Below are 54,379 nucleotides of genomic sequence, written 5' to 3' on the forward strand. Positions count from 1 at the left end.
GTTCGAATTCATCGGTTGCGCCCGGCTCAGCCTTAATATACACAACGACATAATAACCGTCTTTCAGGTCATCAATCTCATAAGCCAGACGGCGTTTGCCCATCTCATCGACTTTTTCAATCTCTGCTCCCTGATTGGTCAGGACGTTGTTGTAACGCTCAACCATTTCCTTGATTCCGTTCTCATCAACGCTTGGAGCAATGATGTAAAGTACTTCATAGTTACGCATGTGCGTCACCTCCTTTTGGTCTTACGGCTCTCTCTTTCCAAAAGAGCAAGGAGCAAAATCGTTATAGATATTTCACTCACAACATATAATTGTAGCAGAACAGGAAGTAGATGACAATAACCAAAAAAGAGCCTGTCTTCTTTTCCGGGAAATCGGTGTGCAGCGCAGGTTCGATGCACATTGGCGGCTGTTTTATGGAAAAGTGACCCTTGGCATAGTCCTGGGGTCCACTTATTAGCAGCGAATCCAAAAAGTGGTGATTAGAAAACGGGTAAGGTGTACAATCAGGAATCTTTGCCTTCATTGAGGAGGTGAGAGACATTTGACATACAGAAATGTCCACAATGTTTATTTTACAGACACTTTGTGCCGTCTGCATCACGAAAATGTCCCGAATCCATAGGTTATGGACATTTTCCAGCCGAAATTGTCCATAACCTAACCCGCTGCATACAAAAAACCGGACTGCACAACAGAGCCCGGTTCCTTTTTTTATTACACATTAAAACGGAAATGGATAACGTCACCGTCTTTTACGACGTATTCTTTTCCTTCAAGCCGGACGTTGCCTGCTTCTTTGGCGGCGTTCATGGATCCGGCTTCCATCAAATCATCGTAACTGACTACTTCGGCCCGGATAAAGCCGCGTTCAAAGTCACTGTGAATCACGCCGGCCGCCTGCGGTGCCTTCATGCCGCTGCGGATGGTCCAGGCTCTGACTTCCGGCTCGCCTGCGGTGAAGTACGTTTCCAGACCAAGCAGCGAGTATGCCGCACGGATGAGCTGATCCAGTCCGGCTTCTTCAATGCCAAGATCATCCAGAAACTCCTGCCGGTCCTCGCCTTCCAGTTCCGCAATTTCGGATTCGATTTTAGCACAGACGGTAATAACCCCGGATCCTTCGTTGGCTGCATAATCTTTCACCGCCTGCACGTACTCGTTGTCTCCTTCGCCTAATAAATCTTCTTCACTGACATTGGCGGCATACAATACAGGCTTCATTGTGAGCAGCTGAAAACCGTGTATCAGCTGCAGCTCATCCTCTGTCCATTCGAGACTTCTGGCTGGTTTTTCCTGTTCAAACGCATCATTTAGTTTCTGAAGAACTTCATACTCCGCTACTGCATCTTTATCTTTGGATTTTACCAGTTTCGCCACTTTGTCCATCCGTTTCTGAACCGTTTCAAGGTCGGCCAGTATAAGTTCAAGATTAATCACTTCAATATCACGGATTGGGTCCACACTGCCGGAAACGTGGGTGATATCACCGTCGTTGAAACAGCGGACCACGTGCGAGATGGCATCTACCTGGCGGATGTGGGAAAGAAACTTATTCCCCAGTCCTTCCCCTTTACTTGCTCCCTCCACAATTCCTGCGATATCGGTAAATTCAAAAGCCGTCGGAATGGTTTTTTTCGGCTGGACAAGTTCTGACAGCCTGTTCAAACGCGGATCCGGCACTTCCACAATACCTACGTTCGGGTCTATCGTACAGAAGGGATAGTTGGCCGATTCCGCGCCGGCCTGTGTAATTGCATTAAATAACGTGGACTTCCCGACGTTGGGAAGTCCAACAATACCTGTTGTTAACGCCATATTTGTGTCACTTCCTTTAGGCATCCGAGTACTGGATGGATATGCTTCGTTTTCACCCTGTCCAATTATAGAGACAAGCCCGGTGAAAAACAAGATATGCTTACTGTTCTGCGTGTTCGATCACTTTCTTCATTTTTTTGCGGAACTCCCGCCGCGGAAGCATGACACTGTGGCCACACCCCTGACATTTAATGCGGATATCGGCCCCCACACGAATAATTTTCCATCTATTCTCGCCGCACGGATGAGGTTTCTTCATTTCCACCACATCATGTAAGGCAAAAGGCATATCAACCAATGGCTGCACCTCATTTCTACCAACCGGTACTCCAATGTATTATATGTAATATCCTATCCTATCTTTTAAAAAGAAACAATCCTCCCGATCATTCCATTTATATATTTCCCGGGAAATAAAAGCATGCTCCCCCCTTTTCTCACAACCTTTTACTTAGGAAAAAAGGATGAATCAGTACAACAACGAGTAAATATAAATTTAAAATGCCGTAAACAGGGTATAGAAGGGAAACGAGTCTTGAAAAACCCAGCTCCGTAACCGGCAGCATGACAAGAAGAAGCAGAACGGCCAGCAGCCAGGATGGCATGTCCAATATGGAGCGGAGCCTGGTGGATAATCCATGCAGCCCTGAAGCGGCTGTTGTAAAGATCGCTGTCCATAACAAAACCGCCATGAATGCTGTAACGGAATGCGGATAAGATTCAAGCAGAGCAAACAACGGAATCTCATACAGCATGATATCTTCCGCCGCTGCGAGAAGGGACTCATTATATAAAAAGGACACACAGCCGAGAATACTGCCACTTCCGATACTGGCAATCCAGATTTCCCCCCGGTGCTTGATCTGGGTGCCGGTTGTCGAAAGAACCGCCACAAGAGGAAGCAGATTCAGGGATGTAAATGTGAGAGAGGCAGCCCAGTTCCGCTGCGACATCCAGTTTGAAAAACTAAAATCAGCATTCATTCTGAAATAGACAGTGAGGGCCAGAATCAAGCTGATGATAAGAACAGGCATAAGAAGACTATTAAGACCAGTCAGCCCATTCACACCACGAATGGATACAATAAATAGCAGCACACACATGAAAAGGATTCCTGCGGTAAACGGAACATGAAAGTACTCCAGCGCCGCACCGCCTCCTGCAATCATGATTCCTGTTGTCGTAAACAGGTACACAATGATAAGCACATCATATCCTTTTGAGAAGCGTGGACCCATTAATCTGGCCAGCACGACAGAATAATTTTCCGTCTGTTCCTGATAGCTGATTGTCAGTACGACAAAACAGCTTATCGAAAACAGCAGGCTGAAAATAAGGATAGCCAGTCCACTTTCATGGCCGAAAAACTGCCAGATTTCTCTTCCGGATGCATAACCCGCTCCAATTGTCGTACCTATAATGAGAAACATCCATTTCAGCCCATCAACGACCATCAGCGCATTTCTCCCTTGTCCCGATTTTTTCATCGCAGTGTCTCATGTATAGAAAACATGCTGAATTCCTATACTGAAACTACTATGAAAAAGGAGAGGCTAATATGCTTGGGAAAAAACCTGTTCATGCTTCCAATCCGTACCGTTATCATGTACATTCCGAGGAAGCTGCCGCCTCTGCCCGCCTGGCTGTGCAGCTGTCTGAACAGCTGCAGCACGTACCGACCCACCGCGAGCTCATCATTGTATGTATAGGAACAGACCGGTCCACCGGTGATTCTCTCGGACCGCTTGTCGGCTCCTCTCTGGAAAAGAAATGGCTGCACCGGTTTGCCGTGTACGGAACATTGGAACATCCTGTCCATGCCGTGAATCTGGAAGAAACCATGGAGGACATCCGGAAGAAACAACGCCATCCGTATATTATCGGGGTGGATGCGTGCCTAGGCAAATTGAAGAACGTCGGCATTATCAATTTCACGGAAGGTCCCGTCATACCAGGAGCAGCGATGAAGAAAAAACTTCCGGAAGTCGGGGACATGCACCTGACCGGTATTGTAAACGTAAGCGGCATGATGGAATATTTCGTTCTGCAGAACACACGGCTTCATCTCGTCATGAAAATGTCGGACTGCATATCAGAGGCGTTCATCCGGGCAGACCGTAAACTGAAAGGACATTCGGCCGATCCGGTGTTTCAACGTTCGATGAACCCCTACACCCGCCGTAACGGCTCTTCTGCTTCTGAGAGCGCTCTATCTCTTCAGGATCCTAAGTAAAACAGGCACGTCCCTTAAAAAGAAAACGGGAGCTGTATCAAATGGTACGGCTCTTTTTTTCGAAAGAGAATGCAGCGGAGTTGTTTAAAGCGGCTCGTTCAGCCTCGGAGGAACCGGGCTGTGGACACTACCTTCGAAAAATAAAGGAAAAGTGTCTAAGCATCACCGTTTAGTAGACACTACATCGCTGAAATCAGATATTAGTGTCCACCGGCTGAACTCCATGTACACTAATCGATGGCAGGGGAGTCGTAATGTCCACCGGCGCCCCTCGCGCGGACACTGCGTATGCTGCCCGGTAATGCCGTGTCCACAGAACCGCTCCGCCCCGGACCAACTGCCTGCCGGCTCCAAGTGCCACTGCTGTACTCCAGAGGGAAAGCGAAGTATTTTGACGAAGCAGTGTAGGATGCAAAATAAAAATTCCGAACGAGTAGCTTAAGCATCGTTCGGAATTTTTCATTCACTTTAGAGTTTTGTCCCGGCTTATGCATCATACGGTGGAAAGTCTGTTATTCGTTTTCAAAGATTTCCAGAATGCGCTGTAAATCATCTTCGTTTACAAATTCAATTTCTATTTTCCCTTTTTTTCGTCCTTGTTTGATCGCTACCGGAGTGCCGAAGTAGGAGCGGAGTTCTTCTTCTTTCGCCTGCAGAAAGACAGAAGGTTTTGTTTTTTCGGTTTCTTTTTGCTTTGCTGCAGAGGACGTGGATGTGTCGTTCAGCTGCTGCACCAGTTCCTCCGTCTGACGGACGTTCAAGGATTCGTTTTCAATTCTACCCACAATATCAGCCGCCTGCTTTTTATCACGCAGACCAAGCAGCGTGCGGCCGTGTCCCATCGATAATGTCTTTTCCGCCAGTTTCTGCTGCACGTCGGCGGGAAGCTGAAGCAGCCGGAGATGGTTGGCAATATGCGGGCGGCTTTTCCCCAGTCGTTTAGAAAGTTCATCCTGCGTAACACCAAGATATTTCATCAGCTTTTCGTATGCTTTCGCTTCTTCCACCGGGTTGAGATTCTCGCGCTGCAGATTTTCAATCAGCGCAACTTCCATTAATTGTTCATCGCTCAAGTCCTTCACTACAGCCGGGATTTTCTCGATGCCGGCCGTTTTAGCCGCGCGGTAACGGCGTTCTCCAGCTACGATTTCATAGCCTTTGATGCTTTTACGGACAATGAGCGGCTGCAAAATGCCGTGTTCCACGATGGAAGCTTTTAATTCCTCTATCGCTTCACTCGTAAATGTTTTTCGGGGCTGATAGGGATTGGGCCTCAGTTCCTTCACCTTAATTTCTTCGACCTGACTGCCTTCATCGGGAATTAAAGCATTTAATCCCCTGCCTAATCTTCTAGCCATCAGCCGTCACTTCCTTTGCTAAGTCTAAATATACCTGGGCACCTTTTGACTTGGCATCATAAAGCATAATTGGAAGACCATAACTGGGAGCTTCTCCCAGTCTTACATTTCTTGGTATAATCGTTTCGAACACTTTCTCCTGGAAGTATTTCTTCACTTCCTCAATCACCTGGATACCGAGATTGGTCCGTGCATCAAACATGGTAAGCAGTACTCCCTCTATCCCCAAATCCGTATTCAGATGTTTCTGCACGAGACGTATCGTATTGAGAAGCTGGCTGAGTCCTTCCAGTGCATAGTATTCGCATTGTACCGGTATAAGCACCGAATCCGAAGCCGTCAAAGCGTTAATCGTCAGCAGTCCGAGGGACGGTGGACAATCTATAATCATATAATCATAATTGTCTTCCATCTCCGACAGCGCTTTTTTTAAACGTATTTCCCGGGAAATGGTGGATACAAGTTCGATTTCAGCGCCGGAAAGCTGGATGGTGGATGGTATAACATCCAGATTCTCAACACTTGAGGGGCGGATAACCTGTTTTGCAGCGGCATCTTCAACAAGCAGGTTGTAGACGCACTCATCAACGTCTCCTTTTTCAACGCCTGCGCCACTGGTAGCATTGCCCTGTGGATCTATGTCTACAAGAAGGACTTTCTTTCCTATGTGTGCAAGGCAGGCACTGATATTCACAGCCGTCGTCGTTTTACCGACACCGCCTTTCTGGTTTGCAACTGCAACGACTTTTGCCATCGATACACCTACTTTCTTCCACTTGCTGGTGTGAAAACATTCCACCTTTTTATGTTGTATAAGTGGTCGTACATCTCCAGTACACGGAGGGAAGAGAACGGCCGCTGCTTCCCGGATTCGTACAGAATCAGGAGATATCTGCGGGGAAACAAAGGATGAAGTCATGCCTGGGGCGGCCGGGCTATTTTTTGGGGATCCGAATGGTAATCTGATAGAATTCGTCCTGATCTTCTTCTTCTGTATCGATACCCATTCCGCTGTTCTCCACCATCTCCACCGATTCACGGATGGTATTCACCGCAATTCTCGTATCTTTGGAGAAGTGCCGGCGGGCAGGCTTTGGTTTTTTAGTCTGCTTCGGTTCGGCATTGTCTTTAATCATCTGCTCGGTCTGCTTTACATTCAACTCCCGCTGCACAACCATCTCCAGAATATGATTCTGCACCGCTTCTTCTTTCACCTGAAGCAGGGCGCGGGCGTGTCTTTCGGTGATCTGCTTGTTTTTCAGCGCCTGCTGGGTTTCTTTGCTCAGGTGAAGAAGCCTCATTTTATTCGCGACCGTCGATTGTCCTTTTCCGAGACGCTGCGCCAGACTTTCCTGGGTAAGACCATGCAGTTCCAGCAGTTCAGCATAGGCGGAAGCTTCTTCAATCGCGGTTAATTCTTCCCTCTGCAGATTTTCAATCAATGCGACCGAAGCGGTTTCGGTATCGTTGAAATTTTTAACAATTGCCGGAACTTCCTTCATTCCCAAAGATAAAACCGCGCGCCACCGCCGTTCACCAGCGATAATTTCAAAATGTTCTTCCTTTTCCCGCACGGTTATCGGCTGCAGCAGGCCGTGGGTACGAATGGACTGGGCAAGCTCCGCAATTTTTTCCTCTTGGAAAATGGTTCGCGGTTGAAATGGATTGGCTGTGATTTTTTCAACAGGAATATGCCTGATTTCATCCGGATTGGCTTCTTTGTCCCCTTCTTGTTGATCCCCCAGACCAAACCATTTTTGAAGCGACTGCTTCATTGCCTCACACCACCTTACTAAAAGCTGAAATCTATGATGAATCTTTCAAACAGCAGGGTCTTTTTCATCTATCTTCTGTTTTTATTTTACCATGCCTGTAACCAATGTCTACCATTGCCTTTCCCTTAAAGGATTGGTTTCTTCGAAGGCGTTCCTGCTTTCCGCGGATATTTCTCCGCGACGGCATCCACTTTTTCCATCTCCAGAATATAGCGGGAACTTTCTTCATTCGGCAGTGTGAAAGCAGCAGCTTCCTTCCATCGTCCGCCGAGTGCCCGGCAGGCTTTCCCTGCCTGTTCTTTTTCCGTCAGCCCTTCCGCTCCTTTTAACGCAAGGAAACGGCCTCCCTGCTTCACAAACGGAAGACACAGCTCTGTCAGCACCGGCATCTTAGCCACTGCACGGGAGATAGCCGTGTCGTACTGCTCCCGGTGCAGCGCTTCCCGCGCTTTATCTTCGGCCCGTCCGTGCAGCACCTGAACCTGTTGCAGCTGCAGTTCATCAATCAGTTCTTCCAAAAAAGAAATCCGTTTCTTCAGAGAATCGATAATGACGATATGTAGATGCGGGTGGATAATTTTGAGGGGAAGGCTTGGGAAACCTGCTCCCGCTCCAATATCCACGAGCTTTTGATCGTGTTGAAAATCATAGTAAAAGGCAGGCGTCAGTGAATCATAAAAGTGTTTTTCGTACACATCCGCTTTTTCAGTCAGCGATGTTAAGTTCACTTTCTGATTCCACTCTATCAACTTATGATAGTAAGCATCAAACTGGTTCAGCTGCTCATCTGTCAGATACATTCCTTCGTCTTGCAGCCATTTTGAAAATACATCTCTGGTCATCGTTGTGCCTCCATTTTCCTTCCTATGAAAGCAGCTCCAGGGTATGGTCCGGTCCTAAACACCCTGGAGCTGTCCTTTTTGTACGCAGCCGCATCGAAAAGGCTGCATGTGAACGTTTGTCAGATCGAACGCCCGTCCCGGCTGCCTGTGCTTTTCTTACGCTTCGGCTGTTTTGGCCAATTTGCCCTGCTCGATGTAGACAAGCAGGATGGAAATGTCGGATGGGTTCACCCCGGACACTCTGGAAGCCTGCCCGACAGATACCGGTTTGACTTCGGATAATTTCTGAACCGCTTCGGTTGCGAGTCCTGAAATACGGGTGTAATCCGTGTTCTGCGGGATTTTTTTCTCTTCCATCTTGTTCATGCGCTCTACCTGTTCAAGCTGTTTGGCGATATAGCCTTCATACTTAGTCTGGATTTCCACCTGTTCCGCCTCATCAGGGGACAAAGCGTCACCGCCTGGTGCGAAAGGTGCCACGTCATCATATCCGAGCTCCGGACGTTTCAGAAGGTGGGCTGCCGATACCGCTTCTTTCATCGGAGAGGATTCTTTGCCCTCGAGCATCTGCTGGATCTCATCCGACGGCTTCAGGATGGTGTTTTCGAGCCGTTTTTTTTCTTTGGCAATAACTTCTTTCTTTCTGCAGAAGCGCGCATAACGGTCTTCCTTGATCATTCCGATCTCGTGTCCGATTTCAGTTAGACGCAGATCGGCATTGTCATGGCGGAGAAGCAGCCGGTATTCCGCGCGGGATGTGAGCAGGCGGTACGGTTCGTCCGTACCTTTCGTAACCAGATCATCGATTAGAACACCGATGTAGGCATCGGAACGGTTCAGAATAACGCCTTCCTTATTTTGTGCTTTGCGCGCTGCGTTGATACCTGCCATAATACCCTGCCCGGCTGCTTCTTCGTAGCCGGAGGTGCCGTTGATCTGGCCGGCGGTGAAGAGATTTTCCACTTTCTTCGTTTCAAGAGTCGGCCAGAGCTGGGTCGGTACTACAGCATCATATTCAATCGCATATCCCGGGCGCATCATCCGCACGTTCTCAAGACCGGGAATGGTTTTGAGCATATTAAACTGGACATCTTCCGGCATACTGGTAGAAAGACCCTGCACATAAACTTCTGACGTGTTTCTGCCTTCCGGTTCCAGAAAAATCTGGTGCTTCGGTTTATCGTGAAAACGGACGATTTTATCTTCAATGGAAGGACAATAGCGTGGTCCGGTTCCTTCCACCATTCCCGAATACATCGGCGAACGCGTCAGATTGTCATTAATAAGAGAATGGGTATCGGCCCCTGTGTAGGTCAGCCAGCATGGAAGCTGATCCGTAATATAGTCGACCGTTTCATAGGAAAAGGCTCTCGGCTTTTCATCGCCGGGCTGTATCTCTGTTTTGTCATAATCAATGCTTCCGCTGTTTACCCGCGGCGGCGTCCCGGTCTTGAAACGCTCCATCTCAAACCCGAGTTCCTTCAGGCTGTGCGACAGGCTGATCGAAGGCTGCATGTTGTTTGGGCCGCTTTCGTAGGCAAGATCCCCGAGAATAATTTTACCGCGCAGGTACGTGCCTGTCGTAACGACGGTCGTTTGTGCATAGTAAGAGGCACCGGTGTTGGTGACAACCCCTTTGCAGACGCCGTCTTCGACAATCAGCTCTTCTACGAGCCCCTGACGGAGAACGAGGTTTTCCTCTTCTTCCAGCGTTTTTTTCATTTCCTGCTGATAGAGGAATTTATCAGCCTGTGCTCTCAAAGCCCGCACTGCCGGACCTTTTCTGGTGTTCAGCATCCGCATTTGAATATGCGTTTTATCAATATTTCTTGCCATTTCTCCGCCGAGGGCATCAATTTCACGAACAACAATGCCTTTAGCCGGACCTCCGACAGATGGATTACACGGCATGAACGCTACAGAATCAAGATTCAGGGTCAACATCAGTGTCTTTGACCCCATCCGGGCCGCTGCCAGACCGGCTTCGACTCCGGCATGACCGGCACCAATCACTATGACATCGTATTCGCCGCCTTCATATGGCATATACAGTACCTCCTTTTTTTATTTTCCAAGACAAAATTGGGAAAACAACTGGTCAATCAGGCTTTCATGGACATTTTCTCCGATAATTTCGCCCAGCTGCTCCCAGGCTCTCGTAATATCAATCTGAATCATGTCGACCGGCACTTCCATTTCCGCTGCCCCCATCGCGTCGTTGATGGACTGCTTCGCCTGATTTAACAGACCGATATGACGGGCGTTGGAGAGATAACTCAAATCAGCGGCTTCTACGCCTTCATCGAAAAAGAGTTCCGAAATCGATGTTTCGAGTTCATCAATTCCCTCATCCTGAAGCAGGGAAGTCGTGATGACGGGACGTCCGTCCGCAAGTCCCCGGATACGGGATTCGTCAATACGCCGCGCCAGGTCAGTCTTATTTAAAAGAATGACAGCATTCATACCCTGAATCGCTTCAAACAAGGCTTCATCTTCCTGCGTCAGCTCCTCGGAACTGTTGACAACAAGTAGAATCAGTTCCGCTTCATTCAATGCCTGACGGGACCGTTCCACGCCGATTTTTTCCACAATATCCTCGGTTTCGCGTATGCCCGCCGTATCGATCAACTTCAGCGGAACCCCGCGGACATTCACGTATTCTTCAAGCATATCGCGGGTCGTTCCGGGAACTTCGGTAACAATAGCTTTATTTTCATGAACGAGACTGTTCATGAGGGAAGATTTTCCGACGTTGGGGCGCCCAATAATAGCCGTGGACAATCCTTCCCGCAGAATCTTGCCCTGTTTTGCGGTCGTAAGAAGGTTGTCTATCTCATCGCGGACGGCACCGGCCCGTTCAGTGAGCGTATCCAGTGTCATAGTCTCCGCATCGTCGTATTCGGGATAATCAATATTGACTTCCACATTGGCCACCGTCTCGAGCAGCTGCTGACGGAGACGCCGGATGCGCCCGGCAAGACGGCCCTCCACTTGTTTCATGGCTATATTCATGGCCCTGTCTGTTTTCGCGCGGATTAGATCCATCACCGCTTCCGCCTGGGATAAATCAATCCGCCCGTTCAAAAACGCCCGCTTCGTAAATTCGCCCGGTTCCGCCAGACGGGCGCCCTGGCTGAGAACAAGGTCGAGCACTTTATTCACGGATACTACACCGCCGTGGCAGTTAATCTCCATAATATCTTCGCGGGTGAATGTTTTAGGGGCACGGAGGACAGAGACCATTACTTCTTCAACAATTTCTTCTGTTTCCGGGTCCACCACGTTTCCGTAATGAATGGTGTGGGAATCGACCGAAGATAATGATGCTTTCCCCCTGTATAGCTTTTCCGCGATAGCCGCCGCTTCGGTGCCGCTGATACGTACAATGGCTATGGCACCTTCGCCGGACGGTGTGGAAATCGCTGCAATGGTATCGCCTTCCATCCTCCTGTCTCCCTCCTTCTCTCTATTTATCATGAAAAGGGCATCTTGTGACCCTTTTTCGAACAGGATTATTTTACGTTTCCCTAACAAATTAGAATATCATACAGCTGGTTAAAAAGAAAGAAAGAAGTTGTTCACATGTGGACAAGTAATATTGCTCTTTTTCGTTTACCTATTTCTCCCCCTGTGAACAACTTTTTCGTTTGAGCGGAAATAATTCGAAAGAAAGCGGGAGGCTCGATATAGGACCTGCTTTTCTGCACAAAAAAACACCTGCCGGGATGGCAGATGCCTTTTTAAAATAAGCTTTCGGTTGTGTCGAAGGTCAGGCCGGAGCAATAACAATATAACGGCGGGGTTCTGTACCGCTGGAATACGTTTTTATACGCTGATTGGACTGGAGGGCGGCGTGGATGATTTTGCGCTCCTGCGGCGGCATCGGTTCAAGCACCACCTGCCCGCCGGTTCGTTCTGCTTTAGAAGCAAGTTTCTCCGCCAGATCTTCCAGCGTTTCCCGGCGGCGCTGCCGGTAATTTTCGGCATCAAGCGTGATAGTCATCTGTTTTTTTGCATACCGATTGGCAGCAAGCTGGGCAAGGTACTGCAGGGAATCAAGCGTCTTACCGTGTTTCCCGATGATGACACCGGGTTCTTCTCCGTAGAGATGAAAAACGGCTTCTCTGTCCCTGCTTTCTGCTTTTACCACCTGAATCTCCACACCCATGTCTTCCAGGACCCTGCTCAGAAAACGCTGGGCTTCTTCGGCGGGATCCGGCTTATAACGCGCTTCTATTAAAGCGGGCCGGCTGCCGATCAGACCGAGAAAACCTTTTTTTGGTTCTTCGACCACGTTATAGTCAATATTGTCCTTTGTTTTGGCATGGAGCTGTGTTACTGCAAAAGCTACTGCTTCTTCGATGGTTTTTCCCGAAACCTTAACGGACTTCACTTTTTATTTGCTCCCCCCGATTTCGCTTCCATTTTCTCCTGCCGTTTCTTTCTGGCTCCTGGTCCGGTGATGAAATACGTCTGCACCACCATGAAAATATTCCCGACGACCCAGTACAAAGCAAGTGCAGATGGGAAAAAGAAGGCAAAAGCGGTAATCATGAACGGCATCATATACATGAGAATCTTCATCTGCGGGTTATCCGAGACCATCATCATTTTCTGCTGAATGAAGGTCGTCGTTCCGGCAATGATCGGCAGAATATAATCCGGCTGTCCAAGCTGGAACCATAGAAACGTGTGCTCTTCAATGGCTTCGGTTCTCATAATCGCGTGATAGAACGCAATGAGAATCGGCATTTGAATAAAAATCGGCAGACATCCGGCAAGAGGATTGATTTTATGCTTCTGGAACAGTTCCATCGTCTCCTGCTGCAGTTTCTGCTGCGTCTGCTGGTCCTTGGCACTGTACTTTTCTCTCAACTTCTGCATTTCCGGCTGGATTTCCTGCATAGCGGCCGAACTTTTCGTCTGTTTTATCATAAGCGGCAGAATGAGAACCCGGATAAAGATCGTAACAATGATAATGGAGAGTCCGTAATCATCACCGGTCATCTCCGCAATTTTAATAATCAGCCAGGAAAGTGGATAAACAAAAAACGAATTCCAGATTCCTTCACTTTCTGCTGTGATGGGCTCATTTATATTCATACAGCCTGACATGAACAGCATCACAACAACCAGCACCGCCGCTAAGCTTAGTTTCTTAGACACATGAGTTTCCTCCTTGGAAAAAATTAAAACCTTGTCTTTATTCATGGAATTAAAATAAATGATAACGCTGACACTTGACGAAACAAGCCACTCTATATTCTAGCGGAGAAGCAGAAAAAAAAAAAGGAATCATTTATGATTGTCACGCTTTCTCAACACTCCGGCTACATTCATGACATGTTTCAGACTCTTTTTGATCTGGGCATAGTTCATATCCGCCACCGGTTTTCTGGCGATAATGATATAATCCCTGCCGCCCTCTATCTGACTATCGATGTCCCGGAGCACTTCCCGCAGCAGCCGTTTAATTCTGTTTCTCGTTACAGCATTGCCCATTTTCCTGCTTACAGTCAGTCCCGTCCGGTAATAGTCATTTCTGTTGTTCTCCATGACATAAATTACAAACTGGCGGTTGGCTGATGATCTCCCTTTTTCAAAAATACGGCTGAATTCGTGATTCTTTTTAATCCGATATGCCTTTTTCACCCGGCACTCCTCCATTTGTTTCTGCGGTATGTATCTCAAGCCGCCGCGAAATGCCAGGCAGCTTTTTGGCAGCGGGTATAAACGACAGAAAAACAAAAGTTTTTTATTTCCGAAAAAAGACCACTGTAGAATCAGTGGTCTTAAGCGGAAATAACTTTTCTTCCTTTGCGGCGGCGGTTCTTCAGTACCTGCCGTCCTTTTTTCGTACTCATCCGTTCCCGGAATCCATGTACTTTTTTACGCTTCCTATTGTTTGGCGAAAATGTAGGCTTACCCATTCTATTTGTACACCTCCTTCGAGGAATATCTCAATTAAGGACATTCCCGTAAATTATATAGAGGAACACTTTTTATTGTCAACCTTCTATTTCACGCCGGCTTTTTTCCTGCTGAATAATCCCGGAGGATGTTTCCTTGTGGATATCTTCTCCAAGCGAACAGTTTGATTTTCGACATAGTTATCTACAAGTTACGCACATAATCTTGTGGTGTGGATAAATTGTGTGCACAAGGTATTGATGCTGTGGATAACCATTTGAAAAGGCGTTGTCACTGGTTTTCATTTTTGGTATGATAAATATGTTTTTACTCTGGATAAGTGAAAAGAAAAGTCCTTCTTTTCCACAGATGTGCATAAGTGTGTGGATAAAAATTCACACCCCGTGGATGCAGCTGTCCACAACGATGTGCACGCTGTGTACATGCTGTTTTTCTACCATATTATTGTTTTTCGACAGCTGTCCACAGTTTTTTCAGGGGAGCCTGTCTTGTTCCCCTGCTGCATACACAATATACATGTGTTATCAAGCAAGGCTTCCATCCGTTTGCACCAGGAGTTGGAGGCCTTTCTTTACCCTTTATCCCGGCAGCAGCCTCAAAAAAGGAGGGACGTACATAGTGGAGAATATTACAGATTTATGGAATCAAACACTTTCTGTCATTCAGAAAAAAGTCAGCAAACCCAGTTATGAAACCTGGCTGAAATCAACGAAAGCAGCAGAACTTCAGGAAGATATGATCATCGTCACCGCTCCGAACGAATTTGCCAGAGATTGGCTGGAGAACCGCTACTCCAGGCTGATTTCCGATACCCTGCAGGATATAACCGGAGCAGAACTGCAGGTGAAATTTGTCATTCCGGACAGCGGAGAAGAAGACCATTTTTCGGTGGAAGACGAAATGAAAAAAATGCCGGCTCCCGCGGAGAACCAGCAGGATGAAATTCCCAAAAGTATGCTGAACGACAAGTATTCGTTTAATACCTTCGTGATTGGTTCAGGCAACCGGTTCGCCCATGCCGCTTCTCTTGCTGTCGCGGAAGCTCCGGCGAAAGCCTATAACCCGCTTTTCATTTACGGCGGTGTCGGACTCGGAAAAACCCATCTGATGCACGCCATCGGCCATTACGTGATTGATCATAACCCTGACGCACGGGTTGTTTATCTTTCCTCTGAAAAATTCACGAATGAGTTCATCAACTCGATCCGCGACAACAAAGCGGTTAATTTCCGCAACAAATACCGAAGCGTGGACGTGCTTTTAATTGATGATATACAGTTTTTAGCCGGAAAAGAACAAACGCAGGAAGAATTCTTTCATACGTTTAATGCCCTGCATGAAGAAAGCAAGCAGATTGTCATTTCGAGCGACCGGCCGCCAAAGGAAATTCCAACGCTTGAAGACCGGCTGCGCTCAAGATTTGAATGGGGACTGATCACAGATATCACCCCGCCTGACCTGGAAACAAGAATTGCTATTCTGCGTAAAAAAGCAAAAGCCGAAAAGCTGGATATTCCAAACGAAGTCATGCTCTATATCGCCAATCAGATTGACACAAACATCCGGGAGCTGGAGGGGGCTCTTATAAGAGTTGTTGCATACTCCTCTTTAATTAATCAGGATATGAACGCAGATCTTGCAGCAGAGGCATTGAAAGACATCATACCAAATGCTAAACCGAAAAAAGTCAGTATTGCCGATATTCAAAAAACAACAGCTGAGCAGTTCAGCGTCCAGCTCCAGGAGCTGAAGGCAAAAAAACGCACAAAAACCATTGCTTTTGCAAGGCAGGTCGCTATGTATTTATCCAGGGAAATGACGGAAGCCTCTCTGCCGAAAATCGGAGAAGAATTTGGCGGAAGGGACCATACAACGGTTATTCACGCTCATGAAAAGATAGCTTCGATGATGGACACAGATACCGAACTCCAAAAAACGGTACAGGAAGTTATCGACAGGATACAAACATAATGTGCAAAATCCCTTGAAGTTATCAACACCCTTTTCCACATGTGTATAACCGCGGATCCGCAGGCATTCATCATGTTATCCACAGAATACACAGCTCCTACGGCTGTTACGACTGTTTTATTAATAAATATAATATATATAAGGGAGATGTCGTATGCATTTTGTCATTCACCGGGAAACCTTCGTGCAGGGTGTACAGCATGTAAATAAAGCTGTCTCTACAAGAACGACAATTCCTATTTTGACAGGAATAAAAATAGATGCATCCGAAGAGGGCGTTACGTTAACAGGCAGTGATTCCGATATTTCCATCGAATCATTTATTCCTAAAGCGGATGAAGAAAAAGACTATATTGATATTAAAGAAACAGGAAGCATTGTACTGCAGGCCCGTTTCTTCGCGGATATTGTAAAAAAGCTGCCGGGCGAGGAAATTGAACTGCTTGTTCAGGATCAATTTGCTGCCACACTGCGTTCAGGTTCCGTCGTATTCAATCTGAACGGGCTGGATCCGGAAGAGTATCCTCGTCTTCCAAACCTGGAAGAAAACCAAACATTCTCGCTTCCGCAGAATCTCTTGAAAGACATGATTCGGCAGACTGTATTTGCCGTGTCCACTCAGGAAACACGCCCGGTATTAACAGGTGTAAACCTGGAAAACGAACAGGACCAGTTAAGCTGTACTGCAACAGACAGCCATCGTCTTGCGATGAGAAAAGCGGGGATTGAGTCGGAGGGAGAGCCGCTCAATATTTCCAATGTTGTTATCCCGGGAAAAAGCATGAGTGAACTGAGGCAGATTCTTGAGGATACAGATGAAAGAGTGGATATTGTTGTCACAGAAAGCCAGGTTTTATTTAAATTCCGACACTTATTGTTTTTCTCAAGACTGCTGGATGGAAAATATCCGGTTACCAGCAACATGATTCCAGATTATTCGAAGACGACGATGGAGGTGCCGACCAAAGATCTGCTGCATTCACTGGAGCGCGCACTGCTTCTTTCCAAAGAGGCCAAAAACAACGTCATCAACTTTAAGACACTGGAAGGCCGCGATATTGAAATCAGTTCCGTGTCGGCAGAAGTAGGGAAAGTAACAGAACGTATCACCTGCCATTCTGTAGAAGGAGAGGAGCTCAGGATTTCGTTTAACGGAAAGAACATTATGGATGCATTGAAAGTTATTGACAGTGAAGTCGTGCACATTATGTTCACCGGAGCCATGAGCCCGTTTGTCATCCGCCCGTCGGATCACGACCAGATGCTGCATCTGTTTTCCCCGGTACGGACCTACTGAACAACTTGAACTTTTTTAGGAAGGGAAACGGATGTTTCTCTTCTTTTTTTCCTACTTGGCGTTATCGCTATAGTTTAGTAAAATGGGGAATGAAACCTTATGTCGTTCGTAATTACAGTTAGTCGGAACAGCCGGTCTGTAGAATAAAGCAGGAACGCCGCCAGAGGCAGGAGGAAAAGAAATGCACCAGACAATCATGATTGATACGGAATATATTACATTGGGGCAGCTGCTTCAGGAAGCCGGGGTCATTGATTCCGGCGGTATGGCCAAATTGTTTCTGTCCGACTTTGAAGTGTTTGTCAATGACGAACCGGATCAAAGAAGGGGACGGAAATTGTACCATGGAGACGAAATCGATATTGAAGAAGTTGGGAAGATATCTATTTCTTCCAATCGTTCGTAGAGGGATATCGTGCATATTAAAGAACTCCGCCTGAAGCAGTTTCGCAACTATAAGGACGTCACATTGAACGTTGAAGATAAAGTGAACGTCATCCTCGGCGAAAACGCCCAGGGAAAAACCAACGCGTTGGAGGCTGTATATGTTCTGGCATTTGCCAAGTCCCACCGTACGTCCAAAGACAGGGAGCTGATTGAGTGGGATCAGGACTTTGCCAGAATAGAAGCAGAGATGGAAAGGAAAACCGGATCATTATCGCTTGAGGTCATTGTTTCCGGGAGAGGAAAAAAAACAAAAGTCAATGGACTGGAACATCAGAAATTAAGCGGCTACGTCGGTACATGCAATGTCGTGATGTTCGCGCCGGAAGATTTGAACCTTGTAAAAGGTGGTCCCTCCATGCGGCGGCGTTTCATAGATATGGAAATCGGCCAGATCAGCCCCGTTTATCTTCATGATTTAATGTTGTATCAACAGATTTTGAAACAACGTAACCAGCTGCTTAAGAATATGTTCCCCGTCCCGGACCAGGAGCAGGAAATGATGCTGGACGTACTCACGGAACAGCTTTCCCAGGCGGCGGCGAAGGTGATCAGCAGACGGTTTTCCTTTCTGCGCCTCCTTCAGGAGTGGGCAGGGGAGATTCACGGGCAGATCACAAAGAAGCAGGAACACCTGAAAGTCGGGTACGCTCCTACCACCGAGGTATCAGAAGACATGAACTTGTCGAAGATAGAAGAGCAGGTCCGAAAAAAATTCGAAGAAAACCGGCAGAATGAGATCCGGCGGGGTCTTTCACTAAGCGGACCCCACCGCGATGAGCTTATGATGCGTATCAACGGACGCGATGTGCAGACGTACGGCTCCCAGGGACAGCAGCGCACTGCCGCCCTGTCGCTCAAACTGGCGGAGATTGAACTTATACACGATAATATCGGGGAATACCCGATATTATTATTGGATGACGTTCTTTCCGAACTGGACCACAACAGGCAGTCTCATCTTCTTCATACGATTCAGGGAAAGGTTCAGACATTTGTAACAACGACCAGCGTGGACGGTATTGAACACGAAACCTTAAAACAGGCTTCGACATTTACTGCCGAAGCCGGAACGCTGAAGCAGATGAAATGAGGTGGAACGGATGTTTATTCATTTAGGCGGAGATACGGTGATCCGTTCGAAAGACGTTATCACGATCGTCGATCAGGATACACATGATTCCTCCAGTATAACCCAGCAGTTTCTATCATCCCGGAAGGAAGAGGATGTTGAGAGGATTTCGGCAGAACAAACGAAATCTGTCGTTGTGACGACGGAAAAAATATATTTGTCTCCTATTTCCACCCTTACACTCAAACGGCGGGCCCAGGCCATTTCTGAATACGATGATTATACCGAAGATCAGGAAGATACAACCCAAACCTGACATACAAAACAGCAGGAACAGATTAACAAAACCAACCGGACGTGCAGAAAACTTGGAACTCGTGATGGAAGCGAAGGTGAATAAATTGTCAGTAGATCAATATTCGTACGATGAAAGTCAGATACAGGTACTGGAAGGTCTGGAAGCGGTAAGAAAACGTCCGGGAATGTATATCGGCACAACGAGCAGCCGCGGACTGCACCACCTCGTCTGGGAGATCATCGACAACAGCATTGATGAAGCCATGGGAGGATACTGCGACCACATATTTATTACGGTGGAACAAGACAACAGTATTACCGTTCAGGACAACGGACGCGGTATTCCTGTCGGTATTCAGGAAAAAATGGGAAGACCGGCTGTGGAAGTCATCATGACCATCCTGCATGCCGGCGGTAAATTCGGAGGCGGCGGCTATAAAGTTTCCGGAGGACTGCATGGGGTCGGAGCTTCGGTAGTGAACGCTTTGTCCGAAATGCTTGAGGTGGAAATCCACCGCGACGGGGAAGTCTATTATCAAAATTATGAACGGGGCGTTCCGAAACAGGACGTACAGAAGATCGGCACGACCGAAAAACACGGAACGAAAATCCATTTCCGTCCGGATCCGCTCATTTTTGAAGAAAGCATTGAATTTGAATATGATATTCTTTCCACCCGGCTGCGGGAGCTTGCTTTTCTGAACAAAGGACTCCGCATCACGTTTAACGACAAGCGCGATGAACAGGTAGAAGAAGTAGAGTATTATTATGAGGGCGGCATCGCTTCTTTTGTGGAATACCTGAACCGTCAGAAAGAAGCGCTGCATGACGAACCGGTATACATCGAAGGTGAAAAAGACGGGGTGCAGGTGGAAATTGCGTTTCAGTATAATACGAGTTTCACAAGCAGTATGTACTCGTTTGCCAATAATATCAACACCCATGAAGGCGGAACGCACGAATCCGGTTTTAAAACCGGCCTGACCCGTGTGATCAATGACTATGCAAGAAAATACAATTTATTCAATGAAAATGATCCGAACCTGATCGGCGACGATGTCCGGGAAGGACTGACGGCGATCATCTCCACGAAAATCCCGGATCCACAGTTTGAAGGGCAGACGAAAACCAAACTTGGTAACAGTGATGTCCGTACGGTTACAGACTCTCTGTTTTCCGAGCACTTCTCCAGGTTCATGTCTGAAAACCCGGAAACCGCAAAGCAGATTGTGGAAAAAGGATTGATGGCTTCCAGAGCCCGGGACGCGGCAAAGAAAGCAAGAGAGTTGACCCGCCGGAAAAATGCGCTGGAAGTGAGTTCGCTGCCGGGTAAACTGGCGGACTGTTCTTCCAATGATGCATCCATCAGCGAAATTTACATCGTGGAGGGAGACTCCGCAGGCGGTTCCGCCAAACAGGGAAGAGACCGGCATTTTCAGGCTATTCTGCCGCTGCGGGGAAAAATTATCAACGTAGAAAAAGCACGGCTGGATAAGATTCTTGCCAATAATGAAATCCGTTCAATTATCACAGCACTTGGCACCGGCATCGGGGACGAATTCGATATTTCCAAAGCGCGTTACCACCGGGTGATTATCATGACGGATGCGGACGTGGACGGCGCCCATATCCGTACGCTCTTGCTGACGTTTTTCTACCGCTATATGAGGCCGCTGATTGAGAGTGGATATATCTATATTGCGCAGCCGCCTTTATATAAAATCACACAGGGGAAAACGGTCCGTTACGCGTACGTGGAAAATGAACTGGAACAGGTTCTCGCAGGACTTCCGGAACAGCCGAAACCGGGATATCAACGCTATAAGGGACTGGGCGAGATGAATCCGTCCCAGCTATGGGAGACGACGATGAATCCGGAGGCGCGGTCTGTCCTTCAAGTCCAGCTTGAAGATGCAATGAAAGCGGATGAAATCTTTGAAACATTGATGGGAGACCGGGTGGAACCAAGACGGGATTTCATTCAGGAAAACGCGCACTATGTAGAAAACCTGGATGTATAGCGGGCTGTTTCACCTGGATAAAAGGGACGCTGTTTTTTCTGTCTCTTTCGCAGGTACGATAGGGATGGATCAGAATTGGGAGGTTTAAGGTATGGCAGATCATGAGGAATCGAACGTAACAGAAATAAATATAGGCCAGGAAATGCGTACCTCATTTCTGGATTATGCGATGAGTGTCATCGTCAGCCGGGCGCTGCCTGATGTGCGGGACGGCATGAAGCCGGTGCACCGCCGTATCCTTTTTGCGATGAATGAGCTCGGCATGACACCGGATAAACCCTACCGCAAATCTGCGCGTATTGTCGGGGATGTCATTGGTAAATATCATCCCCACGGGGATTCGGCGGTATACGAAACGATGGTGCGGATGGCGCAGGATTTCAGCTACCGGAACATGCTTGTGGACGGTCACGGCAATTTTGGTTCCGTTGACGGAGATGCCGCGGCGGCCATGCGTTATACGGAAGCGAAAATGTCCAAAATTTCGCTTGAAATGGTACGGGACATCAACAAAGATACCATCGACTATCAAGACAACTATGACGGTAATGAACAAGAGCCGATTGTTCTGCCTTCCCGCTTCCCGAACCTGCTGGTAAACGGTGCAGCAGGTATTGCTGTAGGAATGGCGACCAACATCCCGCCTCATCAACTGGGGGAAGTCATTGACGGGGTGCTTGCTCTGAGCAGGGACCCTGAAATGACGGTTCCTGACTTGATGGAGTACATTCCGGGTCCTGACTTTCCGACAGCTGCTGCCATTGTAGGCAGATCCGGCATCAGGCGTGCCTATCAGACAGGACGCGGGTCTATTACGATCCGGGCAAATGCCTATATCGAAGAACACGCAAGCGGCAAAGAAGCTGTTATTGTGGATCAGCTTCCTTACCAGGTGAACAAAGCCCGTCTTATCGAAAAGATCGCAGAGCTTGTCCGTGAGAAGAAAATAGAGGGCATTACGGATCTGCGTGATGAATCCGACCGCAACGGCATGCGCATCGTAATCGAAGTGAAAAAGGACGCCAACGCGAACGTCCTGCTGAACAATTTATATAAACAGACAGCTCTGCAGACCAGTTACGGTATCAATATGCTGGCTCTTGTGGACGGACGCCCGCAGGTACTTAACCTAAAGCAGTGCCTCAGCCACTATCTCGAACACCAGAAAGTGGTCATCAAGCGCCGTACAGCGTTCGAACTGAAAAAAGCAGAAGCAAGAGCCCATATTCTGGAAGGACTCCGTACCGCGCTGGATTATCTTGATGCCGTTATTGACTTGATACGGAATTCCCAGACTACCGATATTGCAAGAACCGGACTAATTGAACGGTTCTCCCTTACACATGAGCAGGCCCAGGCGATTCTTGAAATGCGCCTGCAGCGGCTGACCGGGCTGGAACGGGACAAAATCGAACAGGAATACAGCGATTTGATGGAACGGATTAAAGAACTTCGTGAGATTCTGGCCAGTGAAGAACGGGTTCTTGAAATTATCCGGGAAGAACTGACCGAGGTGAAAGAAAAGTATAATGACGAGCGTCGGACGCTTATCACAGCCGGCGAGAATCAAATCGAAGATGAGGACCTGATTCCACGGCAGAATGTGGTCATCACCATCTCTCACCATGGTTACCTCAAACGGATGCCGATTGATACCTACCGCAGCCAGCGCCGCGGCGGCCGAGGAGTACAGGGAATGGGAACCAATGACGATGACTTTGTGGAACATCTGTTTACGACCAGTTCCCACCAGACCATTCTGTTCTTTACGAACAAAGGAAAAGCCTACCGGCTGAAAGCCTACGAAATTCCGGAGCTGCAGCGGACTGCCAAAGGGATACCGGTCATCAACCTTCTTCAAGTGGAAAAAAATGAATACATCAGCACCGTTATTCCGGTGGAAGCATTCTCTGATGATGCGTATCTGTTCTTTTTGACAAAACAGGGCATTGCCAAACGTACCAAGCTGTCGGCCTACTCCAACATCCGTAAAGGCGGTCTGTTTGCGATCAACATCAAGGAAGATGATGAGTTGTACGGTGTTCGTCTGACACATGGAGAGGAGCACCTCATCATCGGAACAAAAAACGGCACTGCCATTCATTTTAACGAAGAGGATGTCCGTTTTATGGGCCGCTCCGCTACCGGTGTGAAAGCTATTTCGCTTACGCCGGGTGATGAAGTGGTAGGAATGGACATTGCGGCAGAAGGAAAAGAAGTGCTGGTGGTGACGGATAAAGGTTTTGGAAAACGCACGCCGATCAGCGATTTCAAAGTGCAGCAGCGCGGTGGAAAAGGGATTAAAGCCTGTAACTTAACGGAACGTAACGGATCGATCGTTTCCATGCGCTGTATATCGGATGATCATGATATTATGATTATGACGGTTCATGGAGTTCTTATCCGGATGGAAGCGCGCGAAATTTCCAGACTCGGCCGCTATGCTCAAGGTGTGACATTAATCCGCCTTTCCGAAGGGGAAGTGGTTTCGACGGTGGCGCCAGTGGAAACGCCGGAGGATGAGCTCGTAATGGAAGACGGGAAAGAACAGCTTCCGGCAGAGGAGAGCGAAGAAACAGAGACAGAATCCTATGGAAATGACGATGAGGAACAGGATGACACGCCGACGGAAGAATAAAGTGTCAGACTGAGATGTGAAGAGCAGTCAATTCAGCAGCCGGAGTGGGGGAGAGGGCATGAAAGTGAAACCGAAGTATCTGAAGGAAGGTTGTATTCTTCGTGAGGATGTTTTTGCAGTTACGTCTCGTCCTATTATCAGAAAGAAGACCGTCCTGTCCCATGAACACCTGAATGTACTGAAAGCCTTTATGATCACACATGTATTTGTAGAGAACAGATTGGTCGACGGTACCCCCTTCATGCCGGAAGAACAGGAAGATGACGAGGAGGAAATGACACAACATCCACCTGAAACATTTCTGGATGTCTATTTAAAAGCCGTGCAGGCCTACAAGAGTCTGTTTCAAAAGTGGGCAGGAGGCGCCCGCGTTGAAATGGACAAAGTCCGGTCCCTTCTCGCTTCTCCTGCGGAAAAACTGTTTGAATCTCCGAATCAGATTTTTTCGCTCCATCATTACAGCACGAAAGATGACTATCTGTATCATCATGCCGTTTCTACCGCTCTATTATCCATGTTTCTGGCTAAAAGAATGGGTCTTTCCAAAAAGGAATGGCTGCAGGCGGGCATCGCGGGAGCTATGTGCGACGCTGGTATGGCACGGATTCCGGGCGGTATTCTGCAGAACAAGGGTCATTTGATGGAATGGGAATACGAAGAAGTGAAAAACCATCCGTATTATTCGTATCATATGCTGAAAGAAACAAAGGCTGTAAACACCCAGATTCTTCTCAGTGTTTTGCAGCATCATGAACGGGAAGACGGAAGCGGTTATCCGCTTCAAATGAAAACAGACAACATTCATACGTTAAGTAAAATCGTCAGTACGGCCGATGTTTACCATGCCATGACAAGTGAACGGTACTACCGGAAGAAGCGCTCCCCCTATAAAGTCATCGATGAAATGTTCCGGGAGGAGTTCGGCCGGCTGGATCCGTACGTTCTTCAGTTATTGACGGAGGCTCTTATTACATTTTCCCTTGGAAGCAATGTCAGACTTAGTGACGGAGATACTGCCACTATTATCTACATTGATGAAAAATCGCCTGCTGAGCCTATGGTTCGTTCCGACACTCACCAAGATATTATTCAGCTTCAGGGGAATAAGGGACCGTTTATCGAAGAGATCCTCCAGAACTGAAAAATGCCTTGAACTGCCGGGGGACATCGGTGAGTGCCCAGTCCAGATAGTAGTGTATGAACGAGTAATCTTCTCCCACGCGCTGTGTACAGAGATCCCCCCACCATTCTCCTTCATAACGGCAGAGCATACTTAAATCGTACAACAGAAGGTAATGAATGGAAAGCGGAGCCAGGTTGGATACATCAAAACAGGAAGGCGGCATGTAATAGCTGTTTCCCCGGCGGATAAGCCGGGAAGCAGCATCGTCAGGCAGCCGTTTTATTGAAAAAAGGACAGTACCTGCTGTTCTTTTTTTTATACCTTCCACTTCTATACCAAGCTGTTCAAGCTGATTACGGATCAGGGAAAGTGACTGCTCTTTTTCGGAAGAAACATGCTCCACCGTAATACTGGAAGAAAACAGCTGCACGCGTGGAAGTGCTTCTTCCCCGAAGATATCCAGATACAAATGAACCATCGCATCCCATTTGAAAAAAAGGTGGTTGATTTTCCATTTTTCCCCCGCTGCATGTTTCATGTGAAACATATATAACGAAAAATGCGGGAAAAACCCCTGTTTCTGGATTTTTACTTCATCTTCAAGAAACGTAAACTGTTTTTTCTTCTTTTTTCTCGTCGTCACCCCGTGGGTCAGCATATCCGCAGCTGCTGGATAATGAGGATCCTCGGTAAGTAGGAGACCTTTCAAAAGATGGGTGAGACCGTAAAACAAAAGGAGAGGACGTGTCAGCAGGGAAACCTCTGCTCCTTCTGTCCAGTACGTTCGTCCGAGAAGCCATTCATAGTGAAACACCGGAGTATTCCGGTAACTCCACCGCAGCGCATCTCGGGCGGAAGCACCGCGGACGAGGTACTCTTTTTCCAGTTTTCGCTGCAGTACATTCTGTGATTCAAATGCGGCATAATAAGAAAAATGTGCAGAAGAATCCGTTGGCTTCATGGTTAGACACCTTTCTGTCCTGTAAAATAAATCAGAAAGTTTAAACTTATTTATAATTCTCGTTATCAGGAAAAAAACATGATAAGATATTAGAAAATCTCAGAGTTGGTTTTAGCATGTGCTTGTTAGAGGCTGGTTATGAATCATTCTTTTTCCTGGGCACGAGAATAAAGAAGGTACAGAAAGGTGGAGTGTTACAATGCGTGAAGATAAGTTTGCCAAAGAGGGGTTAACGTTTGATGATGTCCTTTTGATGCCGGACCGTTCGGATATTCATCCGCGTGATGTGTCGCTGAAAACGACGTTGTCGGATAAACTGAACCTCAATATACCGATTGTAAGCGCCGGAATGGATACGGTGACAGAAGCACCGCTTGCGATAGCAATCGCCCGCGAAGGCGGACTCGGGGTCATTCATAAGAACATGTCCATTGAAGAACAGGCGGAAATGGTGGATCAGGTGAAACGGTCGGAAAGCGGCGTCATTACCGATCCTTTCTTTTTAACACCGGAACGAAAAGTATACGATGCGGAGTATCTGATGGGGAAATACCGGATTTCCGGCGTGCCGATCGTCAATGAAGAACAGAAGCTGGTCGGTATTCTGACAAACCGGGACCTTCGTTTCATCGAAGATTATTCCATTGAAATCCGGGATGTCATGACGAGCTCCAACCTTGTAACAGCGCCTGTCGGAACGACTCTTGAACAAGCTGAAAAGATTATGCAGGAGCATCGTATCGAAAAACTTCCTCTTCTTGATAATGATGAGGTACTGCGGGGACTTATTACGATCAAAGACATCGAGAAGGTCATTGAATTCCCTCAGTCGGCAAAAGACAAACAGGGAAGACTGCTTGCCGGAGCTGCTGTCGGTGTGACAGGGGACGCGATGATTCGTATCGATACACTTGTGAAAGCGGAAGTGGATGCGCTTGTCCTTGATACGGCACATGGACACTCCAAAGGTGTACTGGATAAGGTGAGGGAAATTCGTGACACGTATCCGGATGTGACACTGATCGCCGGGAATGTGGCCACGCCGGAAGGAACCCGTGAGCTCATTGAAGCTGGAGCGGATGTCGTAAAAGTCGGTATCGGACCGGGATCCATCTGTACGACAAGAGTGGTGGCCGGTGTCGGTGTCCCTCAGATCACCGCTGTCTTTGACTGCGCGGAAGAAGCAGCACGGCACGATGTACCAATTATTGCCGACGGCGGCATCAAATATTCGGGGGATATTGTGAAAGCCCTCGCCGCAGGAGGTCACGCTGTCATGCTCGGCAGTGTTCTGGCCGGAGTGAAAGAAAGTCCGGGAGACACAGTGATTTATCAAGGCAGACAGTTTAAGGTTTACCGCGGCATGGGGTCGATGGGCGCCATGGAACAGGGAAGCAAAGATCGTTATTTTCAGGAAGACAATCAGAAACTGGTTCCTGAAGGGATTGAAGGGCGTATTCCTTACAAAGGACCGCTGACCGATACCATTCATCAACTACTTGGCGGAATCCGTGCCGGCATGGGATACTGCGGCAGTGAAGATTTAATCGACCTGCGTGAAAATTCCCGGTTCACAAGAATTACCAACGCAGGGCTGAAAGAAAGCCACCCACACGATGTGCAGGTCACTAAAGAAGCACCCAATTATAATTTATAGAATATCCGAGTCCTTCGAAAAGATAGAAGGGGCACCTCTTCTTCTTTTTGAAGGACTTTATTATTTCCCGGGAAATGATGAACTTCTAATTTTGGGACTGGAGCAATCTGTTTTTTTAACGGTTCGTATGGTAAAATATCGGTTGTGTAAGTAGAGCGTGGAGGTGCACGAGATTGATGAAGAAAAGCATACTATCTATGATGGCGGCAGTACCACTGGCTGCCGGATTACTATTTCAGACAGAAACAAACGTACAGGCAGCGGAACCGGAGCTTGCTGCGGAATCAGCGATATTGGTGGACGCTGATTCAGGCCAGATTCTTTACAGCAAGAAACCCGATGTTATTCTTCCTCCGGCGAGCATGACAAAAATGATGACCGAATATCTTGTTAATGAAGCGGTAGCACAGGGGGACACGTCCTGGGACGCTGAAGTGAATGTGACAAGCAAGGCAGAGGAAATTTCCCAGAATAATGCCTTATCCAATGTGCCGCTCAGGCAGAATCGTACATATACCGTACAGGAATTGTATGAAGCGATGGCCATCTATTCCGCAAATGGTGCTTCGATAGCTTTAGCCGAGCATGTTGCCGGCTCCGAATCCGATTTTGTCGACATGATGAACAGTAAAGCTGAGGAACTGGGGATGGAAGAATATGAATTTGTGAATTCCACAGGACTGAACAATTCTTCCATGGATGGACTTCATCCGGAAGGAACCGAGCCGGATGCCGAAAATATGATGTCTGCCCGGGCATCGGCAAAGCTTGCATATCATCTGCTGGACGAGTACCCGGATGTCCTGGATACGGCGAGCATTACGGAAAAAACATTCCGGGAAAACGGCGCCAATACCTCCATGGATAACTGGAACTGGATGCTTCCCGGCAGCATGTATGGGAGTCTTGATTACGAAGGAGTAGACGGCCTGAAGACAGGATATACGGAAATGGCGGGCAATGCTTTCACCGGCACAGTGGAACAAAACGGCACCCGCTTCATTTCCGTCGTGATGCGTACCGATTCACAAACAGCCCGTTTTAAAGAAACCGCCAAACTATATAACTACGGATTTGAGAATCTTTCTGAAACAGAAATTGTTCAGGAAGGGCAGTCTTTTGAAGATACTTCTTCGATTCCGGTTGTAAATGGAAAGGAAGACACTGTTTCAGCCTCGACCGGAAGCAGTCTCTCGCTTCTTCTCGAGAACGGAGCCGCCGAAAACATAAGCACATCTGTGGAAATCAATCAGGACATACTGAATGAAGACGGGGAGCTGGAGGCTCCGGTAGAAGCAGGTACAGAAATTGGACAGGTTTCACTCACCGGTGAAGCGGCACCGCAGTATCTGCTGGAGCAGAACGCGTCTTCAAAGAATGTCCCGCTTGTTATTGATGAAGGTGTGGAAAGATCCGGCTGGTTCGCGTTGACGATGAAGAGCGTCGGCGGATTCTTCGGCAGTATGTGGAGCGGTGCTTCAAGCTTTGTGCAGGGACTGTTCTAGGCCATAAGTGTTTATTCGCACGGGTGGTAGTGTTATAATAAATGATACCATTACGTCTTGTCTTGTTCTTGATACACGATGACGGAACGAAACGATATAACGAAGGGACCAGGAGGAATGGAAAATGGCAGATAGAGGGACAGACAGAGTAAAACGAGGAATGGCGGAAATGCAGAAAGGCGGCGTTATCATGGACGTCGTCAACGCCGAACAGGCAAAAATCGCCGAAGAGGCAGGGGCTGTAGCGGTGATGGCACTGGAGCGTGTACCTGCTGATATACGTGCGGCCGGCGGTGTAGCACGCATGGCTGATCCAACGATCGTTGAAGAAGTGATGAATGCTGTATCCATTCCGGTCATGGCAAAAGCAAGAATCGGACACATCGTGGAAGCCAGACTGCTGGAATCACTGGGTGCGGATTATATCGATGAGAGCGAAGTGCTCACACCGGCGGATGAAGTATACCACCTCGACAAGAGTGAATATACCGTTCCGTTTGTGTGCGGGGCCCGTGATCTGGGGGAAGCACTCCGCCGCGTAGGCGAAGGGGCTTCCATGCTCCGCACCAAAGGGGAGCCGGGAACAGGCAATATCGTGGAAGCGGTCCGCCACATGCGGATGGTTCAGTCCGAATTAAAGAAAATTGCGGGCATGTCCAAAGATGAACTGATGACAGAAGCGAAAAACCTGGGAGCTCCCTATGAACTGCTGCTGGGTATTAAAGAAACAGGAAAACTGCCTGTTGTAAACTTCGCAGCCGGTGGTATTGCGACGCCTGCTGACGCTGCACTCATGATGCAGCTCGGTGCCGACGGTGTGTTTGTAGGATCGGGTATATTTAAGTCCGAACACCCGGATAAATACGCGAAAGCCGTGGTGGAAGCCACGACGCATTATCAGGACTATGAACTGATCGCCCGGCTTTCCAGAGGACTCGGTACTGCGATGCAGGGATTGGAAATGTCCACGCTTGCCCCGTCGGAACGTATGCAGGACCGAAGCATGTAAAAGGAGGTGCCGTATATGGTGACAATCGGCGTGCTTGCTCTCCAGGGTGCTGTGCAGGAACACGTCAAAAGCCTGCAGGCTCCTGACGTGGAGACCGTCATTGTAAAGCGGACGGATCAGCTGGATGCACTGGACGGCCTTGTTTTTCCCGGCGGCGAAAGCACCACGATGCGCCGTCTCGTCAATAAGTACGGTTTTTATGAACCGCTGCGCGAATTTGCTGCTGCCGGCAAACCGATACTGGGCACCTGCGCCGGTCTCATTTTAATGGCCGAACGCATCGCGCAGGAACCCCAAGGCCACCTGCAGCTGATGGATATAGACGTCCAGCGCAACGCCTTCGGACGTCAACGCGAAAGTTTTGAAACGACACTTGTTGTCAAAGATGTAGCCAAAGATATGGAAGCGGTATTTATTCGTGCGCCGCTCATCTCCAGCACAGGAGATGACGTAGAGGTTCTCTCGTCCTTTAATGGAGAGATAGTAGCAGCGCGGGAGAATCATCTGCTTGCCTGCTCCTTTCATCCCGAACTGACAGACGATACGCGGTTTCATCAATATTTTGTACAAATGGTACGTGAGTCAAAAGAAACAGCTCCGGAACACACCGCTGTGACGTAATAGAAGAAGCGGTGGTTGTATCCACCGAAGGAAAATCAACGACGGGCCATAGTACCGGCATGTCTGACACGCAGAGAGCTGGTGGCTGCTGAGAACCAGCTGCAGAATGACCGGGAATCCCGCCCTGAGTGAAAAAAGGAACACGGCCGTGGCCGTCAGTACGTTTTTTCGGTTCATCCACGTTACAGGATGCAAAGAGAGGCAGCGCGTACGCTGCAATCTGGGTGGCAACGCGGGCCCCGGCTCCCGTCCCTTTCTATATCAAGGGGCGGGAGTTTTTCTTGTCTGCCCGTCAAAAAGGTATGAGATAATCAGCAGCGAATGAATCAATCACACGCATCAGTAAACGAAGGAGGATGAACATGCTTGATGTAAAAAAACTGCGGCATAACTTTGAAGAAGTCAAAAAACAGCTTGCTAAGCGGGGCGAAAATATTGCGGATTTGGATACCTTTCAGGAACTTGACGAAAAGAGAAGGGATTACATTCAAAAAACCGAAGAGTTGAAGCAGAAACGAAATGAAGTCTCCCAGCAGGTGGCCGAGCTGAAACGCGAGAAAAAAGACGCTGATCATCTGATTCAGGAGACGAAGGAAGTTTCGTCCCGTATTAAAGAATTGGATGAAGCGTTGAAAGGGATCGAACAGCAGCTCGAAGATCTGATGCTCCGCATTCCCAATATCCCTCATGAAAGTGTGCCGTACGGCGAAGATGAGTCCGACAATGAAGAAGTCCGCACCTGGGGGGAGAAACCGTCGTTTACGTTTGAAACGAAAGCACACTGGGATCTGGCGGCCGACCTTGGGATGATGGATTTTGAACGAGCGTCGAAAGTGACAGGCAGCCGCTTTGTTTTTTATAAAGGAGCCGGCGCAAGACTTGAGCGAGCGTTGATTAACTACATGATGGACATGCATGAAGCAGAGCACGGCTACGAAGAAATGATGCCGCCGTATATGGTGAACCGTGACAGCATGACCGGCACCGGCCAGCTCCCGAAATTTGAAGAGGATGCCTTTAAAATCAGGGAAGAAGATTACTTTTTGATTCCGACGGCAGAAGTGCCCGTCACGAACATGCATCGGGATGAAATTCTCGATATCGAAGACCTGCCGCTTCGATATGCTGCGTACAGTGCCTGCTTCCGGTCAGAGGCGGGTTCGGCCGGACGGGACACACGCGGTCTGATTCGTCAGCATCAGTTCAACAAAGTGGAACTGGTCCGGTTTGCGCTGCCGGAACAGTCATATGAGGATCTCGAGACATTGACAGGTCAGGCGGAAAATGTGCTGCAGCGCCTGAAACTGCCGTACCGCGTGATGAACATGTGCAGCGGAGATCTCGGGTTTACCGCCGCCAAGAAGTACGATATTGAAGTGTGGCTTCCGAGTTATGAAGACTACAAAGAGATTTCTTCCTGCAGTAACTTTGAAGACTTTCAGGCGCGGCGTGCCAATATCCGCTTCAAACGGGACAAAAAAGCAAAAACCGAATTTGTTCATACGCTGAACGGTTCCGGTCTGGCGGTCGGCCGCACCGTTGCTGCCATTATGGAAAATTACCAGCAGGAAGACGGCTCGATTCAAATTCCTGAAGTACTGCGCGGCTACATGGGCAACAAAACATATATTTCAAAATAAACTGGAGAAAATGGACCGGCTGGAGCGGCAGCTGGTCCTGTTTTTGTATCTGGATCGTTTGAACAAATGAATCGGAAGCCTTGCAAGCGTGGCTGCATTTTTTTTATAATAACTATAGCTTTTATAACAAATCATGAAGGCGGTTATTCTCATTTTCGTGTACCCGAACGTTATCCAAAGAGGAGGAACTTCCTGTGAAACTGGATCAGACGGATATGAATATTCTTTCTTACCTGCAGGAAAACGGCAAACGGTCTTACAGTGAAATTTCCCGTTATCTCGATGTAAGTGAAGGAACCGTGCGGTCACGGATTAATAAAATGCTCGAAAATGAAGTGTTTGAATTCATCATTCATACGAATCCAAATAAGGTTGGATTGTATGTACAGGCTATTATCGGGTTCTCCACGAAACTGGGGGAGCAGGACAATATCGCCAAAAGCCTGCAGCAGTTCCCCGAAGTACGATTCATCGGCGCATTTTCCGGAAAGCATGATCTCATCATCCAGGCCTACTTCGAGGACAATGACAGCCTCGTCCGGTTTGTAAACGAGGAACTGGCTCATATTGACGGCATATTAAGCGCGGATGTCAATGTGGAGCTGAAGCAGTACAAAGACTCGTTTTCCTATGTTATCCGGCAGTGACTATCCGGAATCTGTACAAAAAAAGAGTATTGCAGGGAATAACCTCATATGATAATATTGTGTTTGTCGGCTGAGAGAACAGCCTGTGTCATACGGAGGAGTACCCAAGTTCGGCTGAAGGGAGCGGTCTTGAAAACCGCCAGGGGGTTAACGCCCCGCGGGGGTTCGAATCCCTCCTCCTCCGCCATTTTAACAACAACCATACGATACATAACGGATAAATAATCAACAGGACATGGCCGCGAAAGCCGTGTCTTTTTTTATGAGAGATAAAGGCTTCACAGCAGTGTTCAAACGCCGCCGGTACTCGGACGATCCTCTGCTGCTGCAGGAAGCCGTACCACCCGGATACGTGCGCAGCAGGTTTAAACCTGCGGAAAACGGGAACTATGCACGTAGTGTCTGCAGTGCTCTGCCGAAGACGTGTGGGCGGATAACTGGACATGGTTTTTGGCAGCAGGTTACGATAAAAGTGCTGGAATGAAATGTAACATGATAAGAGAAAAGATTTTGCTGCAGAAAGGATGAATCATATGAACGTTCTTGTTGTCGGCGCAAACGGCCAGATTGGTAAACATCTCGTATCTTCGATTCAAAACAGTGATAAGCTGAAAGCCAAAGCGATGATCCGTAAAGAGGAACAGGCATCTTATTTTAAAGAGCTTGGCGCGGACACTGCCGTGGTTGATCTGGAAGACAGTATCGAAGCCATCGCCAAAGCCGCTGAAGGTATGGACGCGGTCGTTTTCACGGCCGGTTCCGGACCGCATACCGGAAAAGATAAAACCATCATGATTGATCTGGATGGAGCGGTAAAAACGATCAAGGCGGCAGAGAAAGCCGGCGTGAAACGGTTTGTGATGGTCAGCTCGTTTGATACGAGCCGCGAAGCCATTCTGGAAGCCCCTGAATCGTTCTCGCCGTATGTCGCGGCGAAACATTATGCCGATGAATGGCTGAAAGCATCCGACCTGGATTATACCATCGTTCAGCCCGGCATGTTGACAAATGAAGAAGGAACCGGGCAGGTGCAGGCAGAAACAAAAGTGGAACGCGGGGAAGTACCGCGGCAGGATGTGGCAGACGTCATCACCGCCTGCCTCGAAAACGATGCAACCACCGGAAAACAATTTCAGCTGGTGGGCGGCAGCACATCCATCCGCGAAGCCATACAATCGTTGTAATATGTCCCCATTCAACCTTCCCGGAATGGATTCCGGGAAGGTTTTTTAAGGATTTCGGTTCTGCTTGAAGTGTTTTAAAAAGGCCACAATCAAAAAGCTAACGATAACAAGCAGCAGCCAGGAGCTTATTTTTCCGACGTGCACGACATCCCATCCACTCTGCTGGTGGGGATAACTCCAGCCGCCTAACAAAGTGACGATATTTTCCGCTACCCATATGAAAAAACCAATCAGAACAAACGCCAGGGACAACGGCATCTTGTAGGTCGAGGATCTTACCGTGAAGAACACCATGGTACGCAGAAACACAAAAAGGGTGAGGATTTTCAGAATCCAGCGGATATCATAGACAAAGTGGTGGGTGTAGAAGTTGAAATAAATCACCGCGCTAAGAAGCACAACCATCCACGTCGGCGGCCAGTGGGTAAGCCGGAGATCCAGCCTCCGCCACGCCTGGCACATGTAACTTGCTACACTGGCATACATAAACCCGCTGTACAGCGGCACCCCGTACACTTTTGTCACCGCCTCCTCCGGATAACTCCAGGACCCCATATGTACTTTGTACAATTCGAGCGCCAGTCCGATAAGATGAAACACACCAATCACTTTCAACTCATCCATCGTTTCCATACGGGAAACAAGCATCAGTGCCTGAGCGGCTGTACAAATCAGAAAAATCAGGTCATACCTTGCCAGTCCGGGAACACTAACCACCTGGGTCAGGCCGAGACTGAGAAAAATAACAAGAGGAAAAACACAGGACTTCGCCTGCTCCCATCCAAAGTAGAATAACTGCCTCATTATGTATCATCCTAGAATTGATTGTTAACCTCATTTTATAATAGAAATATATTTTGTAACATCTTATGATTGAAAAGTACAAAAATTCATTGACATTTAAATATTTGAAAGCGTATACTTAAACCAATCTAATCGATTAGATTTTTAGGAGTGGAAATGTTGGTGACGATAAAAGACATTGCGAAAAAGGCAGGCGTATCCGTTGCAACGGTATCGTACGTATTAAATGAACGTCCGGTCAGCGATGGAATGAAAGACAAAGTACTTAAAGCTATTGATGAATTGAATTATGTTCCAAATGAAGTGGCCAGGAGACTTAGAGTGAAAAAAAATTACACCATTGCCCTCGTATTACCGGATATCACGAACCCGTTTTATCCTGATTTGGCAAAAGGATGTCAAGATGCTGCTAAAGAAAATGGGTTCATGCTAATTATGATTAATACGGAAGATAAAGAAGATCAACTGAAAGATGTTATGAATCAGGTGCGGCAGGGGGGGATTGATGGTCTAATTTTAGCTAATGCAATGGAAAGAGATATGTCACAGGTCCAATCATTATTGGAAACGCAGATTCCCGTGGTGTTTGCCCATCGTTTTATAGAGGGTATTGAAGCGGATTCTGTGACGGCTGATAACTTCACCGGAGGCTATAAAGCAACAAAGCATTTAATTCAACACGGACATCAGCATATTGCCATAATTGAAGGACTTTTAGGATCGTCCGTCAGTTTGAATAGAAAAAAAGGTCATGAAAAAGCCATGCAGGAAGCAGGTTTTACAGTCCCCCCGGAATGGATAATCAAAGGGGAAACGGATTATGAGCTGACGTATAATAGGGTAACACAATTATTGACTTCAACTCATGAAAAAAAACCAACCGCCATTTTTTCCAGTTCTGATCTCATGGCGTTAGCTGCTGTGGATGCTGCTAAAAACGCAGGGTTTTCCATACCTGATGATCTTGCTGTCACAGGGTATGATGATCTATTTATGACATCTTCCTTAAAGTTGACCACAGTACATGTTCCACGTTATGAAATAGGTAGACAAGCGGTTCAGATGCTGATTAATAAAATAAATAATCAGCAGTCCAGTAGTTCTTCTCAGCCCGTAGTATTGGATACAAGCCTTATCATTAGAAAAACCAGCGGTGATTTGAAATCGTTAAAATAAAAATGAGATTTTTTAGGCAAAAATCTAATCGATTAGAAAGATAATTGAAACCGCATTCAATAAAGTGAAGTTGTTTCAACTACAGGACATTGCGAAACAAATATTTTATCCATGGAGGGTATATAAAATGAAAAAAACCATGAGAAGCTTCGTCGTTCTTTTATCATTTCTTTTCATCCTAGCGGCTTGCGGTTCCAACTCAGATGAAAATGCTACAGGAAATAGTAATGGGGGTGGAGAAGACAGCGTAGATTATCCAACTCAGCCAATTGAAATTATAGTACCTTGGGCAGCAGGTGGAAGCAGTGATCAAACAGCCCGGGCTTTAGCAGAAGCAATGAGTTCTAATATTAATCAAGATGTAACCGTTACGAATCGGGAAGGTGCTGGTGGTACGATTGCGACTGCAGAAGTTGCACAAACCCAGCCGGATGCCCACACTATTCTTCTGGATGCGGTAGGGGTATTTACAACACAGCCCCATTTAAAGAACGTACAGTATTCTATCGATGATTTTAAAGCGATTTCAGGGTTGACATATGAGCCGATTGTATTAGCAGTAAATGCCGATTCTCCTTGGGATTCCCTGGACGATTTAATTACAGAGAAAAAAAGTGATACTCAAATTTCATATGGTCACTCTGGTGCTGGGGGATTACCGGATTTGGCTCAGGCAGCGTTTTTTAATCAAGCTGGGATAAATGCAGAGAGCATTGCTTATGATGGACAAAATCCGGCAGTATCTGCGCTACTTGGTGGACACGTTGATACTATTGCTGCTCATCCAGGAAGTATTATGCAGCATGTAGATTCTGGGGACATTAAGATTTTAGGTGTATTTTCACCGGAACGTTTTGAAAAATTACCTGATGTTCCAACATTTAAAGAAAAGGGTTACTCTATTGACATGAGTGTGTGGAAGTTTCTTCTTGTATCTCAAGAAACTTCTGACGAAGTAAAAAATAAATTAACAAGTATTGTAAATGATGCTATGGCCAGTGATCAGTTTCAGCAGTTTCTAAAAGATGCGAATTTGACTGAACAGAGTTTAAGTGGTGAAGAAGTGATAGAACGTTTGAAAAAGAACAAATCACAGCATGGAAAAATCATAGAAAATATGGGCCTTTCAGCAGAATAACAAAATTTGAGTATGGTGGGGGTTAAACCCCTGCCACACTCTGACAATGTCCAGGAGGAGTTATAAGTGATATCGAAAGAGCGATATGTTTGGCTGTTTCTATTTATGTCGGGAATAATAATCTGGAAAGTATTAATTCCTACACAAGTACAGGTTAATCAAAACTCTTCTACGTACGGACCAGAATTTTTTCCTAATGTATTAGCGATAGCTCTCATCGTTATTAGTGCCTTTTCTTTGTTAAGTACTTTTTTTATTCGTTCATCTCAAGAACATGAAGAAAAAAAAGAGAAAGATAAAGAAGGAAGTAAATGGGTTGGATTCATAGTATTTATTATTATGGGAGTATATGTCTTTACTATCGAGTTCCTTCATTACATTCCTGCAACTATTATTTTCATGCTGCTTATTATGTGGGTATTATCTGTAAGGAAATGGTATTTATATATTGTGATGTTTGGAATAATCTTTTTTGTTCAATATGTATTCCAAAACCTTTTGTACATTCAACTTCCTTAGAATAACTAAGTAAAGGGTGGGCCCTGTGGGAGAAATAGTAATAAATAGTTTAGGCGATGTATTCGCTGTAAACAACGTTTTGGTTATCTTGATAAGTGTATTTGCTGGTTTTATATTTGGTGCTTTGCCTGGACTTACCGCAACCATGGGTGTGGCTTTGATGCTTCCTATTACCTATGGGATGCCGCCTACACTCGCTATGATGGCACTACTTGGGATGTACTGTGGAGGAACATATGGTGGTTCTATCTCGGCCATATTGATTAGAACTCCGGGGACACCTGCCTCAGCTGCTACTGTAATGGATGGTTACGCTCTGGCTGAACAAGGAAAAGCATCAGATGCTCTACGCATGTCTCTGTTTGCATCGGTATTCGCAGGTATTTTTAGTGCATTGGCTCTACTTTTTATTGCCCCTCAGTTGTCCAAATTTGCCCTTGAATTTGGACCGGCTGAATTTTTCGCTCTAGCAGTTTTTGGGTTAACCATGATAGCCAGCATTAGCAGCGATAATTTAAGAAAAGGTGTAGTAATGGGGATTTTCGGGATGTTTGTTTCAACAATAGGTATTGATCCGATTGGTGGATTATCCCGGTTTTCTTTTGGCAGTGACGAGTTGATAGGGGGAGTGAATCTAATCCCTGCATTAATAGGATTATTTGCGATTTCGGAAATCATTAATAAATCGCAGACTGCTCATTTGCGTTCAAATGAGAAAGTGAGTCACCTGGAAAAAGCAGCTTCATCATTGAAGAATTTTATGAAACATTTTAAAACAATACTGAAATCAAGTGCTATTGGAACATTTATTGGATCTATTCCGGGGACAGGACCCGCTATTGCTTCTTTTTTGAGCTACAATGAAGCTAAAAGATCATCAAAAAACAAGGAGCAGTACGGCAAAGGTTCAATGGATGGCATAGCAGCTGCGGAAGCAGGAAATAACGGAGTGACTGGAGCAACTCTTATTCCTCTCCTTACATTGGGAATTCCCGGCGATACTGTTACCGCAGTTATGCTTGGAGCACTAATGATGCAGGGACTTGCTCCAGGTCCACAGCTTTTCCAAACGTCAGCAGACATGATGTATACAATTATGTTTGGTTTGATTCTTGTAAATATCATGATGCTCCTTCAAGGCTTTTTTGCCGTTAAATTTTTCGCAAAAATTAAGAATATACCCGTGAATATGCTGCTACCCAGCTTATTAATTCTTTGTTTTATAGGGGCATTTGCTGTGAATAACACTGTTTTTGACGCCAAAATTATGCTCCTTTTCGGGCTTATTGGCTACATTGCTCCTAAATTTGGTTTTCCTGTGACACCGATGTTGTTAGGCATCGTACTAGGTCCTATAGCAGAAACTTCTTTTAGAAGGGCTTTATCAGTATCAAGAGGAGATTGGATGGTTTTTGTAACGGAACCCATATCTCTTGTTTTTCTTTTATTATCATTAATTTCTATTTCATTCCCCCTTTTGAAATCTATATTCCGAAGAAAAAACTGAAGATTAATCAAAAATAGAAGGAGTAAAAAAATGAAGATAGTAGATGTCGTGCCACATATATTGAAAACACCATTGAAAAAACCTTTTGCTTTCTCACAAGGCTGGGTACAACAACGCAGTACTGTTATTACAGAAATTGTAACGGATGAAGGGGTGACCGGTTGGGGTGAATCACTTTGTCACGGTCTCCAACCACCGGAAATAGCAGCTTCATTTATACAATACTGTTTTAAACCGCTTCTTATTGGACAAGACCCCTTTGATGTAGAAGTCTTGTGGGAAGAAATGTATAACACTTCAAGACCCTATGGACAAGCCGGTGCAGCGGTGAACGCGATAAGCGGTGTCGATATAGCGATTTGGGACGTAATAGGAAAGAGTTTGAATAAACCGATTAGTAAATTAATTGGTGGAAGATTTCGAAACGAAATAGTTCCCTACGCTACGGGTTTTTATCGAAAAGAGGGAACAGATAATATAGAAGCAGGAATAGAAGAAGCTAAGAGCCATTTAGCAAAAGGTTTCAACGCTTTTAAGCTAAAAACTGGTTTTGGTGTGGAAGCGGATCTCGAATATATTCATGAAATACGGAAAGCTGTTGGTAATGAGCCTAAGATAATGCTGGATGCCAATGGAGCCTACAATGCATCGTTGGCTCGGCGGATTTTAATAGAGAGTGAAGCTGATAACATACACTTTTTTGAAGAACCACTGCCCCCGGAAGATCTAGAAGGATATAAACAGCTGAAAAACCTCACAAAGACCTATGTCGCTGCTGGAGAAAACATCTTCGGAAAGATAGGGTACAGGCACTGGATTGCTGATAATGCGCTGGACATTCTGCAGCCGGATCTTTGTTCTTCAGGCGGCTTTACAGAAGGGAAGAAAATAGCGGCGATGGCGCAGGCCTATAACACCATGCTCATTCCTCATGTGTGGGGATCCGGTATTGGCCTTGCCGCATCTATGCAGTATATTGCCTCGCTGCCGCCTGCTCCTTTATCCCTGAATCCGATGGAGCCGTATCTGGAATATGATCAATCCTCCCATCCGTTCCGGGAAGATTTGATATACGATGCGGTGAGGATGGAAAATGGAAAAGTCCATATTCCCGAGAAGCCCGGTATAGGAGTGGAGGTTAACCGGGATGTCATTGATAAATATAGTGTACAGGTGTTTCAGTAATACGATGAAGTGGAGGGACACGGTATGGAAGAACCAAAAGTAATTGTTTTTGGAGTCGATGGTTTAATTCCAGAATTGGTCTATAAATTCGCGGCAGAAGGGCACTTGCCTAATATTAATAATATGTTAAAAGAAGGAACCAGTGCTGAACTACTCCCTTATATTTCAACATGGGGAGATGTGAACTGGGTATCATTTCTGTCAGGACAGGCTCCAGGAGACAGCTGGAAAGGTCAGAATATACCTAAGGAGAATGAAGGGAACCTGCTTGATATAATGGAAAAGGAAAGCAAAAAAGCGGCTTTGGTGCATTTTCCTCAGACTTTGTCCACGGCAGGAACCAGCCATTTTTGTTTCGCGCCTTATTATGCAAATCCCTCTTTTGAAGCAGCGTCGTCAGCTGTCTACACAACAGATCTTGGAAAGTGGCCGGAAAAAAGAGTAGAGGAGTTTTTAGGATGGCCTCCTGTCGGAACGTTAGCCCACCATATTAAGAGCAATCGGTTCCTAATCGAAAAAATGGAGGAAGACTGGAAATTTTTCATCTCTCTCCACGGCGGCGGCGAAATAGTGTTAATAGTAAAGCCATTCACACAAGATAAGGTAGTCATGAAATTGCCCGAAGGACGTTCGATAGAAATTAAATACCAAGAATGGAGTGATTGGGTAACCCTTCCGTTGGAAAATGATAAAAATGGAATGACACGATTCAAGCTTGTTCATTATGACCAGGAGAATCAGGAGATGGATTTACTTCAATCACAGATAACGATAGAAGGGGAGTTGTCCAATGATTCAGAAATTGAAACGTACCTATTAAATAAATACGGTCCTTTTATCTCGAACTGGACAGTAACTGCATCCCCGGAAGAAAAGTACCACGAGACAAGTTTTGAAGAAGGAAAGTATCAGGCTATGTGGCTGGCAGAAGCGGCTCTTGGTCTGCTTGACGAAAAAGACTATCACTTGTTTGCCACTGTTTTTCGATTAAATGATGAAACACACCATACAAGCTTGGCAAAATACGATCCTGCGTCGCCGTTTTATACTCCTGAAGAAGCACCGCGGTACGAGGAAAATATACGGGAAAGCTACAAAGTGCTTGATCAGGCCGTAGGTAGAATTCTGAAAGGAAAAAAGAAAGATACAACATTGATTGTCGCGTCGGATCACGGCGATGTTCCGAACCATTATTTCTGTGACGTGCACAAACGCCTGGAAGAATGCAGTCTCTGTGTGTTGGATGAAGAAGGAAAGCAGGTACAAAGCGAATCTAAAGCTTATCTAAAAGATGAAAGAGGTGGCATGGAAGTATTTGTGAACCTAAAGGGGAGGGATGAACAAGGAATTGTACCTCCGGAAGACTATGAAAAAGTGCAGAATGAAGTGTTCCGCGCACTTACCACTTGGAGTCACACAGATTTGAATGAAATACTTCCAGTAACTGCTTTGACTATAAAAAAACAGGACGCTGCCATCATAGGTTACTGGGGACCAGATGTGGGAGATGTGGTTTTTGCCTACGATAAAGGATTTGTCTGGGGTAAAAATAGTAAAGATGTGACCGCTCCGGTGTCCGGACCTGGAGCCAATCATGGTCCTCAGATTCCAACCGCTTCGACCAACCATTCTTCTAATTTAGGTATTGCTATGTTTTATGGAAAAATCGCAAACAGGAAGGCCCCATTCCAACAAACTGAAGCTCCATTCTCGATGGTTTGGGCAGGGAAAATGATAGCTGAATTATTAAACGTAAGAAAAACAGATATATTAGATACCTAGACGCTGTGTAGCATCCATAGTCGAATGAATGAAGATGAAAGTCCCTGCTTTTATCCATATCACGGTTGTAAAGAGTGATATGGATAATATTCCATCTTCATCGTCTGCAGTGTGTGACCGAACAAGGTCTCTGTGAAAACAGAGATTTCACGAAACCCCATTTTGCGGTAAAATCGTTCCGCTCTGTCATTTCCTACTTCAAGATAAACGACGATTGTCTCTTTGTTCCCCGCTTCTTCTTTCACTTTTTCCATCAGAGCCGTACCCAGCCCCATCCAGTAACAGGAAGGATGAACATAAATGGCGGCCAGTTCGTTTTCCTGTCCGCTTTGATGAAGGTTGGCAAAAGCAGCTGGTTCTCCTTCATATTCGGCCACAAGAAATACATCGGATGCAAGCTTGTCCGAGAGGGCGGCAGATGAATAAGCCATATCCAGAAATTTTCTTTGTACTTCGGACGGAATCAATGTCTCGTAAGTTTGTGTCCAGGACGTTTCCGCCACCGTCTGGATGGCTGGAATGTCTTTCGTTCCGGCTTTCCGGATCACAGGGTTCATATGATATTCCTCCTCATACCTTGTGTTAATCTATGAACTGTATTCTACATCATTCAGTAAAAACCTGTCATATGATGTCACGAACAGAGGCATATCATTTTAATATTTTGTGACAAAAGGTATACAATAAGACGTAAGTTGTAACTTAACATAAATGTTTGAAAGAAGGGTATTATGATGAGTGATCGTTTTGGAGAAAAAGTAGTACTTATTACAGGAGCCGCTTCCGGGCTGGGACAAGCTGCTGCGTTTAAAATGGTCAGCGAAGGAGCAAAACTGTCTCTCGTGGATTTGAACGAAGAGGCACTTCAGGAAACGAAGAAAGTGATTCAGGAACAGGAGCCGCAGGCGGAAGTACTGCTTATCATAGCGGATGTAGCAAAAGAAGAAAATGTGAAACGTTACGTTGGTGAAACCGTGCAGCATTACGGCCGGATTGACGGCTTCTTTAACAATGCCGGTATTGAAGGGAAACAAAATCTCACCGAGGATTACGGAACGGATGAATTCAATAAAGTTGTCGGTATTAATCTCGACGGCATTTTCTACGGCATGAAATATGTGCTTGAAGTCATGAAAAAACAGGGAGCCGGAGCAATCGTTAATACCGCTTCCGTCGGTGGTATCCGCGGCGTAGGGAATCAATCCGGCTACGCGGCCAGCAAGCACGGAGTCGTCGGACTGACGAAAAACTCCGGCGTAGAATACGGCCAGTTCGGGATTAACATTAACGCGATTGCGCCGGGAGCTATATGGACACCGATGGTGGAAGACTCGATGAAACAGATGGCCGGTGATGATTACGGAGAAGCAGCAAAAGACTTTGTCAGTGTAAATCCGATGAAACGGTTCGGGAAACCGGAAGAGATCGGGAATGTCGTAGCTTTTCTATTGTCCGGGGAAGCCGGCTTTATTAATGCATCGGTTATACCAATCGACGGCGGTCAATCCTACAAATATTAAATAGATATTTTGAAATGAGCCTGCTGCGCCTAAGTGCAGCAGGTTTTATAATTCCTTGATTTTTTTCAGTGGGCACGTTACAATAATACCTACCAAATGGTCGGTAGGTTCAATAAAAAAGAAGGTGAAACGATGGAGAAACGACAACAGATTCTTGAAGGAGCTTCGAAGGTAATTTCTGAACGGGGGCTGCATCGTCTTACGCTCGACGCTGTGGCCAAAGAGTGCAATATGAGCAAAGCCGGACTGATTCATCATTTTCCGAGCAAGGAAGCGTTGATTACAGCGATGAACAAACAGGTGGCTGATCGTTTCACCGAAAGTATTGATCAGGCAAACGATCAGGAACCCTCCTACAACAAAGCTTATCTGAAGGGGTCCATAGAGGAATTAAATGCGCCGAAGATGCTGAATGTAAGCAACAGTCTGCTCGCCGCCATTGCAACGAACCCGGAGTTGATTCAGCCATGGCGGCAGTCCTATGAAGAAATGGATGAAAAAATGAAACAAGAAGGCATTTCCGAAGAGCTTTCTTCCATTATCCGGCTTGTGAGCGATGGATTGTGGTTTGCCAACATGTTCGACCTGCAGCCGTTATCCAAGCAGGAACAGGAAAACGTGAAAGCCTGGCTGTCTGCGTGCGTCGACAGGGAAAAAAGAAATTAAAACGAAGGGAGATCGGGTGTATGATGGAATATCTGCTGCTTGCCCTTTCTGCGGTGGGAATGGGATATTTTCCTTTTTTCGAAGTGTATCTGGCCATACCGGCTGTCATGGTAGCGGGCATGGGACCGGTATCTGCCGTGATCTGGTCGGGAGCCGGAAATTTTGCGGCTGTTCCTACGATTCTCTATTTTTATGAACAGTTGAATAAAATACCGCGCCTGCAGAAATGGCTGCGCCGCCTTGAAGAAAACCGGTTCCGCTCGAAAATCGAACGGTACGGCGGATGGATGGTGCTTTTTACCACTGTTATTGTGGGGGTTTGGGCCGTCGCCGTCGTCTGCCGGTCTCTTGGGATGAGCAGGCGGACGCTGCTCCTTACATCTGCTCTCAGCATCGTCGTGTACGGTGTGCTTACAGCTTATTCCGTCGAAGCCGGTTTGAATTGGTTCCAGGCATAAAAGGGAACAGTGGAAAAAGCAGATAGGTTTACAGCAACATACCGTACAGGGTATAGTGTAGGTAACAGAAATGAAAAGGAGGCGGAGCCCATGTACCTGAAATATTTTTATGACAATGAACTGTCCCAGGCGTCCTACATGGTCGGCTGTCAAAAGACCGGGGAAGCGGTGGTGATTGATCCGTCCCGGCATGTTAATGCATATCTTCAGATTGCAGAAGAACAGGGATTCACCATTACCGGCGCGTTGGAAACACACATCCATGCGGATTTTGTATCCGGAGCGGTGGAGCTTTCCGGCCGTACCGGTGCGGTGATCTATCACTCCGCAGAAGGGGATGAAAACGGAGGCTACGCCTTTGATTCCAGCCTGAATACAAAAGGAGTGCGCGACAAAGACAGAATTCACGTCGGAAATGTGTGGATGGATGTTCTGCACACCCCGGGGCATACACCGGAACATGTTTCTTATCTGCTCACAGACGGCGCCCATCCGGAGAAACCGATCGGGGTGTTCACCGGTGACTTTGTCTTTGTCGGAGACGTCGGGCGCCCGGATCTTCTGGAAAAATCCGTGGGAGTAAAAGATTCGGCAGATGCCGGCGCAAGACAGATGTTTGCCTCTATTCAGTCGTTCAAACAAATAGAAGATTACCTGCAGATCTGGCCCGGGCACGGCGCGGGAAGCTCGTGCGGTAAAGCGCTTGGTGCTGTGCCGACCTCGACGGTTGGCTATGAAAAGATGTTTAATCCGGCGTTCCAGCCGGAGCAGGAGCAGGAATTTGTCGACTTTCTGCTGGACGGGCAGCCGGAACCGCCGGCTTACTTTGCCAGCATGAAAGAAATCAACAAGTACGGGGCACCGTATTTATCCGAGGTTCATCCCCCGGTGTTATTGTCCATCGATACGAAAGAAGTGGAGAAGCTGGCTGAGAATGAAAATAACATGGTCGTTGATACGAGAAATCCGGCTGTTTATGCCCGTGGTCACATCCCCGGCACGGTCAATATTTCCTATCCGGAAGCATTTACCGAATGGATGGGATGGTTGACGGATTATGAATCAAATATTTACCTGATCGGCGCCGAATCCGATCACGAAGCGATGCGGGATGCCCTGTACGGTATCGGAATGGATCGTATCGCAGGCTTTATACCGGCGGGCGTTGTAGAACGTGCCGGCCGTCTGCGGACGTATGAAAACATCCCTCCTCAGGAAGTGAAAGAGGAAAAAGAAAAGGGGAATATCCGGGTATTGGACGTACGCTTTCAGGATGAATGGGAGCGTGAGCGCATTCCGGGAGCAGAGCACATTATGCTCGGTCATCTGCCAGCCGGAACCGATGAGGATCTCCCGTCGAAAGATAAACCGGTAGCCGTGCACTGCGGTTCCGGCAAACGCTCCGCCATAGCCGCCAGCATCCTCCTGAATAAAGGATATGACGTAAAAAATATGGTGGGCGGTATGATGGCTTGGAAAACGGACAATCTCGAAACCGATTAAAGAAATGGGAGATGCTGATTGCAGGCGTTTCCTTGTGATAGAAGGGGAGGAGAAGCAGATGGAATACTCCGAAGAAATGAAGAACAGGTTGAAGCGCGCAGAAGGCCAGATCCGCGGGGTTCAGAAAATGATGGATGAAAGCAAAGACTGCAAAGATGTCGTCTATCAGATGTCGGCGGCACGTACAGCGCTGGACCGGGCCATGGCTAACATTGTAGCGGAAAACCTGGAAGAGTGTATCCGGGAACAGATTGAAAATGGCGGAGATACCTCGGAATACGTGCAGGAAGCCATTGAACTGCTGAGCAAAAGCAGGTAAAAGCCACCGCGGGGGCGGATCCCCCCCGTTTTATCATTGAAAGAAGGGCCTGCATCGAAAAAATTTTTTATTTCATTTTATACCCATAGGGGTAATTTAAGATGACAAGGAGGTTTTTACTATGTTTTCACCGATTCCAAAAATATCACCGCAGAATGTAGAGAAGCGGATACAGGATGACCCTTTTCAGGTCATTGATGTGCGTTCCCGGGAGGAAGTCAGGCACGGAAAAATACCGCAGGCGGTAAATATTCCCTTGGATGAACTCGAAGAAAGAATGGAAGAACTGGATACGAGCGAACAGTATGTGATGGTGTGCCGTTCCGGGAACCGGAGCGCAAAAGCGGCGAAACGCCTGCAGAAAAACGGATATGATGTAAAGAATATGACCGGCGGTATGATGAAATGGCGGGGGGATATAGAAGTGTAAGGAAGGGGCAGAACATGATGCAATACAGTATACTGTTTATCATTGTTTTATTTCTCATCGGGTTCGCGGGATCTTTTGTTTCCGGGATGGTCGGTATCGGCGGCTCCATTATTAAATACCCGATGCTGCTTTATATTCCGCCACTTCTCGGCTTTTCTGCCTTTACGTCCCACGAAGTAGCCGACATCAGCGCCGTGCAGGTATTTTTTGCCACGATAGGCGGGGTATGGGCCTACCGTAAAGGCGGGTATTTAAATAAATCCCTTCTTTTATACATGGGCATCAGTATTCTGCTCGGCAGTTTAATCGGGGCGCTCGGTTCCAATCTGATGACAGATGACGGCGTGAATATGGTGTATGCGATCCTTGCCACGATTGCTGTGATCATGATGTTTATTCCGAAAAAGGGAAGAGAAGACATTCCGAATGAAGACGTTTCTTTTAACCGCGCCGCTGCTTCCGGCGGCGATGGGAAGACAGGTAACGATGTTTTTCACTTTCTGGGGTCTGAATGTACTCCGGAAGGAAAATGTACAGGGCGGCAGTGATAAGAAGTTCATGGAGAAAATGTTTGAAAAAATGATGCCGCGCGGCCCGGAAAAACTCGGTCTCTCCAAAATGAATTTCGGAGGCATGGGATCGAAAATGATGAAAAACCATAATGTGTCTTCTCTTCAGGAAATGATAGAAATGGCGCAGGAGCTGGATATTAAGATGGCCGCCTGTACGATGTCGATGTACGTTATGGGATTAAAAGAAGAGGAGCTCATCGACGGACTGGAATACGCCGGTGTGGCCTCCTACTTGTCCGAGGCGGAACAATCGAATCTTAATCTGTTCATCTAACGATAAGGAATGCGCTGATTGGAAGGAGAACGTAGAATGCAGGAGAAAAAATTTGACCCGGAAAAAGCAGAAAAACTGCTGGCAGAAGAACGAATCGATGTAGTAAAACCGGAGAATATCCTGGATCAGCTGGATATTCTACCCGGTGATGACGTGGCGGATCTTGGATCAGGAAACGGGTTATTCACGCTTTCCATTGCAAAAAGAACAGCAGGCGCAGTCTATGCGGTCGATCTCGAACCGAAGATGCTGGCGATGTTAAAAGAGCGGGCGGAACAGGAAAAGTTCCGCCTGCACTATGTAGAAAGTGACCTGGAACAGGTGGAGATGAAGGATGATTCCGTTGATAAAGTGCTGGCCGCTTTTGTCATTCATGAAGTGGAAAGTGTCAGCGGAACCTTAAACGAAATCAAACGGTTATTAAAACCGGGAGGGCAGCTGATGATTGTGGAATGGGAAGCAGTCGAAACAGAATCCGGTCCTCCGCTTTCCCACCGCCTTCCTTCGGATCACCTGCTGCAGATCATTCGTGATAACGGGTTTGAAGCGGAATGCTCTGCATGGAATGACGAGCACTATGTTATAAAAGCCGTCCCGACCGGTTAAGCTTGCTCAGATTATGCATACTGCATTGTTTTGTGATGTTGGCGTGTAATCCTGCTTATTTGGCTTGTAAATTGTCAGGTTCGGCTTGTAACAGGTTCCGTTTGGCCGGTAACGTATAATTCGGACTGTATTGTTCTTCATATGGTATGTAAACAGCGGCACTCGGCAGGTAAGCGCGGGCCTTTGGCTGGTAAGTACCGTTCCTGAAACGAAAACGAGAAGAATATCTGATAAAATAAGAGGATAGAACGGTGAAGAAAAGGAGTGCCTGATGGTGGCAGAAGAACAGTGGATGAAAGCGGCTCTCGAAAAAGCGGAACAGGCGGAGGCTGAAGGGGAAGTACCGATCGGATGCGTGATTGTGCATCAGGGTGAGGTCATAGGAACAGGATATAATCAGCGGGAAGGAAGCCAGCAGGCATCGGCCCATGCCGAAATGCTCGCGATCCGGGAAGCCTGCTCTTTTATGGGGAGCTGGCGTCTCGAGGAATGCACCTTATATGTCACGCTCGAACCCTGCCCGATGTGCGCAGGGGCTATCGTCCAGTCCCGGATTCCGCATGTCGTATACGGCGCTCCAGATCCCAAAGCAGGATGCGCCGGCACGTTAATGAATCTGCTGGAGGAAGAACGCTTCAATCACCGCTGCTTTGTGGAAGGGCAAGTCATGCTTGAAGATTGCCGCGGGCTTTTGACCGGTTTTTTTCAGAAGCTGCGCCGGGCAAAACAGCGCCGCTCCTGTAACGAACAAACTTTCGGTGGATAACGGATTGGATTCATGCAGCACCCGTGATATAGTAGAAACACAATGAGTGATAAGCGGGAGGGAGCACGGTGCGTCCAAATCAATTTTCTGCAGAAACAGCCCAAAAGCTTGCCGAGAAACTGAACATGCCGATTGAACATATTGTCCACACGCCGCCGCAGGTGATCATGGAGAAAATATCGGAGCTTGAAAAGAAAGAAGAAATGATGGAAAAGAACAATAAATAAATTTGCTTTTTTCGTCCTTTTTCTATTGCGTTTCAGCTCAAAACGCGGTATACTGATTATTGCGCTCTTTCGGGAGTGCCCAAACATGATAACAACTTTGCCGTGCTAGGCGGGGAGGCAGCGGTGCCCTGTACTCGCAATCCGCTACAGCGAGGCTGAATCCCTTCTCAAGGCTTTGTTTCTGTGGGGCCTGACCCTTGTAAGTGGTGTTGACGTCCGGGTTCTGTGCAACGGAAATTCGTGAACCCTGTCAGGTCCGGAAGGAAGCAGCAGTAAGCGGACACTTCTGTGTGCCGCAGAGCCGCCCGGATCGAGCTAACTGCCTGGGTAACGCTCATGGATTCATTGCCGACAGAAGGTGCACGGCTTCTATACATATTAACTGACAAAACGGCTCTCTACGGTGGGCGGTTTTTTTTATATGGCACAAGACGGCGGGAAGCCTCCATTTCCGCCCGGATATCCGCTTGAAGTTTCCCTTGATTTGAGCTTTGAAAACCGGGCATGGAACCGGTATAATAGAATATGAAAAGAAAGGAGGTCCCGGGGTGAGTTATAAGGCGCTGTACCGGGTCTGGCGTCCTCAGAAACTGGAGGATGTCGCAGGCCAGCATCACATCACCCAGACACTTCAGAATGCGCTCGGAAAAGAAAAGTTTTCCCACGCTTATTTGTTCAGCGGCCCGCGAGGCACAGGGAAAACAAGCGCCGCCAAAATACTGGCAAAAGCCATTAATTGTGAACACGCGCCTGTGCAGGAACCATGTAACGAATGCACAGCATGCAGAGGTATCGATGACGGATCGGTCGTTGATATTATTGAAATTGATGCGGCTTCCAACAACGGAGTCGACGAAATCCGGTATATCCGGGATAATGTCATCGCAGCTCCCCGGGACGTCCGTTACAAAGTATACATTATAGATGAAGTTCATATGCTTTCCACCGGAGCTTTCAATGCGCTCCTCAAAACGCTGGAGGAACCGCCGAAACACGCTGTTTTCATTCTTGCGACAACGGAACCCCACAAAATTCCGCTGACGATTGTTTCACGCTGCCAGCGTTTTGATTTTAAACAGATTACGTCAAAGGATCTGGTGGACCGCATGGCATTTGTTTTAAAGGAAGAAGGCATCGAAGCCGAAGAAGAAGCACTGCACCTGATTGCGCGTGCAGCCGAGGGTGGGATGCGTGATGCACTCAGCCTGCTTGATCAGGCGGTGTCGTTCTCGGAAGGAACGATTTCCCCGGACGATGTTCTTGCCATCACAGGAAGTGTGTCCCAGCAGTTTTTAACAAAAGTAGTGCAGGCTCTCAAAGATAAGGATACCCCTTCCGCCCTGGAAGCCGCCGATCAAATGATACGGGAAGGCAAGGATCCGCTCCAGTTTATGGGAGATATTATTTACTATTTCAGAGATATGCTCTTGTATCAGACAGCCCCCGGACTGAATGAAATGATGGACCGGGTGACGGTGGATGAAACATTTGAAGAACTCGCCCAAAAGATGGACACCGCACGGCTGTACGAAGTGATCAATCAGCTGAACCAATACCATCAGGAGATGAAAGGCGCAAGCCATCCCAAGATCTTTCTTGAAATGGCGTTAATCAATATCTGCCATACGAAAGAAATCAGCTCTGCGCCGCAGCAAACTGCTGATTCGTCTGCAATCCAGTCACTGAAAGAAAAAATCTCCAACCTGGAAAAGCAGCTGCAGGCTGTTAAAACCCCTGCAGCTGCCGGGACCGATCCTGGAAAAAGTGACGCAGAAAGCAGCCGTCAGGAAGCCGGCCGCCCCGCTCCTGGATCTATTTCTGCTTCTGCTTCCGGACGCGGAATGGACGGACGGATAAAACAGCTGCTGTCCCATGCAACGAAGCAGGACCTTCAGGCAGTAACCAGCGAGTGGAGCAATGTCATGAAGGAAGTGAAACAGCAGAGCGTTCCCGGTCATGCCTGGTTGAGCGACGCCAAACCGGTCGTCTCCGATGGGAATACGGTATTGCTTGCGTTTCAGAATGAAATGCACCGCAGCATGGTCGACACAAAATTCCGGCCGCTGGTGGAATCAGCTATGCAGGCAGCCGGCAGACCTCTGCAGCTTTTAACGATTCAATCCGCGCAGTGGGAAAAAATCAAGGAAGAGTTCAAACAGCAGCATAAGGAAAAAGATGAAGAGGAACATTCCGAAAGCGGGCAGGAAAACGAGGGAGATCCGATTGTGGACGAAGCCGTAAAACTGTTTGGATCGGACTTGGTGGAAGTGGAAGAATAATATTCAATCGGGAGGTTATACAAATGAAAAATCAACAGAACATGATGAAACAGATGCAGAAAATGCAAAAGCAGATGCAGAAGGCACAGGAAGAACTGAAAGAAAAGACAGTAGAAGCCACATCCGGCGGCGGCGCGGTGAAGGTAACCGCGGCTGGTGATAAACGCATCGTGGATATTGAAATCGACGAAGACGTTGTGGATCCCGAAGATGTAGAAATGCTGCAGGACCTCATCCTGGCAGCGATGAACGAAGCACTCAAAAAAGTAGACGAACTGACCGAACAGGATCTTGGAAAGTTCACCAAAGGACTGAATATCCCTGGTATGTGATAGGAGGCGGATGTGGTGCAGTATCCGACACCTATATCCAAATTAATAGAAGGTTTTATGAAATTGCCGGGTATCGGCCCCAAAACGGCGAGCCGCCTGGCTTTTTATGTGCTTGATATGAAAGAAGACGATGTTCTGGATTTTGCCAAATCGCTCGTGAATGCCAAGAGGGATTTAACGTATTGCTCTGTCTGTCACCACATTACAGACGTCGATCCATGCCAGATATGTGAAGATACATCCAGAGACCGGTCCTCTGTCTGTGTTGTTCAGGATTCCAAGGATGTCATGGCAATGGAAAAAATGCGGGAATACTCCGGTCTTTACCATGTCCTTCACGGAGCGATTTCGCCGATGGATGGAATCGGTCCGGAAGACATCAAAATTCCGGAGCTGATTCAGCGTCTGCAAAATGATGAGATTCAGGAAGTTATTATAGCAACGAATCCTACTATTGAAGGGGAAGCTACAGCTATGTACATCTCCCGCCTTGTAAAACCGACAGGAATAACAGTAACCAGGCTCGCCCACGGTCTGCCGATTGGCGGCGATCTGGAATATGCGGATGAAGTAACGTTGTCCAAAGCGATTGAGGGGCGCAGAGAACTTTAAGGTGGGAATTCGGCATGCTGTTTCAGAAAAGAAAGGTCCGCCAAACAGAAAATGAGCGGCTGGTTCATTTAATTCAAAGAATAAAAGAAGAACTGGATCAATACGAATATCTGGTGAAGCGGAGTATCGAACCTCCGCCTGATATACAGACAGAATTAAAACGAAAACGGGCAAAATATATGTTTCTGTTAAAAGAAGCCCGCCACCGCCGCATCAACGGCTATCATGACTCGTAATCAAAGGAAGCTGTATCAAAGGGTACAGTTTCTTTTTTATGAAAGAAAATGCAGCCGCGGGCAGGAGCGGAAGGTGGTGACTTTTGATGCTGTTCAAGTGCTTTGGGATGAAAGCATTCCTTTGCTGCGCATGCCGGGTATTTTGGCGAAGCACTTTCAGCTGTTGTTTTATCCGGCCCGGCCGTGGACACTACCATCGCAAAATAAGGATGTAGTGTCCATGGATCACCGTTTGGTGGACACTACGTTGCTGAAATCAGGAATTAGTGGGTGCTGGCGGAAATCAATGGACACCAGCTGCCGGTGTCGGAAGTCTTAGTGTCCCCACGTCCTGTTTCGGTGGATACTACGTATGCTGTGCGGCGGTGTAGTGTCCACGGAGCCGCTCCAAGCCAAACGGGAATGAGACGCTGCGCAGCACAGCGGGAAAGAAGACACGGCGAGCACCAGCGAGCCAATGCCGCCCTTTTGCGCTGGAGGAAAAGTGTCCGCCTGCAGCGTGGGCTGACATCTCAGCGAAGTACTTTTGACATATAGTTCCCTTATTGTAACTGCCGGTGTAAAATGAGTGGGTTATTCTTTAGACAGAGGGATAAATATCAGAGCTTGTACATAGACATAAAGAAAAACACTAATGGGGAGGAAAAGCATGAATCCCATTCTTTACATTTCACTTGCCGGTGTAGCTGTGTGTTTGTTCTTCATGTTCGGCAGAGGCGGCAAACCGATTAAATGGACGGGAAACCTTCTGGTGAAGTTAATTCTCGGAGCGTTGGCGTTATTTTTCCTGAATGCCTTCGGAACTGCTGTGGATTATCATCTGCCTATTAATACAGTCACCGTTTCGGTTTCCGGACTTCTTGGTATACCGGGCATTCTGATGCTTATTGCCATCGATATTTTCATCATTGGATAAAAAATTTCCCGATGTCATTGACATTTATTCGTGAGACGTTATAATAGGAATTCCCTTCGTTAAGGGAAGCCCCATAAAAAAGAAATCCAGTGTTTTTCTACCGGATGCTGTAATAAAGATTTTGAAGCTCACAAAAAAATATTGTGAGAGGGATTGACTTTATTCGGCATGGGGTGATAAGATATACAAGTCGCTGATTGAGAGACAGCGATGAACAAACTGCCCTTTGAAAATTGAATGAAAGTCAAGCGTCTGTCAATTCAAATGACCGTTTTTCGGTCATACAGATAAGAAACACAGCACAGCATCAAACTTTTTTATTGGAGAGTTTGATCCTGGCTCAGGACGAACGCTGGCGGCGTGCCTAATACATGCAAGTCGAGCGCGGGAAGCAGGCAGATCCCTCCGGGGTGAAACCTGTGGAACGAGCGGCGGACGGGTGAGTAACACGTGGGCAACCTGCCTGAAAGTCCGGGATAACCCCGGGAAACCGGAGCTAAT

General features: G+C 47.1%; 55 protein-coding genes, 1 tRNA gene, 1 rRNA gene, 1 other RNA gene, 2 pseudogenes and 1 other annotated feature (1 of these 61 running past the window's edge). Of the genes and pseudogenes, 42 read left to right on the forward strand and 18 right to left on the reverse strand.

Annotated features, from left to right (window positions below; all coding sequences use genetic code 11):
• The 4 genes from rpsF to BM124_RS11180 form a co-directional block, all read right to left on the reverse strand.
• Positions 1–229, reverse strand: the 5' portion of a protein-coding gene (gene rpsF / locus BM124_RS11165; protein WP_090927338.1) for a 30S ribosomal protein S6. 59 nt of this gene lie to the left of the window's left edge; the window shows 229 of its 288 coding nt (coding positions 1–229); it begins with the start codon at positions 227–229; the stop codon falls past the left edge of the window.
• 495 nt (positions 230–724) lie between these two features.
• Positions 725–1,825, reverse strand: coding sequence for a redox-regulated ATPase YchF (gene ychF, locus BM124_RS11170; RefSeq protein ID WP_093337606.1), 1,101 nt, complete (start codon positions 1,823–1,825; stop codon positions 725–727).
• Between the two features lie 100 nt (positions 1,826–1,925).
• Positions 1,926–2,114, reverse strand: a complete 189-nt coding sequence (locus tag BM124_RS11175) for a DUF951 domain-containing protein (RefSeq protein WP_093337689.1) — start codon at positions 2,112–2,114, stop codon at positions 1,926–1,928.
• Between the two features lie 148 nt (positions 2,115–2,262).
• Positions 2,263–3,312, reverse strand: a complete 1,050-nt coding sequence (locus tag BM124_RS11180) for a YkvI family membrane protein (protein ID WP_244504315.1) — start codon at positions 3,310–3,312, stop codon at positions 2,263–2,265.
• 71 nt (positions 3,313–3,383) lie between these two features.
• On the opposite strand from BM124_RS11180, the gene yyaC reads away from it, so the two are divergent.
• Complete coding sequence (yyaC, locus tag BM124_RS11185) at positions 3,384–4,058, forward strand: spore protease YyaC (RefSeq protein WP_093337608.1); 675 nt, start codon at positions 3,384–3,386, stop codon at positions 4,056–4,058.
• Positions 4,059–4,251: 193 nt separating this feature from the next.
• Here the strand turns inward: yyaC and BM124_RS18575 are convergent, their stop codons facing one another.
• The 11 genes from BM124_RS18575 to rpmH form a co-directional block, all read right to left on the reverse strand.
• Positions 4,252–4,473, reverse strand: coding sequence for a hypothetical protein (locus BM124_RS18575; protein WP_139217121.1), 222 nt, complete (start codon positions 4,471–4,473; stop codon positions 4,252–4,254).
• Between the two features lie 97 nt (positions 4,474–4,570).
• Positions 4,571–5,416, reverse strand: coding sequence for a ParB/RepB/Spo0J family partition protein (locus BM124_RS11190; RefSeq protein ID WP_093337610.1), 846 nt, complete (start codon positions 5,414–5,416; stop codon positions 4,571–4,573).
• On the reverse strand, positions 5,409–6,170 hold the full coding sequence (locus BM124_RS11195) for a ParA family protein (RefSeq protein WP_093337611.1): 762 nt from the start codon (positions 6,168–6,170) through the stop codon (positions 5,409–5,411). The genes BM124_RS11190 and BM124_RS11195 overlap by 8 nt, the downstream gene beginning before the upstream one ends.
• Positions 6,171–6,351: 181 nt before the next feature.
• Positions 6,352–7,191, reverse strand: coding sequence for a nucleoid occlusion protein (gene noc / locus BM124_RS11200; RefSeq protein ID WP_093337613.1), 840 nt, complete (start codon positions 7,189–7,191; stop codon positions 6,352–6,354).
• A 125-nt stretch (positions 7,192–7,316) separates the two neighbouring features.
• Positions 7,317–8,033: a 16S rRNA (guanine(527)-N(7))-methyltransferase RsmG gene (gene rsmG, locus BM124_RS11205; protein WP_093337615.1), complete on the reverse strand. Its 717-nt coding sequence runs from the start codon at positions 8,031–8,033 to the stop codon at positions 7,317–7,319.
• Positions 8,034–8,189: 156 nt separating this feature from the next.
• Complete coding sequence (mnmG, locus tag BM124_RS11210) at positions 8,190–10,079, reverse strand: tRNA uridine-5-carboxymethylaminomethyl(34) synthesis enzyme MnmG (RefSeq protein WP_093337617.1); 1,890 nt, start codon at positions 10,077–10,079, stop codon at positions 8,190–8,192.
• A gap of 18 nt (positions 10,080–10,097) precedes the next feature.
• A complete protein-coding gene (mnmE, locus tag BM124_RS11215) occupies positions 10,098–11,477 on the reverse strand; it encodes a tRNA uridine-5-carboxymethylaminomethyl(34) synthesis GTPase MnmE (RefSeq protein WP_093337618.1) in 1,380 nt (459 codons plus the stop codon).
• Between the two features lie 325 nt (positions 11,478–11,802).
• A complete protein-coding gene (jag, locus tag BM124_RS11220) occupies positions 11,803–12,426 on the reverse strand; it encodes an RNA-binding cell elongation regulator Jag/EloR (protein WP_093337620.1) in 624 nt (207 codons plus the stop codon).
• The gene (gene spoIIIJ / locus BM124_RS11225) at positions 12,423–13,199 is read right to left on the reverse strand and encodes a YidC family membrane integrase SpoIIIJ (RefSeq protein WP_093337621.1); all 777 of its coding nucleotides are present in this window, start codon (positions 13,197–13,199) and stop codon (positions 12,423–12,425) included. The genes jag and spoIIIJ overlap by 4 nt, the downstream gene beginning before the upstream one ends.
• Before the next feature lie 129 nt (positions 13,200–13,328).
• Positions 13,329–13,685, reverse strand: a complete 357-nt coding sequence (gene rnpA, locus BM124_RS11230; RefSeq protein ID WP_093337622.1) for a ribonuclease P protein component — start codon at positions 13,683–13,685, stop codon at positions 13,329–13,331.
• 140 nt (positions 13,686–13,825) lie between these two features.
• Positions 13,826–13,963, reverse strand: a complete 138-nt coding sequence (gene rpmH / locus BM124_RS11235; protein ID WP_090927328.1) for a 50S ribosomal protein L34 — start codon at positions 13,961–13,963, stop codon at positions 13,826–13,828.
• Between the two features lie 619 nt (positions 13,964–14,582).
• On the opposite strand from rpmH, the gene dnaA reads away from it, so the two are divergent.
• From dnaA to BM124_RS11275, 8 genes are all read left to right on the forward strand, one after another.
• Positions 14,583–15,935 (forward strand): chromosomal replication initiator protein DnaA, encoded by a 1,353-nt coding sequence (gene dnaA / locus BM124_RS11240; protein WP_093337624.1) that lies wholly within the window; start codon positions 14,583–14,585, stop codon positions 15,933–15,935.
• A gap of 154 nt (positions 15,936–16,089) precedes the next feature.
• Positions 16,090–17,232, forward strand: coding sequence for a DNA polymerase III subunit beta (dnaN, locus tag BM124_RS11245; RefSeq protein WP_093337625.1), 1,143 nt, complete (start codon positions 16,090–16,092; stop codon positions 17,230–17,232).
• Between the two features lie 181 nt (positions 17,233–17,413).
• Positions 17,414–17,638, forward strand: coding sequence for a S4 domain-containing protein YaaA (gene yaaA, locus BM124_RS11250; RefSeq protein WP_093337627.1), 225 nt, complete (start codon positions 17,414–17,416; stop codon positions 17,636–17,638).
• A gap of 9 nt (positions 17,639–17,647) precedes the next feature.
• Positions 17,648–18,769 carry a DNA replication/repair protein RecF gene (gene recF, locus BM124_RS11255; protein ID WP_093337629.1) on the forward strand — a complete coding sequence of 374 codons (1,122 nt, stop codon included), beginning with the start codon at positions 17,648–17,650 and terminating at the stop codon, positions 18,767–18,769.
• A 10-nt stretch (positions 18,770–18,779) separates the two neighbouring features.
• Positions 18,780–19,064, forward strand: a complete 285-nt coding sequence (remB, locus tag BM124_RS11260) for an extracellular matrix regulator RemB (RefSeq protein WP_093337631.1) — start codon at positions 18,780–18,782, stop codon at positions 19,062–19,064.
• Positions 19,065–19,128: 64 nt separating this feature from the next.
• On the forward strand, positions 19,129–21,066 hold the full coding sequence (gene gyrB / locus BM124_RS11265; protein ID WP_170841115.1) for a DNA topoisomerase (ATP-hydrolyzing) subunit B: 1,938 nt from the start codon (positions 19,129–19,131) through the stop codon (positions 21,064–21,066).
• 91 nt (positions 21,067–21,157) lie between these two features.
• On the forward strand, positions 21,158–23,704 hold the full coding sequence (gene gyrA / locus BM124_RS11270) for a DNA gyrase subunit A (protein WP_093337632.1): 2,547 nt from the start codon (positions 21,158–21,160) through the stop codon (positions 23,702–23,704).
• Positions 23,705–23,762: 58 nt separating this feature from the next.
• Positions 23,763–24,845 carry an HD-GYP domain-containing protein gene (locus BM124_RS11275; RefSeq protein WP_093337634.1) on the forward strand — a complete coding sequence of 361 codons (1,083 nt, stop codon included), beginning with the start codon at positions 23,763–23,765 and terminating at the stop codon, positions 24,843–24,845.
• Here the strand turns inward: BM124_RS11275 and BM124_RS11280 are convergent.
• Entirely contained in the window at positions 24,820–25,788 is a 969-nt protein-coding gene (locus tag BM124_RS11280) for a YaaC family protein (protein WP_093337635.1), read from the reverse strand. The genes BM124_RS11275 and BM124_RS11280 overlap by 26 nt on opposite strands.
• 199 nt (positions 25,789–25,987) lie before the next feature.
• Between BM124_RS11280 and guaB the strand changes: the two genes are divergently transcribed.
• The 9 genes from guaB (at position 25,988) to BM124_RS11325 (ending at position 34,051) form a co-directional block, all read left to right on the forward strand.
• Positions 25,988–27,445 carry an IMP dehydrogenase gene (gene guaB, locus BM124_RS11285; protein ID WP_093337637.1) on the forward strand — a complete coding sequence of 486 codons (1,458 nt, stop codon included), beginning with the start codon at positions 25,988–25,990 and terminating at the stop codon, positions 27,443–27,445.
• A gap of 176 nt (positions 27,446–27,621) precedes the next feature.
• A complete protein-coding gene (locus BM124_RS11290) occupies positions 27,622–28,950 on the forward strand; it encodes a serine hydrolase (protein WP_093337695.1) in 1,329 nt (442 codons plus the stop codon).
• A 124-nt stretch (positions 28,951–29,074) separates the two neighbouring features.
• On the forward strand, positions 29,075–29,959 hold the full coding sequence (gene pdxS / locus BM124_RS11295) for a pyridoxal 5'-phosphate synthase lyase subunit PdxS (RefSeq protein WP_093337639.1): 885 nt from the start codon (positions 29,075–29,077) through the stop codon (positions 29,957–29,959).
• A 15-nt stretch (positions 29,960–29,974) separates the two neighbouring features.
• On the forward strand, positions 29,975–30,580 hold the full coding sequence (pdxT, locus tag BM124_RS11300) for a pyridoxal 5'-phosphate synthase glutaminase subunit PdxT (RefSeq protein ID WP_093337640.1): 606 nt from the start codon (positions 29,975–29,977) through the stop codon (positions 30,578–30,580).
• Positions 30,581–30,609: 29 nt separating this feature from the next.
• Positions 30,610–30,837, forward strand: a binding site (T-box leader).
• 105 nt (positions 30,838–30,942) lie between these two features.
• Entirely contained in the window at positions 30,943–32,220 is a 1,278-nt protein-coding gene (serS, locus tag BM124_RS11305; RefSeq protein ID WP_093337642.1) for a serine--tRNA ligase, read from the forward strand.
• Between the two features lie 215 nt (positions 32,221–32,435).
• The gene (locus tag BM124_RS11310; RefSeq protein ID WP_093337697.1) at positions 32,436–32,867 is read left to right on the forward strand and encodes an Lrp/AsnC family transcriptional regulator; all 432 of its coding nucleotides are present in this window, start codon (positions 32,436–32,438) and stop codon (positions 32,865–32,867) included.
• A gap of 94 nt (positions 32,868–32,961) precedes the next feature.
• Positions 32,962–33,054 (forward strand) — tRNA-Ser (locus tag BM124_RS11315).
• A 75-nt stretch (positions 33,055–33,129) separates the two neighbouring features.
• Positions 33,130–33,351: a hypothetical protein gene (locus tag BM124_RS11320; RefSeq protein WP_139217122.1), complete on the forward strand. Its 222-nt coding sequence runs from the start codon at positions 33,130–33,132 to the stop codon at positions 33,349–33,351.
• Positions 33,352–33,400: 49 nt separating this feature from the next.
• Positions 33,401–34,051: an SDR family oxidoreductase gene (locus BM124_RS11325; RefSeq protein ID WP_093337645.1), complete on the forward strand. Its 651-nt coding sequence runs from the start codon at positions 33,401–33,403 to the stop codon at positions 34,049–34,051.
• Positions 34,052–34,096: 45 nt separating this feature from the next.
• On the opposite strand, the gene BM124_RS11330 is transcribed toward BM124_RS11325, so the two are convergent.
• Complete coding sequence (locus BM124_RS11330) at positions 34,097–34,855, reverse strand: DUF817 domain-containing protein (protein ID WP_093337647.1); 759 nt, start codon at positions 34,853–34,855, stop codon at positions 34,097–34,099.
• A 162-nt stretch (positions 34,856–35,017) separates the two neighbouring features.
• On the opposite strand from BM124_RS11330, the gene BM124_RS11335 reads away from it, so the two are divergent.
• The 6 genes from BM124_RS11335 to BM124_RS11360 all read left to right on the forward strand — a co-directional run bounded on the left by BM124_RS11335 (position 35,018) and on the right by BM124_RS11360 (position 42,162).
• Positions 35,018–36,031, forward strand: a complete 1,014-nt coding sequence (locus BM124_RS11335; RefSeq protein WP_244504317.1) for a LacI family DNA-binding transcriptional regulator — start codon at positions 35,018–35,020, stop codon at positions 36,029–36,031.
• A gap of 127 nt (positions 36,032–36,158) precedes the next feature.
• Positions 36,159–37,169 carry a tripartite tricarboxylate transporter substrate binding protein gene (locus BM124_RS11340; protein WP_093337651.1) on the forward strand — a complete coding sequence of 337 codons (1,011 nt, stop codon included), beginning with the start codon at positions 36,159–36,161 and terminating at the stop codon, positions 37,167–37,169.
• A gap of 66 nt (positions 37,170–37,235) precedes the next feature.
• Positions 37,236–37,688: a tripartite tricarboxylate transporter TctB family protein gene (locus BM124_RS11345; RefSeq protein ID WP_093337652.1), complete on the forward strand. Its 453-nt coding sequence runs from the start codon at positions 37,236–37,238 to the stop codon at positions 37,686–37,688.
• A gap of 25 nt (positions 37,689–37,713) precedes the next feature.
• A complete protein-coding gene (locus BM124_RS11350) occupies positions 37,714–39,195 on the forward strand; it encodes a tripartite tricarboxylate transporter permease (RefSeq protein ID WP_212634960.1) in 1,482 nt (493 codons plus the stop codon).
• A 30-nt stretch (positions 39,196–39,225) separates the two neighbouring features.
• The gene (locus tag BM124_RS11355) at positions 39,226–40,380 is read left to right on the forward strand and encodes a mandelate racemase/muconate lactonizing enzyme family protein (protein ID WP_093337653.1); all 1,155 of its coding nucleotides are present in this window, start codon (positions 39,226–39,228) and stop codon (positions 40,378–40,380) included.
• 24 nt (positions 40,381–40,404) lie between these two features.
• Positions 40,405–42,162, forward strand: coding sequence for an alkaline phosphatase family protein (locus tag BM124_RS11360; RefSeq protein WP_093337655.1), 1,758 nt, complete (start codon positions 40,405–40,407; stop codon positions 42,160–42,162).
• A gap of 59 nt (positions 42,163–42,221) precedes the next feature.
• Here BM124_RS11360 and BM124_RS11365 read toward each other — a convergent pair whose 3' ends face one another.
• Positions 42,222–42,719 (reverse strand): GNAT family N-acetyltransferase, encoded by a 498-nt coding sequence (locus BM124_RS11365; RefSeq protein ID WP_093337656.1) that lies wholly within the window; start codon positions 42,717–42,719, stop codon positions 42,222–42,224.
• A 177-nt stretch (positions 42,720–42,896) separates the two neighbouring features.
• Between BM124_RS11365 and BM124_RS11370 the strand changes: the two genes are divergently transcribed.
• The 18 genes and pseudogenes from BM124_RS11370 to BM124_RS11460 all read left to right on the forward strand — a co-directional run.
• Positions 42,897–43,682 carry an SDR family oxidoreductase gene (locus BM124_RS11370; protein WP_093337658.1) on the forward strand — a complete coding sequence of 262 codons (786 nt, stop codon included), beginning with the start codon at positions 42,897–42,899 and terminating at the stop codon, positions 43,680–43,682.
• A 132-nt stretch (positions 43,683–43,814) separates the two neighbouring features.
• Positions 43,815–44,348, forward strand: a complete 534-nt coding sequence (locus tag BM124_RS11375) for a TetR/AcrR family transcriptional regulator (RefSeq protein WP_170841114.1) — start codon at positions 43,815–43,817, stop codon at positions 44,346–44,348.
• Positions 44,349–44,368: 20 nt separating this feature from the next.
• Positions 44,369–44,806 carry a small multi-drug export protein gene (locus tag BM124_RS11380; protein ID WP_093337661.1) on the forward strand — a complete coding sequence of 146 codons (438 nt, stop codon included), beginning with the start codon at positions 44,369–44,371 and terminating at the stop codon, positions 44,804–44,806.
• A gap of 90 nt (positions 44,807–44,896) precedes the next feature.
• On the forward strand, positions 44,897–46,309 hold the full coding sequence (locus BM124_RS11385) for an MBL fold metallo-hydrolase (protein ID WP_093337662.1): 1,413 nt from the start codon (positions 44,897–44,899) through the stop codon (positions 46,307–46,309).
• A 58-nt stretch (positions 46,310–46,367) separates the two neighbouring features.
• Positions 46,368–46,628 carry a metal-sensitive transcriptional regulator gene (locus BM124_RS11390; RefSeq protein WP_093337664.1) on the forward strand — a complete coding sequence of 87 codons (261 nt, stop codon included), beginning with the start codon at positions 46,368–46,370 and terminating at the stop codon, positions 46,626–46,628.
• 121 nt (positions 46,629–46,749) lie between these two features.
• Positions 46,750–47,058 (forward strand): rhodanese-like domain-containing protein, encoded by a 309-nt coding sequence (locus BM124_RS11395; RefSeq protein WP_244504316.1) that lies wholly within the window; start codon positions 46,750–46,752, stop codon positions 47,056–47,058.
• A gap of 17 nt (positions 47,059–47,075) precedes the next feature.
• Positions 47,076–47,519, forward strand: a pseudogene (locus BM124_RS11400) (sulfite exporter TauE/SafE family protein); the annotation flags it as partial.
• Between the two features lies 1 nt (position 47,520).
• A pseudogene (locus BM124_RS11405) lies at positions 47,521–47,904 on the forward strand (DsrE/DsrF/DrsH-like family protein); the annotation flags it as partial.
• 36 nt (positions 47,905–47,940) lie between these two features.
• Positions 47,941–48,510: a class I SAM-dependent methyltransferase gene (locus tag BM124_RS11410; protein WP_093337667.1), complete on the forward strand. Its 570-nt coding sequence runs from the start codon at positions 47,941–47,943 to the stop codon at positions 48,508–48,510.
• 271 nt (positions 48,511–48,781) lie between these two features.
• The gene (gene tadA, locus BM124_RS11415; protein ID WP_093337669.1) at positions 48,782–49,276 is read left to right on the forward strand and encodes a tRNA adenosine(34) deaminase TadA; all 495 of its coding nucleotides are present in this window, start codon (positions 48,782–48,784) and stop codon (positions 49,274–49,276) included.
• 68 nt (positions 49,277–49,344) lie between these two features.
• Positions 49,345–49,503, forward strand: coding sequence for a YycC family protein (locus tag BM124_RS11420; RefSeq protein ID WP_093337670.1), 159 nt, complete (start codon positions 49,345–49,347; stop codon positions 49,501–49,503).
• A gap of 100 nt (positions 49,504–49,603) precedes the next feature.
• Positions 49,604–49,869: signal recognition particle sRNA large type (gene ffs, locus BM124_RS11425), an RNA gene on the forward strand.
• A gap of 182 nt (positions 49,870–50,051) precedes the next feature.
• A complete protein-coding gene (gene dnaX / locus BM124_RS11430; protein ID WP_093337672.1) occupies positions 50,052–51,782 on the forward strand; it encodes a DNA polymerase III subunit gamma/tau in 1,731 nt (576 codons plus the stop codon).
• Between the two features lie 23 nt (positions 51,783–51,805).
• On the forward strand, positions 51,806–52,114 hold the full coding sequence (locus BM124_RS11435; RefSeq protein WP_093337673.1) for a YbaB/EbfC family nucleoid-associated protein: 309 nt from the start codon (positions 51,806–51,808) through the stop codon (positions 52,112–52,114).
• A gap of 15 nt (positions 52,115–52,129) precedes the next feature.
• A complete protein-coding gene (recR, locus tag BM124_RS11440) occupies positions 52,130–52,726 on the forward strand; it encodes a recombination mediator RecR (protein ID WP_093337675.1) in 597 nt (198 codons plus the stop codon).
• A gap of 14 nt (positions 52,727–52,740) precedes the next feature.
• Positions 52,741–52,962, forward strand: coding sequence for a YaaL family protein (locus BM124_RS11445; protein WP_093337676.1), 222 nt, complete (start codon positions 52,741–52,743; stop codon positions 52,960–52,962).
• Between the two features lie 649 nt (positions 52,963–53,611).
• Positions 53,612–53,878, forward strand: coding sequence for a pro-sigmaK processing inhibitor BofA family protein (locus BM124_RS11455; protein WP_093337679.1), 267 nt, complete (start codon positions 53,612–53,614; stop codon positions 53,876–53,878).
• A gap of 317 nt (positions 53,879–54,195) precedes the next feature.
• Positions 54,196–54,379: ribosomal RNA gene (locus BM124_RS11460) — 16S ribosomal RNA — on the forward strand; the annotation flags it as partial.

The sequence above is a fragment of the Salibacterium halotolerans genome (assembly GCF_900115625.1).
GTDB lineage: Bacteria > Bacillota > Bacilli > Bacillales > Marinococcaceae > Salibacterium > Salibacterium halotolerans.

What these genes read in the sequence shown, in the direction of transcription:
- BM124_RS11455 (WP_093337679.1), top strand. Translation starts at nt 53,612, where the DNA reads ATGAATCCCATTCTTTACATTTCACTTGCCGGTGTAGCTGTGTGTTTG.
- BM124_RS11380 (WP_093337661.1), top strand. Translation starts at nt 44,369, where the DNA reads ATGATGGAATATCTGCTGCTTGCCCTTTCTGCGGTGGGAATGGGATAT.
- BM124_RS11370 (WP_093337658.1), top strand. Translation starts at nt 42,897, where the DNA reads ATGAGTGATCGTTTTGGAGAAAAAGTAGTACTTATTACAGGAGCCGCT.
- BM124_RS11325 (WP_093337645.1), top strand. Translation starts at nt 33,401, where the DNA reads ATGAACGTTCTTGTTGTCGGCGCAAACGGCCAGATTGGTAAACATCTC.
- BM124_RS11365 (WP_093337656.1), bottom strand. Translation starts at nt 42,719, where the DNA reads ATGAACCCTGTGATCCGGAAAGCCGGAACGAAAGACATTCCAGCCATC.
- noc (WP_093337613.1), bottom strand. Translation starts at nt 7,191, where the DNA reads ATGAAGCAGTCGCTTCAAAAATGGTTTGGTCTGGGGGATCAACAAGAA.
- BM124_RS11280 (WP_093337635.1), bottom strand. Translation starts at nt 25,788, where the DNA reads ATGAAGCCAACGGATTCTTCTGCACATTTTTCTTATTATGCCGCATTT.
- BM124_RS11180 (WP_244504315.1), bottom strand. Translation starts at nt 3,312, where the DNA reads ATGAAAAAATCGGGACAAGGGAGAAATGCGCTGATGGTCGTTGATGGG.
- BM124_RS11195 (WP_093337611.1), bottom strand. Translation starts at nt 6,170, where the DNA reads ATGGCAAAAGTCGTTGCAGTTGCAAACCAGAAAGGCGGTGTCGGTAAA.
- BM124_RS11445 (WP_093337676.1), top strand. Translation starts at nt 52,741, where the DNA reads ATGCTGTTTCAGAAAAGAAAGGTCCGCCAAACAGAAAATGAGCGGCTG.
- BM124_RS11355 (WP_093337653.1), top strand. Translation starts at nt 39,226, where the DNA reads ATGAAGATAGTAGATGTCGTGCCACATATATTGAAAACACCATTGAAA.
- BM124_RS11310 (WP_093337697.1), top strand. Translation starts at nt 32,436, where the DNA reads ATGAATATTCTTTCTTACCTGCAGGAAAACGGCAAACGGTCTTACAGT.
- tadA (WP_093337669.1), top strand. Translation starts at nt 48,782, where the DNA reads ATGGTGGCAGAAGAACAGTGGATGAAAGCGGCTCTCGAAAAAGCGGAA.
- BM124_RS11390 (WP_093337664.1), top strand. Translation starts at nt 46,368, where the DNA reads ATGGAATACTCCGAAGAAATGAAGAACAGGTTGAAGCGCGCAGAAGGC.
- yyaC (WP_093337608.1), top strand. Translation starts at nt 3,384, where the DNA reads ATGCTTGGGAAAAAACCTGTTCATGCTTCCAATCCGTACCGTTATCAT.
- BM124_RS11275 (WP_093337634.1), top strand. Translation starts at nt 23,763, where the DNA reads ATGAAAGTGAAACCGAAGTATCTGAAGGAAGGTTGTATTCTTCGTGAG.
- BM124_RS11290 (WP_093337695.1), top strand. Translation starts at nt 27,622, where the DNA reads ATGAAGAAAAGCATACTATCTATGATGGCGGCAGTACCACTGGCTGCC.
- BM124_RS11360 (WP_093337655.1), top strand. Translation starts at nt 40,405, where the DNA reads ATGGAAGAACCAAAAGTAATTGTTTTTGGAGTCGATGGTTTAATTCCA.
- guaB (WP_093337637.1), top strand. Translation starts at nt 25,988, where the DNA reads ATGCGTGAAGATAAGTTTGCCAAAGAGGGGTTAACGTTTGATGATGTC.
- ychF (WP_093337606.1), bottom strand. Translation starts at nt 1,825, where the DNA reads ATGGCGTTAACAACAGGTATTGTTGGACTTCCCAACGTCGGGAAGTCC.
- gyrA (WP_093337632.1), top strand. Translation starts at nt 21,158, where the DNA reads ATGGCAGATCATGAGGAATCGAACGTAACAGAAATAAATATAGGCCAG.
- yaaA (WP_093337627.1), top strand. Translation starts at nt 17,414, where the DNA reads ATGCACCAGACAATCATGATTGATACGGAATATATTACATTGGGGCAG.
- BM124_RS11435 (WP_093337673.1), top strand. Translation starts at nt 51,806, where the DNA reads ATGAAAAATCAACAGAACATGATGAAACAGATGCAGAAAATGCAAAAG.
- remB (WP_093337631.1), top strand. Translation starts at nt 18,780, where the DNA reads ATGTTTATTCATTTAGGCGGAGATACGGTGATCCGTTCGAAAGACGTT.
- BM124_RS11330 (WP_093337647.1), bottom strand. Translation starts at nt 34,855, where the DNA reads ATGAGGCAGTTATTCTACTTTGGATGGGAGCAGGCGAAGTCCTGTGTT.
- gyrB (WP_170841115.1), top strand. Translation starts at nt 19,129, where the DNA reads ATGGAAGCGAAGGTGAATAAATTGTCAGTAGATCAATATTCGTACGAT.
- BM124_RS11320 (WP_139217122.1), top strand. Translation starts at nt 33,130, where the DNA reads ATGAGAGATAAAGGCTTCACAGCAGTGTTCAAACGCCGCCGGTACTCG.
- BM124_RS11395 (WP_244504316.1), top strand. Translation starts at nt 46,750, where the DNA reads ATGTTTTCACCGATTCCAAAAATATCACCGCAGAATGTAGAGAAGCGG.
- mnmG (WP_093337617.1), bottom strand. Translation starts at nt 10,079, where the DNA reads ATGCCATATGAAGGCGGCGAATACGATGTCATAGTGATTGGTGCCGGT.
- BM124_RS11375 (WP_170841114.1), top strand. Translation starts at nt 43,815, where the DNA reads ATGGAGAAACGACAACAGATTCTTGAAGGAGCTTCGAAGGTAATTTCT.
- BM124_RS11190 (WP_093337610.1), bottom strand. Translation starts at nt 5,416, where the DNA reads ATGGCTAGAAGATTAGGCAGGGGATTAAATGCTTTAATTCCCGATGAA.
- BM124_RS11340 (WP_093337651.1), top strand. Translation starts at nt 36,159, where the DNA reads ATGAAAAAAACCATGAGAAGCTTCGTCGTTCTTTTATCATTTCTTTTC.
- serS (WP_093337642.1), top strand. Translation starts at nt 30,943, where the DNA reads ATGCTTGATGTAAAAAAACTGCGGCATAACTTTGAAGAAGTCAAAAAA.
- dnaN (WP_093337625.1), top strand. Translation starts at nt 16,090, where the DNA reads ATGCATTTTGTCATTCACCGGGAAACCTTCGTGCAGGGTGTACAGCAT.
- BM124_RS11175 (WP_093337689.1), bottom strand. Translation starts at nt 2,114, where the DNA reads ATGCCTTTTGCCTTACATGATGTGGTGGAAATGAAGAAACCTCATCCG.
- rpmH (WP_090927328.1), bottom strand. Translation starts at nt 13,963, where the DNA reads ATGGGTAAGCCTACATTTTCGCCAAACAATAGGAAGCGTAAAAAAGTA.
- mnmE (WP_093337618.1), bottom strand. Translation starts at nt 11,477, where the DNA reads ATGGAAGGCGATACCATTGCAGCGATTTCCACACCGTCCGGCGAAGGT.
- pdxT (WP_093337640.1), top strand. Translation starts at nt 29,975, where the DNA reads ATGGTGACAATCGGCGTGCTTGCTCTCCAGGGTGCTGTGCAGGAACAC.
- rsmG (WP_093337615.1), bottom strand. Translation starts at nt 8,033, where the DNA reads ATGACCAGAGATGTATTTTCAAAATGGCTGCAAGACGAAGGAATGTAT.
- BM124_RS11410 (WP_093337667.1), top strand. Translation starts at nt 47,941, where the DNA reads ATGCAGGAGAAAAAATTTGACCCGGAAAAAGCAGAAAAACTGCTGGCA.
- BM124_RS11385 (WP_093337662.1), top strand. Translation starts at nt 44,897, where the DNA reads ATGTACCTGAAATATTTTTATGACAATGAACTGTCCCAGGCGTCCTAC.
- pdxS (WP_093337639.1), top strand. Translation starts at nt 29,075, where the DNA reads ATGGCAGATAGAGGGACAGACAGAGTAAAACGAGGAATGGCGGAAATG.